This is a genomic window from Lactococcus muris, from assembly GCF_042849115.1.
In the GTDB taxonomy this organism is placed as follows: Bacteria; Bacillota; Bacilli; order Lactobacillales; family Streptococcaceae; genus Lactococcus; species Lactococcus muris.
In genome coordinates, this window is the sequence record NZ_BAAFQO010000018.1 from 1 (window position 1) to 41,933 (window position 41,933).

The following is a 41,933-nucleotide window of genomic DNA, read 5'->3' on the forward strand; positions in this document are numbered from 1 at the left end:
CTGTATCTGAATCAGTAAGTGAATCTGTATCAGAATCAGTGAGCGAATCCGTATCAGAGTCCGTATCAGAATCAGTAAGTGAATCCGTATCTGAGTCTGTATCTGAATCCGTATCTGAATCCGTATCTGAATCCGTATCAGAGTCCGTGTCTGAGTCAGTAAGTGAATCTGTATCTGAGTCTGTATCTGAGTCAGTAAGCGAATCAGTTTCAGAATCCGTATCAGAATCAGTAAGCGAAGCTGCTTCCGAAGCAGCATCTGAGTTAAATTCCGAACTTTCACGTCGTTTGCCAAATACTGGTGAGGGTGCAAGTACAGGTGCGTTGTCAGCTGTTGGTCTATTCTTGACAGGACTTTTGGCTGGAAGAAAACGGAAAAAATCAGATGAAAATTAATAAGAAGTAATCTTAGTGTCAGCATAAAGTAGTCATTCTATAAGGGATGGCTACTTCTGTGTTATAACAGGGCTTGATAAATGCTTATATGAAATAAGCGATAAAAAGATGATTCGCAAGAAATAAATAAGGAAATAAGAAAATTATGTTTCTCAAACTACAAAAAAAATGGCGTAGCGCCTTGATTTTTCCAAAACTTCTATGGAGCTTGGTTATCGTGTTGGTCTATATGTTTGGACAACAAATTCCAGTGCCAACTGTAATCCTAAATACTGAAGCTTTGGCCAAGATAGTTGATATACAGCTGCTTAATAATGTGGCCTCAGTAACAGGAGCGCAACTCAGTAGTATCAACTTATTTTCACTTGGTTTAAGTCCTTGGATGACAGCCATGATTATTTGGCGTTTTATCACGATGATGGGGTATTTCAAAAATGCAACCAGTAAACAACTCAACCGTTATCGCCTATTTTTAACGCTTGGAATTGCTCTCATTCAGAGTTTTGGATTAACAGCTGCTTCCAGTTATAATAGATTAGCTCTAGATACTGCTCAAGAATCTACCTTGCGACTTTTCACAATGCTTATCATGACAGCAGGAAGTTTTGTATTGATCTGGTTGGGAAATCTTAATGCACAGAAAGGTCTAGGTGGGATGATGCTTATCATTCTTGTCAATATGGCACTTGCTTTTAAGGACAACATAGGCGCGTATTTCTCTGAAAACCAGTTTTCATCTCTTGGTTTGATGCTTTCTTTACTCATTTTCTTAAGCACCTATTTTTTACTGGTTTTGCTAACAGTAGTGCTTTACCGTGCGGAGTACCGTATTCCTATACGACGCATTGGCATAAATAATGCATATAATAAAGAAAGCTACCTGCCTATTCGTGTTACACCAGCAGGTGCGCTGCCTTTCATGTATGGAATGACGCTGATGATGTTACCCCCCTTTATTTTGAGCGGTTTGTTATCTATTTTTCCGAATAATCCCACGATTATAAGTCTGGTGACGCAAATCGGTATCTCCAAGCCCTTAGGTGTAGGAATCTATGCTGTTATTCTTTATATACTCGCTATTGGGTTTGCTTATTATAACTATGACGCTTACGATATTGCTAAAGGGATGCGCCAAAATGGTGATTACATTGATTTTGTGCGACCTGGCGATGAAACGAGACGTTTTATACAGTCTAAAGTCAATCTACTGGCTCAATTTGGGGCGTGGATGGTACTGCTTTTGGGTGCTTGCCCTTTAGCTGTTGTGGTGCTGACACAACAGGGAAACAGTGACAATATCAGCATTGCCTTACTTGTGAGTAACGCCTATATCGTGTCAACCTTAATGCTAGGTATTATTGAACAAGTCAACATGTTACAGAATTGGAAAAATTATAAAAATATTATCTAGGAGTTTTGCATGTACTATTTTGTTCCAGCATGGTATGGTCAAGGACGCATCTGGTATGATACGACCTCCTTTTGGTTTCGAGTCTTTGAGAGGATGCAATTTGACGATACTGTCAATCATATCAAGATGTTCGAACAAGTCCAGGAACCAAGCCAGTTATTAATCTTAAACTACAGTCCTCAACTGCGCTATTATTTGCATAAGCAAGGTTTATTAACAAGCTCATATTGGTCATTCTTTGATGATATCCAGAATATCAAAAGTATGCACACCAATCCTATCTCGTTTAAAGACCTTGATTGGCCACAAGGGACAGCTTTTCATCACAGTCCTTTTGCTCTTGTAGCAATGCTGGAAGATGCTCCGCTGGCCTATATTCATTTCGCTGAAAATGGTAATCTTATGCAAATTGATTATCAGAAGGAGGGGCATACAGATAAAACCTATGTCTTTGATGATAGAGGTTTCTTGTCCAGTTTGATTTATTATGATGCAAATGGCCAGGTTCAATACCAAGACTATCTTAATCCCAGAGGAGTTTGGCAAGTGCGAGAAGTTTTTGGCGAACAGTCAAAAATTATTATTAACCCTGTATCGGACCATATGTTTAGGCAACTGACTTATGACAGTTGGGAAGCACTGATTATTGAACGTCTCTCTCTTTTACGTCGTCAGTACTTTAATGATGATGATACTTTGGTGATTGCATCACATGAGCAACATAATCATCTCTTGCTTTCTCTTTTTGAAAAACAAACAAAGGTGCTGTCCTTCTTTGGAGAGCGTTATAATCTTGCATCTTCCACCTTTTTGGAAGTGGCATCAGCAGCGGATCTTATGGTAACAGATACCAAGACGACACTGTCACATCTGAATCGGCGTTTAGAGGAAGTCGGTTTAACTGATAAGAAAGTAACACAGATTTCTCCCTTTGATACCCGTTTGAGGTTGGGACATAGTCAACTTATGAAAGAACTCATTATTTACTTTTATATCGATACGATTAGTGATGACATTCTTAGGAAATATATACTGCCCATTTTAGATAAAATGGCCGTTTGTGAGTCTGTCCAACTTAGGCTCATCACTTTTCGCTCAGATTATGATTTGAAAAATCTTCAAAGCTGGGTTGAACAGTTGATAAATGAGCGATATGATCGTTGCCTTTTCTATGGAGAGGCTGAGGACTTTAGCGAGAATCATGTTGATGAGGAAGTAGAGGAACTTCAGCGTATTAGTTTTGAATATTTTAGCAATGAAAATCATATCATTACAGCTTTAGACAGTGCTCGTCTGGTGATTGATTTGGGAGAATTTCCTGACTTGTACACACAGATAGCAAGTATTAGTGCAGGCGTTCCTCAGATCAATAGAGTAGAAACAGATTATGTCGATCATCAAAAAAATGGCTGGGTTATTTCTTCGTCACAAGAGCTGCACAAGGCGCTGGATTATTACTTTGATGGTTTGACAAACTGGAACAAAGCTCTTGTGTATGCAGTTTCTAAGATGTCTGACTATACAAGTGGTAAAATATTAGCACAGTGGCAATCATTGCTAGAAAAGGAGTGAAAAGATGATTACAGTCTTACAGATTGGTAACAATAATTGGGCGGAGCAAGTTGATGCTTTACCTCAAGACATGCAGTGGCATTTTTGTCGCCCAAATGAGATTGTTTCCTTTTTAGAAGCACTTAAACAAGCTGAACGTGCTAAAATAATGGTAGCATCGGAGGAGAGGGATGAGCCAAAAATCCGTATTCGTTTTAACGCCATTCTCCTCACAGAAACTATTGATGAGTCGCTTCTTGAACCACTGGATTCTACGATTGAGGCTTATGGTTTGTATCATGATAAAGGGCTTTTCATAAGAGACATGAGTCCAACGGGGATATTTCGCAGAAAATGCTTGCGTGAATTACCGATTGATGGCGACATTTCGCAAAAAATAAAGTATCTCTCACAGGTTCTGTTTGACAGCCAATATGGTGCCAAGTTAAAAATTCCTGATATAGATGTGAATCCAAATTTTCAAGGGAATATCCACTTCGATGGACATGTAGGTATGACAGCCTCAGGTTACTTTGGTGAGAACTTTGAGCAGCTGTTTACCTTCCGCTACAATCTCAGTACCTTCCCCGTTGCCTTAGAAATTTGGCAAGAATATGTCAAAAAATCAGGTACTTGTGACCTACAACTTCGTATCTTTCCGATTCGTGCGGGGAGTTTATATGACTTGCAGGCACCGATAATATTGACAGAAGCCGACATGCAAGAACCCTACGTTATTCCTGTAGAGAACGAAAAAATAAGTTTTTATACGGTTTCGATCTATGCAAAGGGGGAAGGAGAGGTTACTTTTGGCCCTCTGCATTGGCGCTATTCACGTATTGGCCTGGGCCGCTTTGTTTTGGGTGGGGAACGTCACAGTGATGGTAAGCGTCAAGAGGTTATTACTTACTTCAATCCTGGGGATATGAAGCCACCACTGACTGTTTATTTTTCAGGATATAGATCGGCAGAAGGTTTTGAGGGTTATGGTATCATGAAATCTCTCAAGACACCGTTTATGTTGATAGGTGATCCACGTCTTGAAGGAGGCGGTTTCTACATTGGTACACCTGAGCTTGAGCAAACAATTGTGGCTGCTATTCAAGAGGCTTTGGACTATCTAGGTTTTTCGTCCTCTGATTTGATTCTTTCAGGCTTATCAATGGGAACTTACGGTGCCCTGTACTATGCTGCACATTTTAATCCCTACGCAGTTGTTGTTGGCAAACCTTTTACTAATCTTGGTGATACGGTTAAAGGAATGAAACTGCTCCGTCCCGATGAGTTTGAAACCAGTGCTGATGTCCTTTTGAACGCAACGGGTGGCACTTCACCTGCAAATATTGACAATCTTAACAAGAAATTTTGGGAGAAGTTTACAACTTCTGATTTTTCCGATACACATTTTGCAATTGCTTATATGGAGCAAGATGACTATGACCGTTCAGCGACTGAAAGGCTTATCCATCACCTTTCCCAAAGGAATGTCCATATTTATGCTAAAGGCTATGAGGGACGTCACAATGACAATAGTCACTCCATCAAGAAGTGGTTTATGAAACAATATGTTGATCTTCTTGGGGAGGGGTATGAAAGGAGGGGAAGATGACAAAACAATTAGTAAAAACAATCACATGGACAGAAGTCCATAAGGGTCATGTTTACCTTTACGGAACTCAACTACAGATAGCAGGAAAAACACTTCATTACCACAATCCTCTTCTGGCTTCTGGAAAACCTTTGCTGAAATTTGACTCACGGACCAACTATCAAGGGGATCGTCGCTCGCCAGAGCTTCCTCTCCTGATCCCCAATCGTGCTTACGAACTGTCTGCTGCCTTTGAAACGGTCCCGGCTGATAGAGCCTATCTCCAAGTTGATTTTTACAATCGACAAAATGAAGTCATCTGGTCTTATATCCAACGTGAGAAAGTGGGACAGTTCACTTGTCCAGAGGAAACATTTACTTATCATATTTCTTTGTTCAGTGCGGGATGCAGCGATTTGACTTTTAATCATCTTAGCTTATTTTTGACAGAGCCGCAGCATAACGTTACAAGCTATGCGATGAAGACAAGAGGCTATTTATCAGATAAATTACCAGAGGAGCTCGCCCTTGTAGCCCCTCTTATCAGAAATATAGAAGAGGAGTGACTATGTCGCCAAAAGAAAGAAGAGGGGTAATGAATGCCCTAAAACTTCGCCGACTTCGCCGTATTTTGAAAAAAATTAATGCCCGAGCTGATGAGATGAGTGCCTTGACTGATGCTGAATTGTCAGCAAAAACAGCTGAATTTAAAGAGCGTTTACAATCTGGAGAAACGTTGGATCATATACTTGTGGAGGCTTTCGCAGCGATGCGTGAGGCAGACAAAAGAATTTTGGGTCTCTTTCCATATGATGTTCAAGTTCTAGGCGGCTTGGCCTTGCATTTTGGCTATATCATTGAGATGAAAACGGGTGAGGGTAAAACTCTAACGGCGACTTTACCTCTTTATCTTAATGCTTTGGAAGAGAAGGGAGCCATACTCGTTACGACAAATGACTATCTCGCTAAACGAGATGCAATGGAGATGTCGCCAGTCTTTTCATTCATGGACTTGAAGGTAGGTGTAGGTGTTTATGAAGAAGACGAAGAGGTTGATGCCAAACGAAAAAGAGAAATTTATGCATCAGATATTACTTATACAACCAGTACAGCACTGGGCTTCGACTATCTCGCTGATAATCTTGCAGGCGATAAAAAAGGTAAGTTTCTCAGACCCTTCCATTATGTTATTGTGGATGAGGCAGATGCGGTATTGCTCGACAGTGCTCAGACACCTTTGATTATCTCAGGAGTTCCGCGCGTTCAATCTAATCTCTATGATGTGTGCAACCAGTTTGTGCTGACATTGCATGAAGAGGAAGAATATCATTTTAACAGAGAAGATAAGGCTGTTTATTTGACAGTTAAGGGTGGACATTATGCAGAAAACTATTTTAATATCCCAAATCTCTATGACAGTAGCTATTTTGAATTGAACAGGCACATTAATCTAGCGCTTCGCGCTCACCATTTATATAAAAAAGATGTGGATTATGTTGTGGTGGATAATGAGGTCAAACTTTTGGATAACCGTACAGGGCGCATCTTAGAAGGGACTCGTCTTCAGTCAGGGATTCATCAAGCAATTGAAACTAAAGAGGGGGTCAAGAAAACAAAAGACTCTCGTTCAGTAGCTTCAGTGACTTATCAAAGTTTATTTAATATGTTTCCCAAGTTATCTGGAATGACAGGAACAGGAAAAATTGCAGAAGATGAACTTATCAGCACTTATCGTGTATCTGTCATCGTTATCCCAACCCATAAGCCCGTGATTCGTCAAGACTTTCCAGATCAGATTTATGTGACTTTACCTGAGAAACTGGCAGCGACTTTGACATATGTAAAAAAGCTGCATGCTAAAGGGCAACCCGTTCTTTTGATTTCTGGTACAGTGGATATTGCTGAAATCTATTCCCGCATGCTATTGCAAGAAGGTATTGTTCATAGTGTCTTGACAGCGAAAAATGTTGCTAAAGAAGCCCTGATTATTAAAGAAGCGGGGCAAAAAGGAACAGTGACAATCGCCACATCCCTAGCCGGTCGTGGAACAGATATCAAGCTGGGTGAAGGCGTTGCGGAACTTGGCGGCTTGGCCGTTATTGGTACAGAACGGATGCCTAACAGTCGTATTGATTGGCAGTTGCGAGGGCGTGCAGGGCGCCAGGGTGATCCTGGCTTGAGTCAATTTTTCGTTTCGTTAGAGGATGAGCTAGTACAGCAATACGGTGGCAAATGGGCAACACGATATTTTGAAAAAAATAATCATCACCAACGCAGCGACTATGGGCAGCCTTTGCATCAGAGAAGACATCAACGTATCTTAAAGCAAGCGCAAGCAAAGAGTGAAGACCGTTCAGTTTTGGCACGTCAATCGACCATTAAATTTGATGAAAGTTTACGTGTTCAACGTCAAAAAATCTATGCATTACGTGATGAGTTGATTTATGACGAGAAAAACTTATCTCAAAAAGTTGACCATATTGTGGACGAAGTGATTTCACAGTATTTGGCATCAAATTCTGGTCTAACAGAACGCTCCTTACGCCGCTATATTTTAGATAATTTTAGCTATCAATTTCAGGAAGCTTCACTTCCTGTTTCTATTGACAATCAGGTAGCTGTGAAGCGTTATCTAAAAAGTCTGTATTACTCAGAGATGAGTCGAAAAGCTGAAAGATTACAGACTGAGGAGAAAAAATCTGAATTTTTACGCCTTTCGATTTTACATGCTATTGACGCTTGCTGGTTGGAGCAGGTGGACAATTTGCAGCAGCTGAAAAATTTTGTATCGCTCCGGCAAGCAGCCCAAAGGAGTACCATGACAGAGTATTATCAAGAATCTCTGCGATCTTATGACCGCATGTGTCAAGCTGTGAAAGAAACAGTGCTACGTAATGTTATGTTAAGTACCATCGAAAGCGATGGCAATACGGGCTATTCAATTTATTTTGTATAAGGAAGTTTAAGATGACAATTTATAACATTAATTTAGGAATAGGCTGGGCAAGTAGTGGAGTTGAGTATGCCCAAGCTTACCGCGCGAGTGTGTTTCGCGACTTGGGGATTCCTGCCAAATTCATCTTTACAGACATGTTTCAACATGAAAATTTGGAACATTTGACTGCAAATATCGGCTTTAGTGATGACGAGATTATTTGGCTATACAGCTATTTTACAGATATTAAAATTGCTCCAACAAGTTATCCCCTATCAGAACTTGAGAACAGTTTCACTCTACCTGTTCAGTCTATTGATAAAGCTGGAAATTTATGGCGCTATCACTTTAACGAGGATTTCTACGCTAACGTTTCCCTATGCGGGCCTGAGGACAACTATGTTCAACGTGTAGAATACGTATCAAAAGGTAATTTAGTACGTAAGGATTACTATAGTTATGTAAAGATTTTTACGGAATATTACATGCCCAAAGATCAAAAACCGCAACTCATTCAGCGCTCCTTTTTCAATGAGGATGGGAGTGTCGCCTATGAAGAATATTGTGAGCCTGAGATGAGCATCTTCAAGTTTGAAAACAAGTGGTGCTATGGCAAGGAAGAGTTAGTAGGATATTTGTTAGACTGTTTGGCGTTAACAAGAAAAGATATGATTTTACTTGATCGTGCAACAGGTATTGGACAGGCTGTATTTGACCATAAGGGGCAGGCTGCTCTAGCTGTGGTTATCCATGCAGAGCATTACAATGCAAAAGCAGATGAAGAGGATAATATTCTGTGGAATAATTATTACGAATATCAGTTTACAAATGCTGATAAAGTCGATGCCTTCATCGCCTCAACCCAAGTCCAAAAGGAACTCTTGGATGAGCAGTTCCAACATTATACAACTCACCGACCAAAAATTTATGCTATCCCTGTAGGGAGCTTGGATAAGTTACGCTACCCAGAAAGTCAGCGTGTGCCTTATCGCATGATGACAAGTTCACGTTTGGCTTCAGAAAAGCATATTGATTGGCTTTTACAAGCTGTTATCTTGGCGAAAAAATCTTTGCCACAGTTGACATTTGACATCTATGGTGAAGGAGGGGAACGCAATAAACTCACAAAGCTTATTTCTGATGCTCATGCTCAGGACTATATTCAGCTGAAAGGTCATCAGAACTTGACAGAAATCTATAAAGATTATGCTTTATACTTGACGGCCTCCACCAGTGAAGGATTTGGTTTAACTCTTCTTGAAGCAGTAGGTTCGGGTCTGCCTTTGATTGGTTTAGATGTACCTTATGGCAACCAGACCTTTATCCGTCATGGGGTGAATGGTCTGCTCTTAGAACGCCAAGAACCTGATAATAGCCAGCATATGGCACAAGTTTTTGCTGATGCTATTGTTCAATACTTTCAAACAATGGATGCAGATAAGGCACATGCCCATTCTTACCAAAAAGCACAGGCTTTTTTGGCACACGAAGTAGCTAAACAGTGGCAAGACTTTATCAAGGAGGTTTTATATGATTAGAATATATGACTGGTTGAACCAAGAAGCCTTGGATTTACATTATTCTCTGCAAGCAGCGGGAATCATGGGTGAGACAATCGTTCTTAATGACGAAGGCAATCTGCCTGAGGACATCACTTCCCCTTATCGCTATTTTTGTAATGCTACTTCTGATACTGGTAAAGCTCTTTACTTTAACCAACTCACTGTTCCTGAAGGCTGGCAAATTACAGGAAATAATACAGAAGGTGAGGTATGGAGTTACGGCGTTAAGAAAGCGACCATTCATTATCATATGCCACTCTACTTACGTCTGATAAAGCAGGTAGATTGGTTGACTTTGGATGGAAAGGTGTATGTAACCGACCACTACAACCAATACGGCTGGTGCTTTGCAAAGACTTACTTTGATGGAAATCAGCAAGTTGTTCTCAAAAAATATTTTACGAAACAAGGGCATGAGGTGATCAGTCATAATCTTGTAACAGGGGATGTTCTACTGAGTTGGCAAGGCAAAGACTATCATTTTACAAGGCTGGTGGATTTTATCCTGTTTTATCTGGCAGAGGCAGGGTATAACCTCTCAAATATTTGGTATAATTCACTCGGATTACCGTTTTTAGCTTCCTATTATTATCAAGGTGAAGGAGTGGATACCTTATTTTGGCAGGAGGATGTAGGTGAGGCTATTCCAGGAAATATGAAACTCATCCTTGAAGGAAATGCTGGGCGGACTAAACGTGTAGTTGTCCAACAAAAAACAGTTTATGAGAAATTACTTCGTTTGGCAAGTGCAGAGGAAGCGGAGAAAATTGCATATCTTGGATATATTTATCCCAACATACGTACAAATCACAATCGTAAGCAAGCTCTGATTTTAACAAATTCGGACCAGATTGAGGGATTGGATAATTTACTCCGAAACTTGCAGGATTATCATATTCATATTGCAGCATTGACAGAAATGTCTCAACACCTCATTGATTATGAGAGTTTTCAGCAAGTGACCCTCTACCCAAACGTCTCTCAGAAAATGGTTGACCAGCTCTTTGAAGCATGTGATGTCTACCTTGACATCAATCATGGGGGAGAGATTTTATCAGCCAGTCGTCGTGCCTATGAGTCAGATCTTCTCATTTTAGGATTTGATAATACCGTTCATCAACGGCAGTTTATGTCACCAGATTATATTTTTAAAGCGCAAGAGCCTGAACAAATGGTTGACTTTTTACGGCAGTGTCAAGATTTGCCACGTGCAGTTACAAAACAACGTTCCGATGCTGGACAGTCAACGCCAGAGGATTATCATCAGATATTAGGAGGTTACTAAATGACTCGTAAAAATGAATTGCTTGATAAAGATATCGAAGAACGAATTGATAAGGCAAGACTTGAGCAGCACGAGCCTGAAGTTAATCGGAGACCAATTTTTTATACCATTATTGTTGTTTTGGTGACCCTATCGGTCGTCTTGTCTTTGCTCCGTTACCTTACGTAAAAGAATGATGAGTCTGAGACGACGAAGATAAAAGCTCAAACTTATCTAAAATGCAGAAAGAAAAAATGCTCAAGATGGCATAGAGAAATGCCATCTTGAGCATTTTTTCGGTTTTTGCCTCAGTTTCTTATTTTTTGCGAGGGATAAATTATCGGAGAAGTGGCAAACAATTTGTAAGTCTGAGTAGAAGAAACACCTAAGATTACTCTAAAAGAGAAAGTGAGAGTTTTGCATGAAATGAGGAATATCTTTAAAGTCATGAAAACCACAGTAAAATCGTTCTAAATCGAATGGTACCAAGCTCACATAGGGTTTGTATACGGGCTTTATCTTTTATTTGGCAGATGGCTATACAAGGCTTAGCCCTTTTTATAAAAATAAAGTGCTAATGGATTTATAATATATACATTTATATAAGATAATAAATGTTATGCAACAGAAATCTGAGGCATTATATATACTTTTAGCGTTCTAAAATAGAGAGTCTACAGTTTTTAAAGTCGAAATAACTGTGGAAGTTGGGAAATAAAACCATGATAATAAATTTCAAATTATGGTATTTTTCCATCTTAAAAAATGTTGTAATACATGGATGAAAGTGCTATTCTAACATTGGGAAAGCGTCGTCAAGCATTCATGGAAAATATTGTCGAAATATGATAGTTAACTATAATAAAAGGAATTTTAAGATTTATTATGAAAAAATTAAAGAAAAAAATCATTCTCTCAAGTGCAATGTTATCAATGTTGTCTGGAGCTATTGCACCTTCAACAGTAGCTTTTGCTGATGACAATGATCAATATAGTGTATCTGCTATCCAGAAACCTTCTAGTGTTTCCGCAGAATTTGATTTGTCAAACTTATCACTCAATGGAGATACAAAAACTATCGTAGATGACCAAGGAAATGTAACAAATTTCAAGGTTGAAACTGCATCAAATCCTTTATTACGTATATCAAACGGTTCACATAAAGTTAGCGCTTGGGGTTTAAATTGGCACGTAACATTTTATATAAACGTGAAAAACAATAAAATAACATCAGCCAACAATTTAAATTACACGATTATTGGTATCGCTATCAAGTCATCTAGTCTAAGAGTTGAGAATAGCAAACGAGCAACGGCTCATTTTGAAGCAACAACTCCAATTTGGGATGTTCTATCTTGGACAGGATGGGTACGTGCCACTATCAATAGTTCTAACAAACTTGTAATTACAAATAATTAATCACAATTACAAATTGTTAATATGAAAGGAGGTACAATATGACTATGATGAGTATAGTTTTTATTACATTTATAGCCCTTATTGTTTTTGTTGTCTATTTTATAAAAAAACTAATCAATAAAAATAAGTAAAAAATCTCCATGAAATCAAGCATGAAATACTCTCAATGAAATTGCTAGCGGAGCTTTTTTGAGCTTGGGACACTTGCGAAAAAACAAGAACAAAAGAGACAGGAAACTGTCTCAGACTGTAGACAAAGTCAAGAGACCTTGTCTTTTTTGTTTCTTCAATGCTATAATGGACTAAAAGAAAACGGATACAGGAGCTGCTTATGTTCAAAAAACAAAACAAAGACTTCCCCCGCAATCAATACGGCTTCTACACTTTAGACGAGCTGGTCCCGCAAGACCATTATCTACGCGACATTGATTTTGATTTCATTTATGATTTGGTTGCGCCGCTTTATAGCGATGACAGTGGTCGACCATCTCTAGACCCCGTCCTACTTATTAAATTGCCTCTTTTACAATATCTTGAAGGCATACGTTCCATGCGCCAGACCATCAAGCAGATTCAGGTTAATAATGCTTACCGTTGGTTTTTAGGCTTGAGCTTAGAAGATGATGTCCCCCATTTTTCAACCTTTGGCAATCTTATTCCCGCAGGTTCAAAGATACGGATCTTTTTGAACAAATTTTCTATGGTATTTTAGAACAGGCGAGACAGGCAGAATTAGTGGATGAATCTGTAGTTTTCATAGACGGTACCCACATCAATGCCCATGCCATTAGCCATAAGTATGAAAACCAAGAAGTCGCAAATGAAGCCCTCTTTTACGCAGACACCCTCAAATCCGAAATCAAAATGGAGCGTGAACGTCACGAAAAAGAGCCCTTAGAAAGAAGCGACACTGAGCTTAAAAATATTAAAGTTTCTAAAACAGACCCGGAAGCTGGCTGGTTTAGAAAAGGAGAGCACAAACACGTTTTTGCCTACAATGCACAGGTTGCTTGTGATAAAAATAGCTGAGTTTTGGGTTTTACTGTGCACCCAGGTAATGAACATGATTCAAGAGCTTTCAAGTCACTTTTTGATGTTTTAGAAGCAAAATATCAGATAGAAATGATGGTGATGGATGCTGGTTATAAAACGCCAGCCCTTGCATATCTCTTGATTACACAGGGGATTACACCTGTTTTTCCTTATACTCGTCCCAAAGGCAAGAAAGCAGGGCTGAGGAAGAAAGATTTTAAATATGACCGTGAGTTTGATGGCTATACTTGCCCCCAAGGTCAGTGGCTAAACTATTCTACAACTAATAAATTAGGCTATCATGAGTATAAGAGTAATGCGAAAATTTGTCAGTCTTGTCCGCTCTTGTCAGATTGTACCCAATCTGCCAATAAAACCAAGCTTATCACACGGCATATTTGGCAGGATGATTTGGATGGTGTTGAGCAGATTAGGCGTTTAGGCTTCTTTAAGAGCATCTATCTCTTGCGCAGAGAGACCATCGAGCGGATCTTTGGCACAGGGAAGGAATATCATGGTTTGAGATATACCAATGAAATTGGGCTGGGGCAGATGGAGAAAAAGCTAGCCCTGACTTTTGCGAGCATGAATATGAAGAAACTGGCGAAAGTGCTAAAAAATAGGGAGCAAGAAAGCTTGCTTTTTGGTCTAAAAAAGAGAGAATTACAGTTGAAATTACTTTTCATTATGAATACAAGAAAACAGCCTCAGATTTTGAGGCTGTTTGTCTACGGTCTGAAGCTTGAACAATAGTTTAAGCTATTTTTGTTGTTCTTTGTTAAAATGTATGTATCATAAAGTAAAGAAATTAGACACAAATTCGGCACAAAGTTAAAATAAAAAGCTCAACCATAAGGATTGAACTAGTATATATAATGCCACTGAATGACTTATTTATTATATTTTTGTGTTATTTTAATTTTAGAAATCGCAGTACAAAGGGAGTTGTAGGTTTTAGCCCACTTATAATTTTTTGAGTTTGGACACAAAAATAGGCACAACCCACGATAATAAAATTCAATCCGTGGAGCTGACGGTCGAAAGACTTTTCGACCTAAGCGGAGACGGATTCCAACTGACAGCAATTATTTGCTGTCAGTTTTTTTGCTATCTAAATCCCAGTAGTCCCAGGCATATGTAGCATCAAACACTTTATTTTGGATTACAGTTTTTTCAATTTGTTTTATGGACTTTTCAATTTGATTATTCATAATAAATTTTAAATAATTAATCTTTTCTTCATAGTTAAGACTATTTACTAAACTACTAGGTACTTCATAGATATCTAAAAAATATTCTAAATCAGAAATACTGAAAGCACTATTTTCTAAAGATTTTGTCACTAATGCTCTTCTACCAATATCAAATGCAAGATATTCTCTTGCCTGTGCATATTCATGCTCAGGAGTACCCTTATCAAATTCAAGGGAATCAAGCAAGTCTTGTGTTCCAGATAGAAGAAAACCTTGGCTTACCTTCAGTACTTGCGCAATTTTTTCTAGGGTATCTTGACTTGGAGTTTTTTTATTATTTTCATAATTGAAAATACTTTGCTTACTTACCCCTACCTTATCAGCCAGTTCTTGCTGTGACCAATCTCTCTTTTTTCTCAATTGTTTTAAATTACGTGCAAAATCATTAAATATTATTTTAGTCATAAAAAATCCTTTTTGGTTTACTTTTGGGTTGACAAACAAACCTCGGAATGATAAACTTATCTTAGGTTTAATTGTAAACCATAAATATAACCCTGTTGTTTTTCATTATAATTATTATACCACAAGGAGGTATTGTCTATCGATTATATTAAATAAAAAATCTCTTTCCACGACCAAGAAGAAAGAGACTTACAAAAACTAACAGTACAATTATAACAAATTCTAGAAGGGATTTAAATTTATGCAAGAAACTAAAGTTGAATTAGATGATATTAGGAAAGGTTTAGGTATCATCGCAAATGTTATGTTACTGGGTAGACTTCTGCCTGTAGATTCTGAGGAAGTGTCAAGCGAACAAATGGTTGTAAATTATCAAAACCTCTGTGAAATGACCGAAACTTATACTCAAAAGCTTATTGAGGATACAGATGAAGCTGAAATTAATTGGCGTGCGGATAATATTGATGCAGAAGTTTTTAGAAAAATACAATCTCTAGGTAAAGCTGGATGAATTACTATGAACTGGCAGAAGCTTTGCAACGTCCCTATAATACGATACGAAAATGGAGAGGAGAGATAGAAAAAATCTCAGGACATCAATTCAATCGTATTAAAGTGAGAAATGGGAGAGGTCGAAAAAATCGAACCACCTATGATTTTTCAGAAGAAGATTTACAGGACTTTATAGAGTTTGAAAAATTATTGTTGGAGGGCAAAAGCAAAGAAAATGCTATTTCTGAAGTATGGGGCAATCTTGCTGAAGAAAAACGTTCTGAGCAAGAAAGTAGAATAACACGATTAACACGTAATTTCAACATTGCAAAAGGAAAAATTAGGGATTTAGAAAAATATAACAAAAACCTACAGAGTGACATTGCTACTCTGCATAATCAAGTAATGGCTCTAACAGAACGAGTTGAAGCTCTCGAAAATAAAGGCTTAAAGAATATATTTAAAAAACGCTAGGAGGTGCTAAAATGGCACAAATCACAATCAATGTAAATAAAATCGCAGACGATATTGTTAAACAAATTCAAAATGCTAAAGAGCTGTATGTCAATGCTGATCCAGTAGAGCGTACAAAATGGAACCCAGATAAAAAAGTAAATGAACCAAACGGCTGGAGAACTGAAGTTCAAATTATGGAGCCTGGCTCTGAATTCTTACGTCAAACTTTCTTTATCAATTCGACTGAAAAGCCAAGAGTTGCTATGAATGATAAGGTTTCTGTTGAGATTACGAACCACGGGGCAATTACAGACCGTAAAGGGGTTATGCTTTGGTACAATGGAACACTTAGAAAGCTAGGCTAATTCTTGTCAGTGGGCGACATCTTAGACAAAAGGGAGCGTTGCCCTAAAGGCATTAAGCTCCCTTTTGTCGTTAAGAGATAAGGCGAACACGACCGACAAGAATTTGACTAGAAAAATGAGAAAAAGAAAGTAAGTTTTACAAAAAGTATACTGTGCAAGTGCAAAAATAAAATGCACTTTGTAATATTACGGGTACTCGGAAACTCCGTCATAGAGTACCCGAAGGGACCGCGAAGCGAAAAAGAAATATTAGTGTAATATTGCACAGTAGTTTAATTTGTGCAAAATGAAAATTTATGAAAATGAACATTCTGAATTGTATTAACAATTAAGAAAGGAGGTTATGTGGCACAGGCGAAAAGATTTAGAACCTATAACGTAACCTTAAATTATGATTATGAAATTCATGATGAACAAGGAAATATAAAGTCAGATATCACACAAGAGCAATGGAAAGAAAAAATAGTTAAGTTAATAGATTTCAATATTTCAGAAAAATCTTGGTGTGCTTATGCTTTCCATGATAAAGATGTTTTATCTGACGGATTACCAAAACCTTTACATGTTCATATCTTAGTTAGCTTTGAAAATGCCAAACCTCAGGCGGCAGTTATGAAGATGTTTAATGTGTCAAGACCAGAAAATTGCCAAAATACGAAGAAAATAGCTAATTCTGCAAGGTATTTAACCCATAGAACAGAACAAGCTATGATAGACGGTAAATATCAGTATGAAGTATCTAGTGTTCATACTATCAATTGTGACTATCTTAAATTGATAAAAGGTAAAGAAAAAACAAACATTCAAAAAGAAGTTGAGGAGTTTGTTGCGGATATTTCTGAACAAATTATGAATGGAGAGTTATATTTATCTAAAATTCGAGAATTATTTTTTAAAGAATTTGATAGAGCTTTAGCGGATAAATTTTATAAAAAATATCGTAGAGAATTTGAAAAAGACTTTCAAGAATATTTACAGCATAAGGGCGAAGAATATAAGGTTAAGGGTAGAGATTTATCAACTGTTTATATTTGGGGGGCTAGTGAGTCGGGAAAAAGTCATTTAGCTAAAAGAATGGGCTTGTTACTCACAGATAGGTTGCACTTGATACCTGCTTCTGGTAAGAATAAAACTTTCGATCCCTCAGGTCTGTATCAAGGCGAAGAAGTTTCTATATTTAATGAAATTTCTGGCAAAGAGTTCAATAATAAAGAATTTTTAGGATTTGCAGACCCTAAAAATTATAGTCCGATTAATTCACGTGGTAAAGATAAGCACTGGTTAGCGAGGTATCTTTTCTTAACGAGTACGGACAGCAGAGAAACATTTATTGATAATCTCATGCCAAATTTTGAACAATCAGAAAGCTTTGAGAATAGACAGATAAAAAGACATGAGATAGCACGACGGGTTCCCTATGAAATACGCTGTGTTTCTCTAGGATATATGAAAACACAGTTTCATTTAGGGATATATGACAGTAAAAATCAAGAAATGTTTTCTATTGGCTCTGTGATTTGTGAAAAAATAGATGATGATGTTGCAATGAAAAAAACAGCATTAGAAATTTTAAAAAAATTTGGATTTGAAGAAAAAAGAAATCGAGGATAAAAAATGAATAAAGAAAAATTTCATAAAAATGAAGTCTTAACACTTGCGGATTGTTTATTTATTAAAAATGGTTGGGTGTCTATGCCTTTGGTAATTGCAGAAAGTATTGCGGATGAAGCTGTAAATAAAGGGTATATTCATGTCTGGCAACATTCTGAATTAAATAAAGAAGTGTTAAGCAATTGGGTAGATGATACTTGTGGAGGAAATGCGGGGAAAATACCGGTTATTGACGCTTTTGACTTTTTGGAAAAAATGGCAAAATTCTCTAAAGAAAAGACTTGGGGTAAATGCGACAATCAAGTCTTTAAGAGTAAAGATGGCGATATGAAAGTTATTTATTAGTGTTATATTGAATTGAGGAAGTAAGTCTATGAATATTATTGCGAAAGAAGATATTATGCAACAGAGAGAGGAGGAGTAAGGTGCAAGTTCCTATAAAGTATATTGTTACAATTTGTCAATGGGAAATTAAAGATAAGTATGAAGTAAAGGTAATTAAAGAAAATTTTACTGTTCGCTTGCTTATTCGTCCGTTAAATCTTGATGTCCCTGCATGGACTTATACTCGAGATTTAGAGGAGCTGGGTCTTACACATACAGAGGTTAAGAATGAGTTGTATTATTTATCGGATATTTTGAGCAATAATGCGACTTTAGTTGACCACATTTATAAGTTTTGTATGCGTACGAAGGCTTCTCTAGGTATGGCTTTTATTGCGTGGCACATGGACGAAATGGAACAAGAGGAGTATATTCGCAAGCTTAGAAAAACTTATGTTTTAGAATTTAAGGAGGAAAGACTATGAATATTATTACAAAAGAAGAAATCATGCAACAAACAGGAATGTCAAAGTCAGTTGCGTCACGTATTATACGTGAGGGCAAATTAGAAATGGTAAAAAGGGGTTATCCATTTTATGCAAATAAACGATTAAATTTTTGCCCTTTGGTTGTCGTAAATGAAATGCTTGGTTTAGAGCTAAAAGGAAGTGAGTACAATGCCCTTAAGAGTGTTTCGTAGAGGTAAGAACTGGGAATACAGATTAAAGGATAGCAAAGGGAATCATGTAGTAAGTAAATCGGGATTTGTGAGTGAAAAAGAAGCAACTTTAGCTGGTAAAGAGGTTGAGTTAGAATATTTGAAAGGTACACGATTTGATAATTCTTCAACTCTTTATGATATTTATAAAAAATGGTATGACCTTGAGATTTTACATTCCACCCGTTCAGAACAGACTAAAATAAAATATAAACGACTTCTCAAAAAAGTTGAAAAATATTTTGGAAGAATGGTCGCAAGTAAAATAAAGTATAGTCAGTATCAGGAAATTATGAATGAAATAGGTAAAACAGTTGGAAAAGACTATTTAATACGTTTAAATTCAAGCATTAGAAGCTCTATACAGCTTGCTAGACGTGATTTGTTGAATATCAATGATTTTACTTTAGGAGTGAAGCTGAATGCACAGAATGCTCCTAAAAAGCCTGAGAATAAATATATTAGCAGTTTATCTGATTATAAAAAAATAATAATCTATCTTAAATCAAGAATGAATTACGAAAAAAGTATTATGCCTTATCTTATATTTATCCTGTTTAAGACAGGGTTAAGAGTAGGAGAAGCCCTAGCTCTTACTTGGGAAGAGGTTGATTTTAAGAAGAGTATTATTAAAACTTTTAAAAGAATTGATAGTGCAAGTCATAGAGATACTGGAAAACCAAAAAATCCTTATTCTGTACGTGAAATTCCTATAAGTGATGATGTCATACGGATATTAAAAAAGCTTTATCAGGAACAAAGTGATAGTAATATATTCTCTCTTTCAAAGGGCTTGCTTTTTTTTGATAAAAGGACAGGTCTTCCTACAAATAATGGGATTAATAAGGCTTTGAAAAAGTATCTTACTGAATTGAATATAAGTCCATTAATCGTTGCGACAGGTTGTAGGCACACTTATGCGTGTGTACTTCTTGCTAAAAAGGTTGATATAGCTGTAGTAGCCAAAAATATGGGACATAAAAATATCCAGCGTATCATAGATACTTATGGGCATGTACTAAAAGAATTACATGAAAAAGAAAACGAAGCTACTAGGAAAGCATTGGAAGATTTTTAATGATTGAATGGCTTGAACAATAGTTTAAGCTATTTTTGTTGTTCTTTGTTAAAATGTATGTATCATAAAATAAAGAAGTTGGACACAAATTCGGCACAATGTTAAAATAAAAAGCTCAACCATAAGGATTGAGCTAATATATATAATGCCACTGAATGGAATCGAACCATCGACCTCCACCTTACCATGGTGTTGCTCTACCGACTGAGCTACAGCGGCTGACTTATTGCTTTCGCCCACTCGGAGAGCAACAGAGGAGGATTTGCTTTCGCAAATCTTTATCTGCCGATTAGAAGCGCTGCTTCTAACTCTACCGACTGAGCTACAGCGGCTAACTTGTTGCTTTACGAATGGGCTGCATCATCAAGCACTAATAATTTTACCAAAAATATGAATAAAAGTCTATAAAAATAGAAGTGAGGACATTAAAATAGCAAAGAAAAAATCAACATTTCTCTGTCAAGAATGTGGCTATAAATCTGTAAAAAAACTAGGACGTTGTCCAAACTGTGGGGCGTGGGGTTCCTTTGTTGAAGAAGTTGAAGTGCAGGAAGTTAAAAATCAGCGCATCAGTCTTACAGGTGAACGCTCAAAACCCATGAAGTTAGATCAAGTTGAACTTTTTGACACACCACGCGTTGAGACAGACCTAGAGGAGTTTAATAGAGTGCTCGGTGGTGGCGTTGTTCCCGGCAGTCTTGTACTTATTGGGGGTGATCCCGGGATTGGTAAGTCCACACTTCTACTCCAAGTATCAACGCAACTTGCTTCTCGAGGAAGAGTGCTCTATGTTAGTGGTGAAGAGTCTGCCCAGCAGATTAAGCTGCGTGCAGAGCGCTTAGGTGATATTGACACTGACTTTTACCTTTATGCAGAAACCAATATGCAAAGTATCCGAAACGAGGTTGAGCGCTTGCAGCCAAACTTTTTGATTGTTGACTCGATTCAAACCATCATGACACCAGAAATTCAAAGTACACAAGGTTCCGTAAGTCAGGTCCGTGAAGTGACCGGAGAACTTATGCAGTTGGCAAAAACTAATGACATTGCGACCTTTATCGTAGGACATGTGACAAAGGAAGGACAGCTTGCAGGACCACGTATGCTGGAGCATATGGTAGATACCGTGCTCTATTTTGAAGGGGAACGTCAAAATACGTTTCGCATATTGCGAGCAGTCAAAAATCGCTTTGGTTCTACCAATGAAATAGGTATCTTTGAGATGCAGGGCAGTGGCTTAGTTGAAGTGACAAATCCGAGTGAGGTTTTCCTAGAAGAACGTTTAGAAGGCTCTACAGGCTCTGCTATCGTCTGTGCTTTGGAGGGAACACGTCCAATCCTAGTTGAAATTCAAGCGCTAACTACACCAACCATGTTTGGTAATGCCAAACGGACAACTTCTGGTTTAGACTTTAACCGCGTGAGCTTGATTATGGCCGTACTTGAAAAACGTGCAGGCTTTCTTTTGCAGCAGCAAGATGCTTATTTGAAATCAGCAGGTGGTGTAAAACTGGATGAACCAGCAATTGACTTGGCAGTTGCAGTAGCTATCGCTTCAAGCTATAAAGAAGCGCCGACAGATGCGCGTGAATGTTTCATCGGAGAAATAGGTTTGACTGGTGAGATACGGCGTGTGACACGCATGGAGCAGCGACTTAATGAGGCAAGTAAATTGGGATTTCAAAAGGTCTATGCACCTAAGAATAGCCTAGCAGGTGTGGATATTCCAGAAAATTTAAAAGTCGTTGGTGTGACAACTCTGTCTGAATGTTTGAAAAAAGTATTTGGTTAAAAGAACTATCTCAATGAGAAGAATAAAATATTAGACTGCAGACAAACAGCCTCAAATTTTGAGGCTGTTTCTTGTGTAGTGAAAATAAACTGATTTTAATCGGAATTTTTCTTTTCTCAATCTTAAAAACAAGACTCCAGTCTATCTCTTTTCCTATATTCAAGCGGTCAAATTTCTGGGATTAAGCCAGGTCAAAAGGTTCGTTTTACGATTCAACAGATCCTTCCAAAAATAGAAATTCTAACCGGAACAATCCACCAAATTGACAGTGCCCCAACTCCATTGAAGAGCGGGAATACTTATAAAGTTTCGGCCTTAGTCACCATTCAAAAGACTTATTTTAACTACTACTTAGATAAAATAAAAGGAGAGTCTTCATAAAGTTGCTTATGTTAAGCAGAATGACACAAATATCCAGAAAATAGTAAAACATAATTTTTTTAATAACTGCAGATAAAAAATTCTAATTTGTCATGTTTTGTCATTCACCACACTCTTGAAAAAGCGCTTACACATCGATACAATGTAAGCAGTTCAAAACTATGGATAAGGGGGGATTAATGTTAAAAAAACAATAGAAATTTTGGAAGATGAAATTTTAAAGGATTTAAAAAGAATTCTTGGAAATACTAATAGCACTAATTTCGAAAAAGAAAAAGTTTCTATTGCAATAAACTTAATGGAAAAGGGCACTCCTATATCTAATGTATTGAGACGTCTTCAAATCACATTTGTTGGCAAAACACAAAGTCCAGAAGTCAAGTCATTTAATAAAAACATTACTCCGTATCTTAGAGACAGCCAAATACTAGGAACGGCTTTCATGGGTTCTGCCCTACCTCTGTAGTTTTTATTTTAAGTAAACTTATAGCCTAATGTAAGAGTGGTTGAGAAAGTCTTATTATAATTAAGTCAAAGTTTTATCATTTTTTGGTCTGGCTATAAACAAAGCCAAATCAACTTTGTCTATAGTCGGATTGTGCATTGGTTATTTTAATTAATTTGAATTTTCTGGAATTAGCAATGCTGTCATTGTCAGATTAATTACAAAGACTTCTAGTAGAAAGTTTTATGGAAAAGAAAAAATTTAAAATTACACTATCATGTGTAATGTTGTTACTTCTTAGCAGTGGTGCTTATGTACATACAACTGCTCAAAATTATCAAGAAAGCATTTATAACCCCCAAGTTAATAATACTCCACACAGCCAAAAATTAGTAGCTTTGGATACTGTCAGTGATGAAAAAAGTGGACCTGTGAAACCAGTTGAAGCTGGGAAAGTGAACGATGACTTTATTAATCGTTTTGATAATGCTGTAAGCTTGAATGAGAAAACTGGAAAATTTGAAATTGATAAATCAAAAATCCCGAACAACGCTTCAGAAGAAGAAATTTCTGCTTTAAATAAAAGGGTTGACACAAGTAATGTATCGTTGAAAAAATCATTGCTTCTACTCCTAAAGAAAACACAGTTCAAAATGAGGACTCTGTAGTTGTTGCAAATGATGAAAAAACAGCTAAAGAGATTCAAGTATCGACCATGGGGAAATATCATGATGGTTCTACTTATTTACATGTTTATTGGTGGGGACTTCGTATTGGTATAAATAAAGCACAGACTCAATATGCAGCCAGTGCTGGATTAGTTATAGCCGGTGTTTATGTTCCTGCTAAAGCTGTTCAAGCCGCGCTAGGTATTTTAGGATTATCAGTAGGAAAATTTATTCCTGGAGGAATTGTATTTAATTCTTCCCCTCAATTTATCCCTGTAGTAGGAAGCGATGCTATTGTATGGGGAGTGGGATGGCAATGAAAGAAAGCAAATATCAAATAGCAATGACAACTTTAGCTATAGTTGGACTAGTTTTTATATTTTTTACTGGGGTTGAAAGCTTTGGTAAATTACTCATAAATATTTTATTGGTTGTTATTCTGATTGTATCAGTTTCAGGACTAATTAAAGATTTTCTAAATAAGAAATAAGTACAAAAAGGACCTAGGGGTGATACAATGTCATTAAGTTAAGAAATAGATTCGACAGTCTAAAACGATAAGATTTTATTATCTTGTCGTTTTTCAGTAGCCTCAAATTTTGAGGTTATTTGTCTACAGTCTGAAATGTTAATTGTAAAAATTAGCATTTTTTGTTTTCTTAAATACTCTTGGGGTTTTCGGACTGTACTTGATCTTTTTTATAAAGTTTTAACTACATAAAGAGATAAACAAGTATCTTATCATGATGTGTGATATAATTGACACAGAACTTTATATTTATCAAAAATTAAGGCTAGAGAATAGAAAGGAAGTCTTATGCGTCGTTGGATAATTCATATTCTGATGGGTATTGTGGGCGCCTCCATAGGCATCACGATCCTTCCATGGGTTTGGCATCTCTTTGGTCAAGATGCCAATGCTTTTAATCAAGAAATTGTAAATGGGTTAATTGGAGCAATTATTTTTGTTATTTTTTCATTTTTTATGTCCAATTTCTTGATGAGGGCTTTGAAAAGGTTAGATCAAAAAATAACCAGAGTTAATCTCTCAAAAATGGTATTTAATTTTATTGGTGCCATCTTAGGTTTGATGGTTGGTGTTCTACTGACAATCCCCTTGTCTTTATTAGGGGTACCTGTACTGAGCAACATTATTTCATTTGTTTTGATTGTTGGCTTACTTTATCTGGGCTACACCGTCTTTGATAAGCGGGGAGACGAAATCTTTAAAATTGTATTTCGTAGAAGAAAAGAAACAGCCCCAGCAGATAAGTCCGCTGAGGCTGATAAAGAGCAAACCTCTCGTTCTTCGATGCTTCTGGATACAAGTTCAGTCATTGATGGGCGAATTTTAGATGTGCTTAAAACGGGATTTATTAGCGATAAGGTCATCGTTCCTAACTTTGTTTTGTTAGAATTACAATTGATTTCAGATAGCGCTGATCCACTTAAACGTGCTAAAGGGCGCCGCGGGTTGGATCTGGTTAATTCATTAAAAGAATTTGACAATGTTGAAATTTCTACTAAAGACTACGAGGATGTTCGTGAGGTTGATACAAAGTTATTGCGTTATGCAAGCGAGATTGGTGCAAAGCTAGTCACAAATGATTTTAACCTCAATAAAGTTGCAGAAATTCAAGGTGTAGTTGTCCTTAATATTAATGATCTAGCAAATGCAGTAAAAACACAGCTTATTGTAGGAGAACAAGTTGAAGTGACTATCATTCGTGAAGGATCAGAACGCCAACAAGGCGTGGCTTATCTTCCTGATGGGACAATGATTGTCATTGAAGATACTGCTAAGATGATTGATAAGAAAGTATTAGTTGAGGTAGCGAAAGTTTTACAAACGAGTGCAGGACGTATGATTTTTGCCGATCTGGTTGACTCTAAATAAGCAAGTGATAATTTGAAGGAAGAAAAATAAGGAAGATATATGTATTTTAAACGCTTTGCACAACTTTTTTTCATTTATCTATTCGCGGCACTTGTTCTGATAGCCATTGTGAGCTCGGACTTCTTAGAAAATAAAAGTTTAACTTTTGCTTTTGCCCTGCTTGTTTCTTATGGTGTGTTGACCTTGCCTTTGGTTCTATTGACTGTTTTAAAAAGTAACAAAAAGGCAACTACCGTTGGCTCCCAGGGTGAAGGCGGAGAAGTACGCCGTATTCTGGGGGCCTTACCAGGTTACCTTGCTTTAAGCTGTCAGACATCAGAAGGGCGACAAGCAACGACGATTATGAGCTTTGTTCAATCTGTTCATGAAGAAAATGTCTGGTATATGGTGGCTGATAAGAAAGCCCACAAGGTTCAGGATATAAAAGAAAATCCTCAGGTTTCCTTTACAACTTGGTTTGATAGCTTGGAAAAAGGTGAGCGTCTGTCTTCCAACCAAATTCATGCAGAAATCGTACAGGGAATAGCTGCAAAAGAACTTGTCAAACATGAAAGTAATATACTTAATCTTCATGAAAATGCGCCAAATATGGCGATTATTAAACTCAGCATCCGTTCTTTACTGCACGAAAATTTTAAAGAAGGTGCCCGAATCATTGATTTTAACTGAAGTTTACGGACTTCTTTTTTTGTTTGGAACTCTAAAAATGTTCATAAGTTTATAGTTGCAATAAAACTTTATAAATGTTATTCTAATTATGAAAGTGGTTACACAATTACTTTTATTAAACTAAGGTTTCAAATAAAAAGGGGGCTATATCCCCCAGAGCATATATCTATATGGAGGATAAATTTATGAAAATAGGTGTTCCAACAGAGATTAAGAAGCATGAATATCGTGTGGGACTTGCACCAGAGTTTGCAGCTGCTTATGTGGCTGCTGGACATGATGTTTACATCCAAAAAGGAGCGGGTGAGGGATCTTCATATCCGGATGAACTCTACACAGCTGTTGGTTGTAAAATCTTGCCGACTGCAGAGGAGATTTATGCAACTGCGGACATGATTATTAAGGTGAAAGAGCCGCTTGAGCCAGAATACGCATTGATGCGTGAGGGACAAATATTTTATACCTATTTCCATCTTGCAGCAGATAAAGCTTTGACTAAGGCAGTCTTGGATAAGAAAATTGTTGCAATTGCCTATGAAACAATTCGTGATCGCAACGGCGCACTTCCAGCTCTTAAGCCAATGTCTGAAATTGCTGGACGTTTGTCCGTTCAAGAAGGTGCGAAGTATCTGGAACGTCCTTTTGGCGGCCGTGGTATTTTGCTTGGGGGTGTAACAGGAGTTCTTCCTGCCAATGTCCTTGTTCTAGGTGGTGCAGGAGTTGTAGGACGTAATGCTGTTGCTATGGCTGTCGGAATGCATGCTAATGTTACAGCAGTTGATGTGAACTTAGATGCTTTGACAGAGCTGGATAAACTATATGAAGGACGTGTAAACACAGTTTACAGTACGGATCATGCAGTAAAAGAGTTGATTTCTAAGGCTGATTTAGTGATTGGGGCTGCGCTTATCCCAGGGGCTGCAACGCCACAGCTTATTCGTCGTGAACATTTGCCGCTGATGAAAAAAGGAGCTGTCATTGTCGACGTAGCGATTGACCAAGGTGGAACTTGTCAAAGTTCTCACGTGACTTATCATGACAACCCTGTTTTTGAAGAAGAAGGTGTTATCCACTATTGTGTAGGAAACATGCCTGGAGCTGTGCCTGTTACTTCAACAGCAGCCTTAAACAATGCGACACTGGCAAATGGTTTGTCTATAGCAAACAAGGGTTATAAAGAAGCACTAAAAGCTAATCCGGGGCTCAAAGAAGGACTTAATGCAGCTTATGGTAAACTGACATGTAAACCTGTAGCTGATTTATACGACATGGTTTATACGGACAGTGATGAAGTAATTAATGGATAAGAAAAGCGCTGCTTAACAACAAGCAGCACTTTTTTATTTTATAGGGGAAGAACCATGTTATACCAGGTTTCTCCCGCAAGTTGTGAGTCAGAAATCCCCTTGGAAACAAATCCATAATGTTCGTAGTAAGGAATGAGATTTTCGACACAAGTAAGGCTGATGCCTTGACGACTTTCTTCGGCTGCAGCTTCCTTCATCAAATCCAGTAAGGAGGTAGCGATACCTAAATCACGGTATTCACTATCTACAGCGAGACTGACGATAATTTGAAAGCGGTCTGTTGGACGACTGGCTTCTGTTTTCTCAAACATATCGTCTGTCAGATAACACTTGTCAGAAGTTGGTCCTACAAGAATACCGACAACCTTGCCTTCTTCATTTCGAGCAACGAAGAATCGCTCAGGAATGACTTGGAGGCGTTCTAACATTGAAGCGCGTGAGAGGACTTCATTTTCTGGGAAAGAGGTCTCCTCGATATGCATCACATCATCAATGTCCGTGATTTTTGCTTTGCCATATGTAATTTTAGTCATATCTTTATTTTAACATGCGCATTAGCACAGAGTCAATGAAGCTAATGTTTCTTTGATTACAGTATGATTTTATAATGACTCACTGTTAGAAACATTGCTCAGAATATGATAAAATAAAAGGGATTGAAACGAACAGGAGAAAACTATGTCTAATAATATTCGTGTGCGTTATGCACCCTCACCAACAGGTCTCTTACACATCGGTAATGCACGTACTGCACTTTTTAACTATCTTTTTGCACGTCACTATGGTGGTGACTTCCTTATCCGCATTGAAGATACTGACCGTGAGCGTCATGTAGAAGATGGTGAACGTTCTCAACTTGAAAACTTGCGTTGGTTGGGGATTGACTGGGATGAAAGCCCAGAAACACATGAAAACTATCGTCAGTCAGAACGTTTGGAACTGTATCAAAAATATATTGATCAACTTTTAAGTGAAGGCAAAGCTTACTATTCTTATAAAACACCTGAAGAGCTTGAAGCGGATCATGAAGCGCAAGAAGCAGCAGGTATTGCGCCGCATTATGTTAATGAGTATGCGGGAATGTCAGAAGCTGAGAAAGAAGCGTATATTGCAGAACGCAAAGCAGCAGGAATTACACCAGTTGTCCGCCTCTCTGTAAATGAAACCGCTGTTTACAAGTGGACAGATATGGTTAAAGGCGATATCGAGTTTGAAGGTGGGAACATCGGTGGTGACTGGGTTATTCAAAAACGCGATGGCTACCCAACTTACAACTTTGCTGTCGTAGTAGACGATCATGACATGCAAATTTCACACGTTATTCGTGGAGATGACCACATTGCGAATACACCGAAACAGTTGATGGTTTATGAAGCTTTAGGATGGGAAGCACCTGTCTTTGGTCACATGACATTGATTATTAACTCTGAAACAGGCAAAAAGTTGTCCAAACGTGATACCAACACGCTTCAATTTATCGAAGATTACCGTAACAAAGGTTTCATGGCAGAGGCTATTTTCAACTTTATCGCTCTCTTAGGCTGGAACCCAGGGGGTGAGCAAGAAAAATTCAGCCCACAGGAGTTGGTGAAACTCTTTGATGAAAAACGTTTGAGTAAATCTCCAGCAGCCTTTGACCAAAAGAAACTGGAGTGGATGGACAACGAATACATCAAGCATGCAGAGTTTGAACCTGTATACGAATTGACAAAACCTTTCCTTGAAGCAGCTGGGCGCTTTGATGCACGTGCGGAAGAACTGGTTAAACTTTACAAACCACAAATGAAATACGCCGAAGAAATTCTGGAGTTAACAGACCTCTTCTTTGGAGAATTCCCAGAACTCACAGACGAAGCCCGCCAAATGATGGATTTAGAAACTTCACCAGTCGTAGTGGCTACTTTCCGTGAAAAACTCGCAGCATTGGAAGATTTTACTGCCGAAAACATCTTCCCACTTTTTAAAGAAACACAAAAAGAAACAGGTGTTAAAGGAAAAAATCTTTGGATGCCGATTCGTATCGCTGCTTCTGGTAGCATGCATGGTCCAGAATTACCTGAAACCATTGCCCTTTTAGGAAAAGAAAAAGTTCTTGAACATATGGCACAATTCTTGTAAAAGAGTGAAAATAAACGCACAAGTCCTTTGTGCGTTTATTATATTTCTGTGGCAGTAATTGCTAAAAAATAAATCACAGTAAAGTTTATAAAAGCTGTCCCAAGACGGCTTTTTTGAGTTGAGATTTAGCGAATGTTTCTAGGAATTGAAGGTTATTTACACAACAATTCTTTTGAGAGTGTGTTAGGGCGGCTTTTTGAGGAAGATGATGACAACTTTTCTTAATTCCTTGGGCGTTTTTATGTAAATTTAATAAGAAGTTTCTTTTTATGTGTTTGCTCGAGAGTTTTGATAAGCTGTTCAAATGCTACAAACTCAAGGTCTTGATTGATGAGTAGACGACCATCCATGACGAGCTTTGCTAAGAGCTTCATCCTGTCTTGCCATTCTTCTGGACTAAGCTGAGCATTCCAATGGCGCAGATGAAAAATACCAGCCTCTATAGGAAGTTTTGCTAATTTGCCCCAATCAACCTGTCTTCCTGAAAGAAGACCAACTGCTTGAAACTTTCCACCCTGTCGGACACAAGCAGCCAAATCTGTCCCCGCTTGCCCACCAACGCAATCAATGGCCGCATCGACTTGTAAACCTATCAAGTCTGTACGTAGTTCGTAGGCACCACGTTCTTTTAAAAGTTTGTGTTTCTCAGGATGTCGTGTAATGGCGATAAGGTCGAATCCCAGTATCTGTGAAAGTTGTGCAAAAAGTTGACCTAGGGAAGAACCAGCAGCATTTACAGCAAGTTTTTGTCCAGGTCTTAATGCGAGTACTTCTGTACACAGAATCCAAGCCGTCAGCGGATTGATATAAAGTTGGCTGGCAGAAAGAGAGTCAAGGCGATCAGGGACAAAAAACGCATGAGTCATGGGGCATTTGACAAATGTCTGCCAGGTTCCTTCCCCCTCCAAAGGTAAAACACGCTTACCTATGAGTTCCTCAGACAGCCCTGTACCGACTCCTACAACAACACCAACCCCCTCATAACCAGCAAACGCAGGTAAATTTATCCGATGCGCATAGGCACCAGTAATAGGGATGAGATCAGAAGGATTGACAGGCGCATAGAGCATCTTTACAAGGAGTTCTTGATCTTGTAAGCTGGGCTGCTGTCTTTCTTGGAATTTTAAAACTTGATGGGGCTGACCAAAGGACTCGTAAATTAATGATTTATACATGGCTTTAATTATAACAAATCCTGTGAAACGTAAATCACTATTTTCAGTTTTTCACAATTAAAAAAGACAGAAAAATTTCACAATTACTTTCATTTATCGAATGTATAAATAAAGAAAAGAATTTGACAAAAACAAAACTTATGTTAAACTTAAGTTATGCAAAACGTAAAATAGGATAGGAATGTGTAAAAAACATTCTTGGAACATTGAAACTATAAAGGAGTCCGTTTTATGAAGAGTAAATTACTTTTGAAAGTAATGAATATAGCTGCGTTGGCTTTACTAGTGATGCAAGTTTTACCTGCCTCCTCTCTTCGAGCTATAGCTGATACCTTAGACCTTGACGAACATTTACCAAGAGTCCACTTAACTGCGGCTGAGTTAGATGATGCGGATAAACCAGAATTTATCCTTCTGAAGGGTGAAGTAAGACAAGGAAAAGAAGCTGAAACAGCAGAAATCACCTTGTCTGGTGTTGATACTGTGCCTACAGAGGAAGAGAACACTCTTGCTGATTTGCCCGAAAGCTCCTATAAGGTTGCTGATAATAAAGTCACTCTGAGTTTGACGAAGGCAAGTACAGGTAATTTCTCATTAAAATTACAAATCGTTAAAGAGAGTATCAAAGATGGTGAGATTCAGGTCACTTTGGGTGAGCAGGTTCTCACAGTACCTTTAAAAGCAGCGGAAAAAGAAGCTGAAGACAAGGCTGAAACAGCAAAGACAGCATCATCCACAGGAGGAAATACTGCACCTAGAACACGTGGCTTAGGTTTGAACTCTATATTGCCTACAGCCACTTATCCATGGTCTGTTGTACCAGGCAGTAAGGCAGCTGACCCTGCAACAGATAATGTAGCCAATGTCTTTTCATCTCTTCCAACGGTAGATGATGGGCGTGTATGGACAGACAAAACGGTATACCGGCTTGGTGGTCCAACAGATTTTGAAGTTACACTTTCAGCCCTGTCACAAAGTGTGCCAACACGGGAAGGTTATCAGATTCCCGCAGACACCGTCTTTACTATTGACGTTTCTGGTTCGATGACCAAAATAGATCCAGGAGCTGGCCGTTCACGTATCGCACTGCTAGTGGATGCTCTGAACGAAGCGATAGGTATTTTACAAGATGCGAACCCGCTTAACCGTGTAGCTGTAGTTGCTTATGGCGGCCGTTCGGGTGGTTATGCCCGTGTCGAAAAGGTTTTAGAACTGGGACGTTATGTACCCAATGCCAGTGGAAACTTCTTTACCTTAGGCTCTAGTGGAGATACGGTTAATGTTAATGCTTCAGCAGGACAAGGAGGTACTAATCCTGTTGCTAACTCTATCCAAGTAGTAGGTTCAACACCAACACAGTGGGGGATTCGTGAATCTGCGCGTATCCTAGAAACTGCTACAGATAAACAGGTTAATGTTCCTGTAACTGATGCTGATGGGCAAGTATTGCCAGAAGAAGCTGAAGTTACACGCCGGCCCAATATGATATTGCTTACTGACGGTGAGCCGACTATGGGGCGTCCGGACTATGCTTTTGATTCTTCTGCCCCTGTCGTTCTAGGTCCAAATGGTAATCGTATAGATAATGTTGCAACGCCAGGTCAAGGTCCATTTTATGGCGATGGCTCTTACGGTGAGCAAGGTCTTGCCGTGATGACAGCTCTGACAGCAGCTTATAGAAAAACGACAGTTTCTGCTTCTTATTTCCCAAATGGGAATGTTGCTGGCGATGAAGGACAACCAGAGGCTGGTGTTGGTTTCTTCACAATCTCTACAGGTGTTCAACCCACAGAATCACAAAGGGAGCTTATCACTGCAACTCTAAATCCGACTCCGACCAATACAGATAAGATCCTCCCCAACATTCGTCACAGCTTCTTAGGGAATAATTCTTCATACCTTCCAGGCCCGACTGTAACAGCGCCGTCAATGACAACCCTACTGAATAACTTTACTAACGGTGCAACGGGTAACTTCTTAGCGCAGTATCGCGCTGGCTTTGGCAATTACCAATGGAATGTTCCTGCAAGTACGGTAAATATTGCGAATACAACTGCAAGTCTAGCAGCGCCAGCTGACATAGCCTATGCCGATAACTTTTTTGAGGCGAGCAATATTGAGGAGCTGCGAGCAGCCTTTCAACAAATCACGAGCAGCATTCAAGAATCAAGTAATAAACCTATCGTTGATATAGGGGGCGAGGGCGACCTAGGTTCTGGCTCTCTTGACTTCTCCGATGTTCTCGGAGATTACATGAGCTTTACTGCTTTGAAGAGTATCAGATTTGCAGATAAAGGAAGCTTTACGCCTTCACAAAGTAGACCAAGCGATTTCAACCGAACTTTGGCTGACTATGTCCGAGGTCAAGGCGGCTCTACTGGAGTAGCTCTGCTTCCTGAAGGACCTGAAGTTACTGCTATCCTTAATAGCTTTGGCAATGGCCGTTTCACTTACTACGCTGACAACTATGGGCACTATGTGGGGATAACAAATCCTGGAAACGCTGCCTTAAAGGTGGAAGTATATCCTTTCCAAGAGGCAATGATAAATAGTGAAGTAACTGGTAGTCAAGAGAGTATCAGCCGTCTCTTCTTTAGCGTAAGCACAGCTCTGGCAGATGTAAACGTGGAGACAGACTATGGTATCGGAGAAACGGGAACACGAAAACTTCTGGAAGCTGACCAGTTTGTACATTGGGGGATTCCAAGCGAACTCTTACCGATGCGTACAGTTAACGAAAACAATGGGAATGTTATCATATCGGGGGACGAAGCGCCGATACAAGTCAAATTTGATGTAGCTTTAGATGAGCCCCGTCTTTTAGAAGCCTTCAGTCAGTCTCCAGAAAGTGTCCCAACACAGTTTTGGTCTAATGATTGGTCAACGCCAACAGTTGAAAATGATTCATTTGCGACTTTTGAACCAAGCACTGCGAATCCTTTCTATCAGAACATTGACGGTAACCGTGTCGTGAACAAAACGAAAAATGAGACAGGTTCCGATGCCTGGGTGAGCACACAGACTATTACTCCAGATCCGACCAGAGCTGCAGGCGATAATATCGTTGTAAATAAGCTAGGAAATAACGGAACATTTGAACTTCAATATAACGGTCAGATCCAGATTCAGAAGGAATTTGTCTTCCAAGATGTGGATGGAACGAACCTCAGTCTTAATGAGCTCCAAGAAGTTCTTGAATCGGGTGAACTAGATATCGCACCGCTTCAGTTTGTCGTTCGAAGCACCGGTCTATTGCAACAAGAGGTTGGAAGGGCTACGGTTGATTTGAATGATCCGGGTATGGTTATGCAAGCCATAGCTGATAACGGCAGAATTACTCTTAATGTTAAAGATGAAAATGGTCAGCCTTTGAACTTGCAACCCGGCACTTACACGGTTACGGAGTCAGGTGGCGATGTGATAAGTAACCCTTCAGATTTTGATTATATTCATGTTCCTGGAGCAACGATGCAGCGCGTTACGGTTCCACCTGGTGGTACAGGGGTTGTGAGTTTTGTCAATATCTATGCACGTGCAGCTGAAACTGAATTGCTCCGTGTTCAGAAAGTCTTCCACGATTTGGACGCGGCAGCTTTGGCTCTCGTTGCAAATACTTTTAAAGTTACAATAACAGCAGAACAGCCTTTTACTGGCAATGATGCAGCGACACTTACTGACCTTGAATTTACTGAAAATGCTGCTGGTCGTTTTGAAAGAACTCTTAATTATGATGAGGCTGTAGCCGGTATGAACTTCTCTGGAATACCAGAGGGGAATTATAAGATTACTGAAACAGGAACAGATGTTGCAGGCTATCGTCATCGACTTGCCCACTGGCGCTATGTCGATCTCTTTAACCCGGCTAATGCTGACGATTCTGGCGAAACAAGCAGTACTTCACAAACAGTAACCGTAGGTCAAAACAGTCAGATTGTCTTCCGTTTCGACAACTACTATGAACCTTTAGGTTCCATTGACTTGACGAAGAACTTTGAAGGGGTGACTCTGAATCAGGTTCCAGAAAACTTCTATATAGAGATTACCAAAGCTGATGACCCTAACTTTGAAGCGATTGAGATTGACCGTGAAGACTTGACAGGTTTGAGCACGAATCAGAAAATTTCAGATCTTCTTCCTGGGGAATACACAATCACAGAGTACAACTATGAGATTGGTAACCGAGACTTTGAAGGAAATGCTCAGATAGAAAGAGACTTGCAAACGACGCCACAAGGTCAACAACCGATTTACAAGGTAACTATTCCGGGTCTTATCGGAAATAACGATGTAACAGTCAATATCTACAATCGTTATCTCCAAGGTGCAGAAATCTTGCCACCAACTCCAGTTTATCCCGTTCAACTGAAAAAAGTTGACCAACATAATCAAGGTGTTGCCGGTGCAGTCTTTAGACTTGAAAAACGCAACCCTCAGACCAATCAATGGCAAACCTATGTTAACAATTTAACTTCTAACAATGAAGGCCTAGTTAATACAGCTGTGGGAGAACCAGGAGACTATCGTTTCGTCGAAACTCAGGCACCTCCAGGTTTTGAAATGGCTGAAAATCCTATAAGCGAAGTCAAAACGATTGTTGACGGAGGTGTAGGAACAAATGACAATCCCGTTTATTTTGGCGAGATCGAAAACCATATGAGAACAATCATTCAGCTGAAAAAAGTGGATGAGAATGGAAATCCACTAGCAGGTGCAGTATTCAAGGTAGAATTCCTCAACAATGGAACTTGGGAAACGCTTGCTACAGGTTTGACTTCTACGGCAGATGGTTTCGTAAGGCTTGATGTAGAAAATGATGGGCGTTACCGCTTTATTGAAACTCAGGCCCCAACTAACTATGTCCTTAATACAACACCAAAAGAAGTGACGATAACTGCAGGTGAACGCCCAATATTTGAAGCCGGAACTTTGGAGAATAAGCGTGTAGAGGGACCACAGGTGCAGAACAATGCACTCCAACTTCTGAAAGTTGATGAGCAGGATAATCCACTAGCAGGTGCGAAATTTAAGGTAGAAACCTACAATACAGAAACCCAAGCTTGGGATATATTGACTGAAAATCTACAGTCTAATGCTGATGGCCGAGTAACCATAAGTGTGCCTGGACCAGGGCGCTATCGTTTTATTGAAACTCAGGCCCCAGACGGTTATATCCTAGATGAAACACCAAGGGAGATAACTGTAAGAGAGGATGTATCCGGAGTGATTGATGCAGGGAAACTAGTAAATAAACCAAGACCTCATCTTCCGATTGTCGGAGAAAGCCTAGGACTATGGCTCCTTAGTTTAGGACTAGTCTTCCTTTTAGGCACGAGTCTTCTACTCTTCAAGAAGAAGAAAAAGAGTAACCACTAAAAAAATAAAAATGCCTGTCTTATTAGAAGGCAATAGCACAGTGCACTTTAGAGACACACTCTAGATAGACAGCTCCGAATTTTGGAGCTGTTTTCTTCATCAGATAAGGAAGTGAAATTTACAGATAGGATAAACTTTCCTTGAGTATTTTAAAATCATCTTAAAACTGTGCTCAGGATGAAGGTTCATACCAGCAAAGCTATCTATTTTCCATGAAAAAACTCCGATGTTTTATTTAAACATCGGAGTTTTAATGATGGCCTTCTTTTACTTAAAGACATACTGGTTCATGATGCTGTACTTTTAGGATAATTTTTAGACAGCACATAAAATATAATGATAAACAGGACATAGTACAAAGCTGGTATTGGTGAAGCCATCCCTAACACAAAAGTCATGATAAACAGTAGCGGAAGGTACAGTAGCCCGAGTAAGCTTCCAGCAGCATAGTACAATATCTTATTCTTTGGAAATAAAAGTCTTGCAGCTATTAATATCACAGGTAGGAGTGAGAGGTACTCTGTACCTGGCATTAATACTGCTTGGGCAAGACCTAAAGTGAGAAAGACTCCAGCTATGCTAATGGCAAATGTTTCATACTGTATAAAACGAGCCAGTCTTTTGAGATAAAAATAGGAGGCAAGAGGGAGAAGAACTGCCAGCAAAAGACCACTAATGATTAAATAGGGGTGATGATCCACTGTCCTAAAGAAGAGCATAAAAGTACCCACGGAAATTCCAGCATAGAGTATCAACAGCAGCACGACCCCAGCAATGGAAGTGAAAATTCCTTTTAGACTGATTTGCAGTTCTTGACGTTTGAGCAGGATTAAGCCGATAAGAGAAACTATCGCGAGGAGAGAAATTAGACTTCTTACAACTCCGCCATATTGGATGAAAACATGGTAAGCCAGCATAAAGTGAGTGGTAGGTGCTTCAGCTTCAAAATCCTCTGCCCACTCTGTTTGCGAAACTTGTTCCATGAGTCTAGACATGACATCTATAGAGTGTGTAACAGTTCCAGGAGAGAGGTTTTCGATAACATCGCTGGGAACGTGGTAGTGCCATGGTCTAGTAAAGTTGACAAGCGACATGGCAGGTATGTCAGCTTTTGCAAAAAATCTTTCATCCAGAGGGTGCGCATCAGCTAGGATAGAAAAACCTGTAGGGTTAGAGACTGCCTTGAAAAATTGATTGGAAAACTCATTGGCACCGCCTATAGGAAGGATTGGCCCATTACCTACGACATCAAAATTTAAAGCAAAAATAGTATTTTCTAACAAATCAGGATGTTCTTTGACAAACTGTCCTGCACCAAAGCCGAACTCATGACCATCAGAGAAAAGGACTTGTATCCCGACTTCAGGTTTTTCTCCCCGCTGATGAAAATCAATAAATGATTCCAACAGAGCTGCTACAGAAGTAGCATTGTCAGCCGCTCCTGGACTATCTGGGAAACTGTCATAATGTGCATTAAAAATCACAAATTTGTCGGAAGTGCCCGGAATGTAAGAATAGATATTCCGCGTAGAGGTTGATTCGATCACGTCAGGGGAAAAACCTAGATTCTCCACCCAAAGTTTTAACCTGTCTGCACCTAAGATGCTATCTTCTGGAACCAAGTCATGTTCGGTCACCATTACAGGCAACCCTGCATCTTCCAAGCGCTGAACAATATGATTTTCTGTACGTCTTAGATGTTCTGGCGAAAAAATCATCCGTGGTTCAGTTGACATAAACTCCACAGTGTCCCATGCAGCTGAGGTCAGAGGCGAATCTGGCGCTCTTGGTGTAATAAAAGCTGTGAGAGAAAGCGCTGCAAGAAGCAGCATGAGGGCAGGGCGCAGCATATGTTTTAGTTTTTTCATTTTTACAGTCCTACTTTCGGTTATTTTTTTTCTATAAATGGTGTTTTATGTGTGTACAGTAAAGAGAGGAATAGCTGGTCAAGTTTTAACTGGATAAAAAGTTCAGGTTTCATTTTCGATTTTTTGACATTTCTCCTCAAATTCTTCCTGACTTAAGATTCCCTTATCTAACAAAGCATGTAACATGGCTATACTGTCTTCGGGACGATTAACAGTATCTCGGTCTGCTTTTTCTTTTTTAGACTTGAAGTAGTCCTTGACATTCAAAGCAATCATAATAACAATGTAGCCCAGAGTTCCATCAACAAGTGTTCCCATCCAAAGGCTTCTATCATAGCCTTGCCAAGCAAAAAGCATTAAAAATAGTAAAACAGCAATCATAGAGAGATAGCCCGATACATAGTACATAATGTGTTGTTTCAACGTTTCTTTTTGACTTTTTTTGTTAAAAATAATTTTTTCAAAATAATAAAATAGAATAACACCGATGATAAGTAACAGATCTCGACTTATAAAGCGCTCCAAAAATTTTTGGGCAGTGCTACTCAAGTCAAGTCCATTCATAGTCGTGACAGTTTCATACCAGTACATGATTTTAGAAATAGCCAGGTAAGTGAATAAGATTTTAGTGATGGGGAGTTGCTTCTTTTTTATCTTTTTCATAAGTGTCTCCTCCGTAATGCAGGTTGCTTTCACTTTTGTTGTTTTTAGTCTCCTCTAATGCAAGAGCTTCAATATAAAAATTTTGAAAAAGTCTGTAGGAGACTGTCTGACATGTGTTTTTCTTCCTACATTCTAGCCATTTTGACTGTCTGAATATTTTTCTTGATTGGAGTAAGTGTTTGATTGCAATATAATGATATATTTATAACTATTTTATAACATTTCTGTGACGTTTCAAACCGATATAGACAAGTGACTGTGACATTTATCTTCTTGTCTGGGGTTAAAAATTTTATTCAGACAAAAAAGCCTTGCTTATTTCAGCAAAGGCTTTGTTTTATAAATTTATTTAGAAGAGATAGGGAAAATAATCTTAGAAGAACCAAGGTCAACTTCATAGGTCAACTCGCGATTGTCGCGGACAGTGTGCTCAAAGTCAGTACTATAAAGCAAGAGACGAAGTTTATCCCCTTTTTCGAGTTGATAGATTGTTGGTTGTAGCGTAAGACTGAAAGTCATCCATTCATTTTCGGGTATGGAGCTAACAGTGAGGAGTTCTTCGCGGTTTTGCAGGTTGAGGAAACCTTTTGTTACAAGTTGATAAGGACTATCTGTCAAAGGAATTTCCATCAGATTTTCTAGCATAAAATTCCTGCCGCGGTCTAAGGCTTTCAAGTCCAAGTTTTGGGCTTGGTCGGACAGGCGTTTTTTTGAACCGAAGTCAAGAAGTTGTGCCGAAAGAATTGCCTTATTGTCGTTAACTTTTACTTTAAGGTCCAGTTGAATCTGTCCGTTAAGCAGCATAGCTTCAGAAAGCTCTAAATCTACAAGAGCAGCTTGGGCCTTGCCTTCAAACAAGTCCTTCTTGAAGTTTTGGAAGTTTTTGCTGTAAGCATCGAAAGTCTTTTCATCATAATGATTTTCAAACTTTAGGATAGAAGCAGCTGTTTTCCCCAGTGGCAATGTTACCGTTTCTTTTTCGCCCCAGTCTTGGAGACCAGTCCAGCTCTGTGCTTTGCCATTTTCTTGCAAGATAACTGGTGGTAAATCTATAGTCAGTGCTCTGTTCAGGAGTTTTGCGGTGAAATAGCTGTTTATAGCTTCACTAAAGTCAATAGATTGCCAGTTATTCATATAAATATGGGCTCCGCGATGTAAGAAAGCATGTTTAGTTACATCTTTAGGAAGCACCTGCCAAAAATGGTAGGCGTGATCAGGTGTTACATTCCAGTCCTGCAAACCATGAACAATCAGCACGTCTGCCTTGGTATTTTCAGCATGTGGCAAGTAGTTGCGGTCGTGCCAATATTGGTTATAGTCTCCTGTCGTACGGTCAAGTGCTTCAAGCATCTGTGAAAGCTGCTTTTCATATTGCGCATTGGCAGCAAGAAAGTCAGCGCCCTGAAGATTACGTGAATAAGTAAGGGCCGCTAAGACATCCAGGTCTTCGCCAGGGTATCCGCCGGGTGAGCGAACTAGACCATTTTCACGATAATAGTTGTACCAAGAGGTGATACCGGCTTCTGCCACGATGACTTCTAAACCATCAATACCTGTGGTCGCGGCACCGTATGCCATTGTTCCCAGATAAGATTTTCCAGTCATGGCCACCTTGCCATTGGCCCAGTCAGCGGCAACTTCCTGTGCTCTATCACGTGAGATGAAGGCACGAGTGCGGCCGTTTAGCCAGTCGATGACCGCTGTCATGCTATAAATCTGCTGGTAGTCACCAGAAGTTTGAAAGCCATTAGAGTCCATTGTACCAACACCTGCTACATAAATAGAGGCGAAACCACGTGCTAAGAAATAGTCATTAAGTGAGTAAGTCCAACCATGTGTAAATTTTTGTGTCAAGGCTTCTGTTTGAGCTTTCGGAGTTACTTCTTGTTCATAGTTAGGAAGGGTGGGGAGTTGAGTTTCAACACTAATGTTGCCAGAAGGCTTCTCATCCAAGGGGACATTCATGTCATGCAACTGCTTGTCATTAGCAATTTCATTTATTCCTAAGTGATAAGGGCTGGCGGTCATAACAGCGGGAAGCTTGCCTTCAAATGTCGGGCGGATAATTTGAACCTTAATCAAGTCAAATTTTCCCGTATTATAAGTATCAACCTTTGACTCTACCCAAACTGTTTCACGAATCAATTGTGCAGTATCAAAGGTTGCGAGAGACTTGTCATTGAAAAAATGATAAGTGTTACTTAGGGGAAGAAGACCTTCGGACACCCAGTTTTCAACAAGTGTCATACCATTTTTACATCGGCTGCACAGAAGAAGATAAAGTGCTCGGATAAGGGTTTCACTGTCGAGATTCTCCTCGTCCAGCATAGGGATATTTATTGATTTTGCAAATTTTTCTGCTTGGTCTACCTGAAATTCAAAATGAGGAACAAAGCCAAGCAACTGTAAACTGATGGTCCAAAAGATATCCCATGTCAGTTCTTGATCAGAAGCAAGAAAATCTTGGAAAGAGTTTGTAGATGTTGCTTGGAGTCCCTCGCTTTCCACAGGAGAAACAGTCAAAAAGTCTTTGAGTATTTTCTTTTCTTCCCAGAAAACAGACCAGGTAAAGCCAAGGTGGTCCAGTTCGAGCAACTGTTCATCAAATGTTTTTTCAACGATAGAAAAGTGATTAAATTTCATGCAGTATCTTCCTTTCGGTACATCATCTACAGCCTATTATAACAGAAAAGCAGCTCGCCTGCTTTTCACCAATCGAATATTGTCTAATAAGAAGCTTGGTCAATCTTTATAGAGGCTGACGTTTATCGTGAGCAGCTTTGGGTGCGATGATGACAATAGCTTTTAACATGCCATTAATAATGCGTATAGAGAATGGGCAAAGTAGGAAAAGGCTGCTTTTTATAACCGATTTCTCCAAGAATAGCAATGTAACAAAACATTATGATAACATTTCATAAATATTAAATAACATGTTAAAATATGATGAGAGATACCATTGTATTTGGAGAAACACCCCCAATGACTTATAATCAGGCAACACAACACAACACAACACAACACAACACAACACAACACATAAACAGGCGGTAGATTCCCCTTCTTTTTCGTATGCACCAAAACGTTCCGGATAACTGGGACGTTTTTTGCCCTGCACTAAAGCTAAAAAATAATCGTTTTTGACTTCAAAGTCATAAAACTTCTCATATCCATAAAATTTGAAATATAAGGAAGAAATAAAATGCACGCAACAAACAGAAACAGGAAAAAACTAGGAATCCTTTTAGCCATATTGTCAGTCCTGCTGCTCATCTCAGGGACCTTCGCTTGGTTCTCCTTCACACAGAGAGCTATCAATGACCGCAGTGTCAGTGTCAACTTTGAAGAAGTTGGCCGCCTGCACGACTACTTTGACCGCGCCTCAGGCAACAAGGACGTCTTCGCCGAGAACTTTGGCGATGCTCCTATCTTGGTGCGCGTAAAACTCCTCGAATACATGGAAATCAATGGCGAGTCCTTAGTCCAAGCCGACCCACAAGAGGTGGCAGAGGGCAACGCAGTCCAACCCATCAAGGAAGACACCGGGACATGGACCCCTTGGACACCAGAAGCCTCAGGCAACACAGTCGACCAACGTGTCGGACCGGGCGCTGTCTTCAATGCCCGTGCCCGCTGGACTGTCGGTTGGCAGCCCCGCGCAGCCACAGACGGCTCAGGTCAGCTGAATGCCCCTTACTTCATGCCGACCTTTAACCGT

34 protein-coding genes, 1 tRNA gene and 2 pseudogenes are annotated in these 41,933 nt (G+C 39.1%); 30 read left to right on the forward strand and 7 right to left on the reverse strand.

Annotated elements, in window-relative coordinates:
- From ACGHCK_RS09765 to ACGHCK_RS09815, 11 genes and pseudogenes are all read left to right on the forward strand, one after another.
- On the forward strand, positions 1-395 hold a 395-nt coding region (locus ACGHCK_RS09765), incomplete at its 5' end, for an LPXTG cell wall anchor domain-containing protein (RefSeq protein ID WP_394304548.1).
- A 145-nt stretch (positions 396-540) separates the two neighbouring features.
- Positions 541-1,806, forward strand: a complete 1,266-nt coding sequence (gene secY2 / locus ACGHCK_RS09770; RefSeq protein WP_251422542.1) for an accessory Sec system protein translocase subunit SecY2 — start codon at positions 541-543, stop codon at positions 1,804-1,806.
- Between the two features lie 9 nt (positions 1,807-1,815).
- The gene (asp1, locus tag ACGHCK_RS09775) at positions 1,816-3,378 is read left to right on the forward strand and encodes an accessory Sec system protein Asp1 (protein ID WP_251422540.1); all 1,563 of its coding nucleotides are present in this window, start codon (positions 1,816-1,818) and stop codon (positions 3,376-3,378) included.
- 4 nt (positions 3,379-3,382) lie between these two features.
- Positions 3,383-4,966, forward strand: a complete 1,584-nt coding sequence (gene asp2 / locus ACGHCK_RS09780; RefSeq protein ID WP_251422537.1) for an accessory Sec system protein Asp2 — start codon at positions 3,383-3,385, stop codon at positions 4,964-4,966.
- The gene (gene asp3 / locus ACGHCK_RS09785) at positions 4,963-5,511 is read left to right on the forward strand and encodes an accessory Sec system protein Asp3 (RefSeq protein WP_251422534.1); all 549 of its coding nucleotides are present in this window, start codon (positions 4,963-4,965) and stop codon (positions 5,509-5,511) included. The genes asp2 and asp3 overlap by 4 nt, the downstream gene beginning before the upstream one ends.
- 2 nt (positions 5,512-5,513) lie before the next feature.
- Positions 5,514-7,901 (forward strand): accessory Sec system translocase SecA2, encoded by a 2,388-nt coding sequence (secA2, locus tag ACGHCK_RS09790; protein WP_251422532.1) that lies wholly within the window; start codon positions 5,514-5,516, stop codon positions 7,899-7,901.
- An 11-nt stretch (positions 7,902-7,912) separates the two neighbouring features.
- Positions 7,913-9,418 carry an accessory Sec system glycosyltransferase GtfA gene (gene gtfA / locus ACGHCK_RS09795; RefSeq protein ID WP_251422529.1) on the forward strand — a complete coding sequence of 502 codons (1,506 nt, stop codon included), beginning with the start codon at positions 7,913-7,915 and terminating at the stop codon, positions 9,416-9,418.
- Positions 9,411-10,727 carry an accessory Sec system glycosylation chaperone GtfB gene (gtfB, locus tag ACGHCK_RS09800; RefSeq protein ID WP_251422526.1) on the forward strand — a complete coding sequence of 439 codons (1,317 nt, stop codon included), beginning with the start codon at positions 9,411-9,413 and terminating at the stop codon, positions 10,725-10,727. The genes gtfA and gtfB overlap by 8 nt, the downstream gene beginning before the upstream one ends.
- A complete protein-coding gene (locus tag ACGHCK_RS09805) occupies positions 10,728-10,895 on the forward strand; it encodes a hypothetical protein (RefSeq protein WP_251422523.1) in 168 nt (55 codons plus the stop codon). It abuts the gene before it with no gap.
- A gap of 696 nt (positions 10,896-11,591) precedes the next feature.
- Positions 11,592-12,125, forward strand: coding sequence for a DUF5626 family protein (locus tag ACGHCK_RS09810; RefSeq protein WP_251422520.1), 534 nt, complete (start codon positions 11,592-11,594; stop codon positions 12,123-12,125).
- Positions 12,126-12,456: 331 nt separating this feature from the next.
- Positions 12,457-13,910, forward strand: a pseudogene (locus tag ACGHCK_RS09815) (IS1182 family transposase).
- 332 nt (positions 13,911-14,242) lie between these two features.
- Here ACGHCK_RS09815 and ACGHCK_RS09820 read toward each other — a convergent pair.
- Positions 14,243-14,815, reverse strand: coding sequence for a helix-turn-helix domain-containing protein (locus ACGHCK_RS09820; RefSeq protein ID WP_394304552.1), 573 nt, complete (start codon positions 14,813-14,815; stop codon positions 14,243-14,245).
- A gap of 241 nt (positions 14,816-15,056) precedes the next feature.
- Here ACGHCK_RS09820 and ACGHCK_RS09825 point away from each other — a divergent pair, with 241 nt between their 5' ends.
- The 8 genes from ACGHCK_RS09825 to ACGHCK_RS09860 all read left to right on the forward strand — a co-directional run bounded on the left by ACGHCK_RS09825 (position 15,057) and on the right by ACGHCK_RS09860 (position 19,859).
- Entirely contained in the window at positions 15,057-15,326 is a 270-nt protein-coding gene (locus ACGHCK_RS09825) for a hypothetical protein (RefSeq protein ID WP_394304553.1), read from the forward strand.
- Positions 15,323-15,781, forward strand: coding sequence for a hypothetical protein (locus ACGHCK_RS09830; RefSeq protein ID WP_394304554.1), 459 nt, complete (start codon positions 15,323-15,325; stop codon positions 15,779-15,781). Before ACGHCK_RS09825 ends, ACGHCK_RS09830 begins: the two co-directional genes overlap by 4 nt.
- 11 nt (positions 15,782-15,792) lie before the next feature.
- A complete protein-coding gene (locus tag ACGHCK_RS09835) occupies positions 15,793-16,128 on the forward strand; it encodes a hypothetical protein (protein ID WP_394304555.1) in 336 nt (111 codons plus the stop codon).
- A gap of 345 nt (positions 16,129-16,473) precedes the next feature.
- On the forward strand, positions 16,474-17,739 hold the full coding sequence (locus ACGHCK_RS09840; RefSeq protein ID WP_394304556.1) for a Rep family protein: 1,266 nt from the start codon (positions 16,474-16,476) through the stop codon (positions 17,737-17,739).
- Positions 17,740-17,742: 3 nt separating this feature from the next.
- Positions 17,743-18,084: a hypothetical protein gene (locus ACGHCK_RS09845; RefSeq protein ID WP_394304557.1), complete on the forward strand. Its 342-nt coding sequence runs from the start codon at positions 17,743-17,745 to the stop codon at positions 18,082-18,084.
- An 80-nt stretch (positions 18,085-18,164) separates the two neighbouring features.
- Positions 18,165-18,548 carry a hypothetical protein gene (locus ACGHCK_RS09850; RefSeq protein ID WP_394304558.1) on the forward strand — a complete coding sequence of 128 codons (384 nt, stop codon included), beginning with the start codon at positions 18,165-18,167 and terminating at the stop codon, positions 18,546-18,548.
- Positions 18,545-18,763 carry a DUF3173 family protein gene (locus ACGHCK_RS09855; protein WP_394304559.1) on the forward strand — a complete coding sequence of 73 codons (219 nt, stop codon included), beginning with the start codon at positions 18,545-18,547 and terminating at the stop codon, positions 18,761-18,763. Before ACGHCK_RS09850 ends, ACGHCK_RS09855 begins: the two co-directional genes overlap by 4 nt.
- Positions 18,741-19,859, forward strand: coding sequence for a site-specific integrase (locus ACGHCK_RS09860; protein WP_394304560.1), 1,119 nt, complete (start codon positions 18,741-18,743; stop codon positions 19,857-19,859). The genes ACGHCK_RS09855 and ACGHCK_RS09860 overlap by 23 nt, the downstream gene beginning before the upstream one ends.
- Positions 19,860-20,005: 146 nt before the next feature.
- Here ACGHCK_RS09860 and ACGHCK_RS09865 read toward each other — a convergent pair.
- Positions 20,006-20,078 (reverse strand) — tRNA-Thr (locus ACGHCK_RS09865).
- A gap of 211 nt (positions 20,079-20,289) precedes the next feature.
- Between ACGHCK_RS09865 and radA the strand changes: the two genes are divergently transcribed.
- The 8 genes from radA to ald all read left to right on the forward strand — a co-directional run bounded on the left by radA (position 20,290) and on the right by ald (position 27,018).
- Positions 20,290-21,651, forward strand: a complete 1,362-nt coding sequence (gene radA / locus ACGHCK_RS09870) for a DNA repair protein RadA (RefSeq protein WP_271328214.1) — start codon at positions 20,290-20,292, stop codon at positions 21,649-21,651.
- A gap of 583 nt (positions 21,652-22,234) precedes the next feature.
- Positions 22,235-22,498, forward strand: coding sequence for a hypothetical protein (locus ACGHCK_RS09875; RefSeq protein WP_237459880.1), 264 nt, complete (start codon positions 22,235-22,237; stop codon positions 22,496-22,498).
- A 224-nt stretch (positions 22,499-22,722) separates the two neighbouring features.
- Positions 22,723-23,145 carry a hypothetical protein gene (locus ACGHCK_RS09880; RefSeq protein ID WP_251422517.1) on the forward strand — a complete coding sequence of 141 codons (423 nt, stop codon included), beginning with the start codon at positions 22,723-22,725 and terminating at the stop codon, positions 23,143-23,145.
- 47 nt (positions 23,146-23,192) lie between these two features.
- On the forward strand, positions 23,193-23,465 hold the full coding sequence (locus tag ACGHCK_RS09885) for a hypothetical protein (protein ID WP_251422514.1): 273 nt from the start codon (positions 23,193-23,195) through the stop codon (positions 23,463-23,465).
- Positions 23,456-23,635: a hypothetical protein gene (locus ACGHCK_RS09890; RefSeq protein ID WP_251422511.1), complete on the forward strand. Its 180-nt coding sequence runs from the start codon at positions 23,456-23,458 to the stop codon at positions 23,633-23,635. The genes ACGHCK_RS09885 and ACGHCK_RS09890 overlap by 10 nt, the downstream gene beginning before the upstream one ends.
- Positions 23,636-23,962: 327 nt before the next feature.
- Positions 23,963-25,042, forward strand: coding sequence for a PIN/TRAM domain-containing protein (locus ACGHCK_RS09895; RefSeq protein WP_202229786.1), 1,080 nt, complete (start codon positions 23,963-23,965; stop codon positions 25,040-25,042).
- Positions 25,043-25,081: 39 nt separating this feature from the next.
- Positions 25,082-25,711, forward strand: coding sequence for a pyridoxamine 5'-phosphate oxidase family protein (locus ACGHCK_RS09900; RefSeq protein ID WP_251422508.1), 630 nt, complete (start codon positions 25,082-25,084; stop codon positions 25,709-25,711).
- 185 nt (positions 25,712-25,896) lie between these two features.
- A complete protein-coding gene (ald, locus tag ACGHCK_RS09905) occupies positions 25,897-27,018 on the forward strand; it encodes an alanine dehydrogenase (RefSeq protein ID WP_251422505.1) in 1,122 nt (373 codons plus the stop codon).
- 38 nt (positions 27,019-27,056) lie between these two features.
- Here ald and ACGHCK_RS09910 read toward each other — a convergent pair whose 3' ends face one another.
- On the reverse strand, positions 27,057-27,551 hold the full coding sequence (locus tag ACGHCK_RS09910; protein WP_251422502.1) for a GNAT family N-acetyltransferase: 495 nt from the start codon (positions 27,549-27,551) through the stop codon (positions 27,057-27,059).
- A gap of 145 nt (positions 27,552-27,696) precedes the next feature.
- On the opposite strand from ACGHCK_RS09910, the gene gltX reads away from it, so the two are divergent.
- Positions 27,697-29,136, forward strand: coding sequence for a glutamate--tRNA ligase (gltX, locus tag ACGHCK_RS09915; protein WP_251422501.1), 1,440 nt, complete (start codon positions 27,697-27,699; stop codon positions 29,134-29,136).
- 239 nt (positions 29,137-29,375) lie between these two features.
- On the opposite strand, the gene ACGHCK_RS09920 is transcribed toward gltX, so the two are convergent.
- Positions 29,376-30,311 carry a zinc-dependent alcohol dehydrogenase family protein gene (locus tag ACGHCK_RS09920; RefSeq protein WP_251422498.1) on the reverse strand — a complete coding sequence of 312 codons (936 nt, stop codon included), beginning with the start codon at positions 30,309-30,311 and terminating at the stop codon, positions 29,376-29,378.
- 231 nt (positions 30,312-30,542) lie between these two features.
- On the opposite strand from ACGHCK_RS09920, the gene ACGHCK_RS09925 reads away from it, so the two are divergent.
- Positions 30,543-35,684, forward strand: a complete 5,142-nt coding sequence (locus ACGHCK_RS09925; protein ID WP_271328212.1) for a SpaA isopeptide-forming pilin-related protein — start codon at positions 30,543-30,545, stop codon at positions 35,682-35,684.
- A gap of 287 nt (positions 35,685-35,971) precedes the next feature.
- On the opposite strand, the gene ACGHCK_RS09930 is transcribed toward ACGHCK_RS09925, so the two are convergent.
- From ACGHCK_RS09930 to ACGHCK_RS09940, 3 genes are all read right to left on the reverse strand, one after another.
- On the reverse strand, positions 35,972-37,552 hold the full coding sequence (locus ACGHCK_RS09930; RefSeq protein WP_251422492.1) for a M28 family metallopeptidase: 1,581 nt from the start codon (positions 37,550-37,552) through the stop codon (positions 35,972-35,974).
- A gap of 102 nt (positions 37,553-37,654) precedes the next feature.
- Positions 37,655-38,215 (reverse strand): SHOCT domain-containing protein, encoded by a 561-nt coding sequence (locus ACGHCK_RS09935; protein WP_251422489.1) that lies wholly within the window; start codon positions 38,213-38,215, stop codon positions 37,655-37,657.
- A 345-nt stretch (positions 38,216-38,560) separates the two neighbouring features.
- Positions 38,561-40,858 carry a Xaa-Pro dipeptidyl-peptidase gene (locus ACGHCK_RS09940; RefSeq protein WP_251422486.1) on the reverse strand — a complete coding sequence of 766 codons (2,298 nt, stop codon included), beginning with the start codon at positions 40,856-40,858 and terminating at the stop codon, positions 38,561-38,563.
- A 559-nt stretch (positions 40,859-41,417) separates the two neighbouring features.
- On the opposite strand from ACGHCK_RS09940, the pseudogene ACGHCK_RS09945 reads away from it, so the two are divergent.
- Positions 41,418-41,933 (forward strand): annotated as a pseudogene (locus ACGHCK_RS09945) (hypothetical protein); the annotation flags it as partial.

Coding starts and splice junctions, on each gene's coding strand:
- ACGHCK_RS09900 (WP_251422508.1), top strand. CDS start 25,082: ATGTATTTTAAACGCTTTGCACAACTTTTTTTCATTTATCTATTCGCG.
- asp3 (WP_251422534.1), top strand. CDS start 4,963: ATGACAAAACAATTAGTAAAAACAATCACATGGACAGAAGTCCATAAG.
- ACGHCK_RS09910 (WP_251422502.1), bottom strand. CDS start 27,551: ATGACTAAAATTACATATGGCAAAGCAAAAATCACGGACATTGATGAT.
- secA2 (WP_251422532.1), top strand. CDS start 5,514: ATGTCGCCAAAAGAAAGAAGAGGGGTAATGAATGCCCTAAAACTTCGC.
- ACGHCK_RS09880 (WP_251422517.1), top strand. CDS start 22,723: ATGGAAAAGAAAAAATTTAAAATTACACTATCATGTGTAATGTTGTTA.
- asp1 (WP_251422540.1), top strand. CDS start 1,816: ATGTACTATTTTGTTCCAGCATGGTATGGTCAAGGACGCATCTGGTAT.
- ACGHCK_RS09895 (WP_202229786.1), top strand. CDS start 23,963: ATGCGTCGTTGGATAATTCATATTCTGATGGGTATTGTGGGCGCCTCC.
- asp2 (WP_251422537.1), top strand. CDS start 3,383: ATGATTACAGTCTTACAGATTGGTAACAATAATTGGGCGGAGCAAGTT.
- ACGHCK_RS09940 (WP_251422486.1), bottom strand. CDS start 40,858: ATGAAATTTAATCACTTTTCTATCGTTGAAAAAACATTTGATGAACAG.
- ACGHCK_RS09845 (WP_394304557.1), top strand. CDS start 17,743: ATGAATAAAGAAAAATTTCATAAAAATGAAGTCTTAACACTTGCGGAT.
- ACGHCK_RS09930 (WP_251422492.1), bottom strand. CDS start 37,552: ATGAAAAAACTAAAACATATGCTGCGCCCTGCCCTCATGCTGCTTCTT.
- ACGHCK_RS09855 (WP_394304559.1), top strand. CDS start 18,545: ATGAATATTATTACAAAAGAAGAAATCATGCAACAAACAGGAATGTCA.
- ACGHCK_RS09860 (WP_394304560.1), top strand. CDS start 18,741: ATGCCCTTAAGAGTGTTTCGTAGAGGTAAGAACTGGGAATACAGATTA.
- ACGHCK_RS09830 (WP_394304554.1), top strand. CDS start 15,323: ATGAATTACTATGAACTGGCAGAAGCTTTGCAACGTCCCTATAATACG.
- ACGHCK_RS09885 (WP_251422514.1), top strand. CDS start 23,193: ATGGGGAAATATCATGATGGTTCTACTTATTTACATGTTTATTGGTGG.
- ACGHCK_RS09810 (WP_251422520.1), top strand. CDS start 11,592: ATGAAAAAATTAAAGAAAAAAATCATTCTCTCAAGTGCAATGTTATCA.
- ACGHCK_RS09835 (WP_394304555.1), top strand. CDS start 15,793: ATGGCACAAATCACAATCAATGTAAATAAAATCGCAGACGATATTGTT.
- gtfA (WP_251422529.1), top strand. CDS start 7,913: ATGACAATTTATAACATTAATTTAGGAATAGGCTGGGCAAGTAGTGGA.
- gtfB (WP_251422526.1), top strand. CDS start 9,411: ATGATTAGAATATATGACTGGTTGAACCAAGAAGCCTTGGATTTACAT.
- ACGHCK_RS09935 (WP_251422489.1), bottom strand. CDS start 38,215: ATGAAAAAGATAAAAAAGAAGCAACTCCCCATCACTAAAATCTTATTC.
- ACGHCK_RS09920 (WP_251422498.1), bottom strand. CDS start 30,311: ATGTATAAATCATTAATTTACGAGTCCTTTGGTCAGCCCCATCAAGTT.
- ald (WP_251422505.1), top strand. CDS start 25,897: ATGAAAATAGGTGTTCCAACAGAGATTAAGAAGCATGAATATCGTGTG.
- ACGHCK_RS09805 (WP_251422523.1), top strand. CDS start 10,728: ATGACTCGTAAAAATGAATTGCTTGATAAAGATATCGAAGAACGAATT.
- secY2 (WP_251422542.1), top strand. CDS start 541: ATGTTTCTCAAACTACAAAAAAAATGGCGTAGCGCCTTGATTTTTCCA.
- ACGHCK_RS09820 (WP_394304552.1), bottom strand. CDS start 14,815: ATGACTAAAATAATATTTAATGATTTTGCACGTAATTTAAAACAATTG.
- ACGHCK_RS09825 (WP_394304553.1), top strand. CDS start 15,057: ATGCAAGAAACTAAAGTTGAATTAGATGATATTAGGAAAGGTTTAGGT.
- ACGHCK_RS09890 (WP_251422511.1), top strand. CDS start 23,456: ATGGCAATGAAAGAAAGCAAATATCAAATAGCAATGACAACTTTAGCT.
- ACGHCK_RS09925 (WP_271328212.1), top strand. CDS start 30,543: ATGAAGAGTAAATTACTTTTGAAAGTAATGAATATAGCTGCGTTGGCT.
- gltX (WP_251422501.1), top strand. CDS start 27,697: ATGTCTAATAATATTCGTGTGCGTTATGCACCCTCACCAACAGGTCTC.